This window comes from Aminivibrio pyruvatiphilus, from assembly GCF_004366815.1.
Classification (GTDB): domain Bacteria; phylum Synergistota; class Synergistia; order Synergistales; family Aminobacteriaceae; genus Aminivibrio; species Aminivibrio pyruvatiphilus.
The window spans coordinates 1-56,606 of the sequence record NZ_SORI01000020.1; the positions used below are offsets into that span (position 1 = coordinate 1).

The 56,606-nt window shown below is 58.8% G+C and carries 40 protein-coding genes, 2 pseudogenes and 1 riboswitch; of the genes and pseudogenes, 27 read left to right on the plus strand and 15 right to left on the minus strand.

Features of this window, described 5'->3' with window-relative positions:
• Nucleotides 1-187 precede the first annotated feature (187 nt).
• A riboswitch (SAM riboswitch) is annotated at nucleotides 188-296 on the plus strand.
• Between the two features lie 133 nt (nucleotides 297-429).
• From C8D99_RS12320 to C8D99_RS15575, 6 genes are all read left to right on the plus strand, one after another.
• A complete protein-coding gene (locus tag C8D99_RS12320) occupies nucleotides 430-1,041 on the plus strand; it encodes a hypothetical protein (protein ID WP_133958745.1) in 612 nt (203 codons plus the stop codon).
• Nucleotides 1,042-1,289: 248 nt separating this feature from the next.
• Nucleotides 1,290-1,922: a hypothetical protein gene (locus tag C8D99_RS12325; protein ID WP_133958747.1), complete on the plus strand. Its 633-nt coding sequence runs from the start codon at nucleotides 1,290-1,292 to the stop codon at nucleotides 1,920-1,922.
• Nucleotides 1,923-1,926: 4 nt separating this feature from the next.
• Nucleotides 1,927-2,967, plus strand: a complete 1,041-nt coding sequence (locus C8D99_RS12330) for a hypothetical protein (protein ID WP_133958749.1) — start codon at nucleotides 1,927-1,929, stop codon at nucleotides 2,965-2,967.
• Between the two features lie 28 nt (nucleotides 2,968-2,995).
• The gene (locus C8D99_RS12335) at nucleotides 2,996-3,376 is read left to right on the plus strand and encodes a hypothetical protein (RefSeq protein ID WP_208321181.1); all 381 of its coding nucleotides are present in this window, start codon (nucleotides 2,996-2,998) and stop codon (nucleotides 3,374-3,376) included.
• Between the two features lie 179 nt (nucleotides 3,377-3,555).
• Nucleotides 3,556-6,333 (plus strand): DUF3427 domain-containing protein, encoded by a 2,778-nt coding sequence (locus tag C8D99_RS12340; protein ID WP_166670171.1) that lies wholly within the window; start codon nucleotides 3,556-3,558, stop codon nucleotides 6,331-6,333.
• A gap of 160 nt (nucleotides 6,334-6,493) precedes the next feature.
• Entirely contained in the window at nucleotides 6,494-8,104 is a 1,611-nt protein-coding gene (locus C8D99_RS15575; RefSeq protein ID WP_133958755.1) for an IS1634 family transposase, read from the plus strand.
• Between the two features lie 31 nt (nucleotides 8,105-8,135).
• Here C8D99_RS15575 and C8D99_RS15580 read toward each other — a convergent pair.
• From C8D99_RS15580 to C8D99_RS12370, 5 genes and pseudogenes are all read right to left on the minus strand, one after another.
• Nucleotides 8,136-8,324 (minus strand): annotated as a pseudogene (locus tag C8D99_RS15580) (ArsR/SmtB family transcription factor); the annotation flags it as partial.
• A gap of 182 nt (nucleotides 8,325-8,506) precedes the next feature.
• Nucleotides 8,507-8,902: pseudogene (locus C8D99_RS12355) on the minus strand (ATP-binding protein); the annotation flags it as partial.
• A 16-nt stretch (nucleotides 8,903-8,918) separates the two neighbouring features.
• Nucleotides 8,919-9,884, minus strand: coding sequence for an IS21 family transposase (istA, locus tag C8D99_RS12360; RefSeq protein ID WP_166670172.1), 966 nt, complete (start codon nucleotides 9,882-9,884; stop codon nucleotides 8,919-8,921).
• Nucleotides 9,885-10,336: 452 nt separating this feature from the next.
• Nucleotides 10,337-10,951 (minus strand): DUF6935 domain-containing protein, encoded by a 615-nt coding sequence (locus C8D99_RS12365; protein ID WP_133958763.1) that lies wholly within the window; start codon nucleotides 10,949-10,951, stop codon nucleotides 10,337-10,339.
• A gap of 31 nt (nucleotides 10,952-10,982) precedes the next feature.
• Nucleotides 10,983-11,759 (minus strand): hypothetical protein, encoded by a 777-nt coding sequence (locus C8D99_RS12370; protein ID WP_133958765.1) that lies wholly within the window; start codon nucleotides 11,757-11,759, stop codon nucleotides 10,983-10,985.
• Nucleotides 11,760-12,024: 265 nt separating this feature from the next.
• On the opposite strand from C8D99_RS12370, the gene C8D99_RS15250 reads away from it, so the two are divergent.
• The 8 genes from C8D99_RS15250 (at nucleotide 12,025) to C8D99_RS12400 (ending at nucleotide 18,420) form a co-directional block, all read left to right on the plus strand.
• Nucleotides 12,025-12,192: a hypothetical protein gene (locus tag C8D99_RS15250; RefSeq protein ID WP_166670173.1), complete on the plus strand. Its 168-nt coding sequence runs from the start codon at nucleotides 12,025-12,027 to the stop codon at nucleotides 12,190-12,192.
• Nucleotides 12,193-12,265: 73 nt separating this feature from the next.
• The gene (locus C8D99_RS12375) at nucleotides 12,266-13,678 is read left to right on the plus strand and encodes an IS4 family transposase (RefSeq protein ID WP_166670174.1); all 1,413 of its coding nucleotides are present in this window, start codon (nucleotides 12,266-12,268) and stop codon (nucleotides 13,676-13,678) included.
• A 548-nt stretch (nucleotides 13,679-14,226) separates the two neighbouring features.
• Nucleotides 14,227-14,685, plus strand: coding sequence for a very short patch repair endonuclease (locus C8D99_RS12380; RefSeq protein WP_133958769.1), 459 nt, complete (start codon nucleotides 14,227-14,229; stop codon nucleotides 14,683-14,685).
• 115 nt (nucleotides 14,686-14,800) lie between these two features.
• On the plus strand, nucleotides 14,801-14,956 hold the full coding sequence (locus tag C8D99_RS15455) for a hypothetical protein (protein ID WP_208321183.1): 156 nt from the start codon (nucleotides 14,801-14,803) through the stop codon (nucleotides 14,954-14,956).
• A complete protein-coding gene (locus C8D99_RS12385; protein WP_133958771.1) occupies nucleotides 14,953-15,330 on the plus strand; it encodes a (deoxy)nucleoside triphosphate pyrophosphohydrolase in 378 nt (125 codons plus the stop codon). Before C8D99_RS15455 ends, C8D99_RS12385 begins: the two co-directional genes overlap by 4 nt.
• A 31-nt stretch (nucleotides 15,331-15,361) precedes the next feature.
• Nucleotides 15,362-16,960, plus strand: coding sequence for an N-acyl-D-amino-acid deacylase family protein (locus C8D99_RS12390; protein ID WP_133958773.1), 1,599 nt, complete (start codon nucleotides 15,362-15,364; stop codon nucleotides 16,958-16,960).
• A 141-nt stretch (nucleotides 16,961-17,101) separates the two neighbouring features.
• Nucleotides 17,102-17,797 carry a PDZ domain-containing protein gene (locus tag C8D99_RS12395; RefSeq protein ID WP_133958775.1) on the plus strand — a complete coding sequence of 232 codons (696 nt, stop codon included), beginning with the start codon at nucleotides 17,102-17,104 and terminating at the stop codon, nucleotides 17,795-17,797.
• A gap of 107 nt (nucleotides 17,798-17,904) precedes the next feature.
• A complete protein-coding gene (locus C8D99_RS12400; RefSeq protein ID WP_133958777.1) occupies nucleotides 17,905-18,420 on the plus strand; it encodes a DNA-deoxyinosine glycosylase in 516 nt (171 codons plus the stop codon).
• Between the two features lie 505 nt (nucleotides 18,421-18,925).
• Here the strand turns inward: C8D99_RS12400 and C8D99_RS12405 are convergent.
• Both C8D99_RS12405 and C8D99_RS12410 read right to left on the minus strand, forming a co-directional pair.
• Nucleotides 18,926-20,041 carry a YibE/F family protein gene (locus C8D99_RS12405; protein WP_133958779.1) on the minus strand — a complete coding sequence of 372 codons (1,116 nt, stop codon included), beginning with the start codon at nucleotides 20,039-20,041 and terminating at the stop codon, nucleotides 18,926-18,928.
• 76 nt (nucleotides 20,042-20,117) lie between these two features.
• Nucleotides 20,118-21,644: an alkaline phosphatase gene (locus C8D99_RS12410; protein ID WP_133958781.1), complete on the minus strand. Its 1,527-nt coding sequence runs from the start codon at nucleotides 21,642-21,644 to the stop codon at nucleotides 20,118-20,120.
• Nucleotides 21,645-22,749: 1,105 nt separating this feature from the next.
• On the opposite strand from C8D99_RS12410, the gene C8D99_RS15585 reads away from it, so the two are divergent.
• Together C8D99_RS15585 and C8D99_RS12420 are read left to right on the plus strand one after the other, a co-directional pair.
• On the plus strand, nucleotides 22,750-25,527 hold the full coding sequence (locus tag C8D99_RS15585; RefSeq protein ID WP_133958783.1) for an InlB B-repeat-containing protein: 2,778 nt from the start codon (nucleotides 22,750-22,752) through the stop codon (nucleotides 25,525-25,527).
• Between the two features lie 80 nt (nucleotides 25,528-25,607).
• A complete protein-coding gene (locus tag C8D99_RS12420; protein WP_133958785.1) occupies nucleotides 25,608-26,171 on the plus strand; it encodes a sugar O-acetyltransferase in 564 nt (187 codons plus the stop codon).
• Between the two features lie 10 nt (nucleotides 26,172-26,181).
• On the opposite strand, the gene C8D99_RS12425 is transcribed toward C8D99_RS12420, so the two are convergent.
• Entirely contained in the window at nucleotides 26,182-27,489 is a 1,308-nt protein-coding gene (locus C8D99_RS12425; RefSeq protein ID WP_166670175.1) for an MFS transporter, read from the minus strand.
• A gap of 208 nt (nucleotides 27,490-27,697) precedes the next feature.
• Here C8D99_RS12425 and C8D99_RS12430 point away from each other — a divergent pair, with 208 nt between their 5' ends.
• The 5 genes from C8D99_RS12430 (at nucleotide 27,698) to C8D99_RS12450 (ending at nucleotide 34,510) form a co-directional block, all read left to right on the plus strand.
• Nucleotides 27,698-29,614 (plus strand): molybdopterin-containing oxidoreductase family protein, encoded by a 1,917-nt coding sequence (locus tag C8D99_RS12430; protein ID WP_166670176.1) that lies wholly within the window; start codon nucleotides 27,698-27,700, stop codon nucleotides 29,612-29,614.
• Complete coding sequence (locus tag C8D99_RS12435) at nucleotides 29,611-30,771, plus strand: tetratricopeptide repeat protein (protein ID WP_133958792.1); 1,161 nt, start codon at nucleotides 29,611-29,613, stop codon at nucleotides 30,769-30,771. The genes C8D99_RS12430 and C8D99_RS12435 overlap by 4 nt, the downstream gene beginning before the upstream one ends.
• 18 nt (nucleotides 30,772-30,789) lie before the next feature.
• Nucleotides 30,790-32,427: a hypothetical protein gene (locus tag C8D99_RS12440; RefSeq protein WP_133958794.1), complete on the plus strand. Its 1,638-nt coding sequence runs from the start codon at nucleotides 30,790-30,792 to the stop codon at nucleotides 32,425-32,427.
• A 61-nt stretch (nucleotides 32,428-32,488) separates the two neighbouring features.
• Nucleotides 32,489-33,322 carry an alpha/beta hydrolase gene (locus C8D99_RS12445; protein ID WP_133958796.1) on the plus strand — a complete coding sequence of 278 codons (834 nt, stop codon included), beginning with the start codon at nucleotides 32,489-32,491 and terminating at the stop codon, nucleotides 33,320-33,322.
• A 36-nt stretch (nucleotides 33,323-33,358) separates the two neighbouring features.
• A complete protein-coding gene (locus C8D99_RS12450; protein ID WP_133958798.1) occupies nucleotides 33,359-34,510 on the plus strand; it encodes an aspartate-alanine antiporter-like transporter in 1,152 nt (383 codons plus the stop codon).
• A 75-nt stretch (nucleotides 34,511-34,585) separates the two neighbouring features.
• Here the strand turns inward: C8D99_RS12450 and C8D99_RS12455 are convergent, their stop codons facing one another.
• Both C8D99_RS12455 and C8D99_RS12460 read right to left on the minus strand, forming a co-directional pair.
• Nucleotides 34,586-35,953 carry a DUF3754 domain-containing protein gene (locus C8D99_RS12455; protein ID WP_166670178.1) on the minus strand — a complete coding sequence of 456 codons (1,368 nt, stop codon included), beginning with the start codon at nucleotides 35,951-35,953 and terminating at the stop codon, nucleotides 34,586-34,588.
• Nucleotides 35,954-36,126: 173 nt separating this feature from the next.
• Complete coding sequence (locus C8D99_RS12460) at nucleotides 36,127-38,097, minus strand: monovalent cation:proton antiporter family protein (protein WP_133958802.1); 1,971 nt, start codon at nucleotides 38,095-38,097, stop codon at nucleotides 36,127-36,129.
• A gap of 362 nt (nucleotides 38,098-38,459) precedes the next feature.
• Here C8D99_RS12460 and prxU point away from each other — a divergent pair, with 362 nt between their 5' ends.
• Nucleotides 38,460-39,059, plus strand: a complete 600-nt coding sequence (gene prxU, locus C8D99_RS12470; protein WP_243833929.1) for a thioredoxin-dependent peroxiredoxin — start codon at nucleotides 38,460-38,462, stop codon at nucleotides 39,057-39,059.
• Nucleotides 39,060-39,191: 132 nt separating this feature from the next.
• Here the strand turns inward: prxU and C8D99_RS12475 are convergent, their stop codons facing one another.
• A complete protein-coding gene (locus C8D99_RS12475; RefSeq protein WP_133958808.1) occupies nucleotides 39,192-41,171 on the minus strand; it encodes a monovalent cation:proton antiporter family protein in 1,980 nt (659 codons plus the stop codon).
• Between the two features lie 147 nt (nucleotides 41,172-41,318).
• Complete coding sequence (locus C8D99_RS12480) at nucleotides 41,319-42,710, minus strand: tryptophanase (protein ID WP_133958810.1); 1,392 nt, start codon at nucleotides 42,708-42,710, stop codon at nucleotides 41,319-41,321.
• Between the two features lie 278 nt (nucleotides 42,711-42,988).
• Between C8D99_RS12480 and C8D99_RS12485 the strand changes: the two genes are divergently transcribed.
• The 5 genes from C8D99_RS12485 to C8D99_RS12505 all read left to right on the plus strand — a co-directional run bounded on the left by C8D99_RS12485 (nucleotide 42,989) and on the right by C8D99_RS12505 (nucleotide 49,418).
• On the plus strand, nucleotides 42,989-43,750 hold the full coding sequence (locus C8D99_RS12485) for an endonuclease/exonuclease/phosphatase family protein (protein ID WP_133958812.1): 762 nt from the start codon (nucleotides 42,989-42,991) through the stop codon (nucleotides 43,748-43,750).
• Nucleotides 43,747-45,192: a cardiolipin synthase gene (gene cls / locus C8D99_RS12490; RefSeq protein ID WP_133958813.1), complete on the plus strand. Its 1,446-nt coding sequence runs from the start codon at nucleotides 43,747-43,749 to the stop codon at nucleotides 45,190-45,192. The genes C8D99_RS12485 and cls overlap by 4 nt, the downstream gene beginning before the upstream one ends.
• Before the next feature lie 33 nt (nucleotides 45,193-45,225).
• Nucleotides 45,226-47,292: an HD domain-containing phosphohydrolase gene (locus tag C8D99_RS12495; protein ID WP_133958815.1), complete on the plus strand. Its 2,067-nt coding sequence runs from the start codon at nucleotides 45,226-45,228 to the stop codon at nucleotides 47,290-47,292.
• A gap of 26 nt (nucleotides 47,293-47,318) precedes the next feature.
• Complete coding sequence (locus tag C8D99_RS12500; protein ID WP_274542686.1) at nucleotides 47,319-48,242, plus strand: patatin-like phospholipase family protein; 924 nt, start codon at nucleotides 47,319-47,321, stop codon at nucleotides 48,240-48,242.
• 75 nt (nucleotides 48,243-48,317) lie between these two features.
• A complete protein-coding gene (locus tag C8D99_RS12505; protein ID WP_133958819.1) occupies nucleotides 48,318-49,418 on the plus strand; it encodes a zinc ribbon domain-containing protein in 1,101 nt (366 codons plus the stop codon).
• Between the two features lie 39 nt (nucleotides 49,419-49,457).
• Here the strand turns inward: C8D99_RS12505 and C8D99_RS12510 are convergent, their stop codons facing one another.
• The 3 genes from C8D99_RS12510 to C8D99_RS12520 all read right to left on the minus strand — a co-directional run.
• The gene (locus C8D99_RS12510) at nucleotides 49,458-50,753 is read right to left on the minus strand and encodes a YiiX/YebB-like N1pC/P60 family cysteine hydrolase (protein ID WP_166670179.1); all 1,296 of its coding nucleotides are present in this window, start codon (nucleotides 50,751-50,753) and stop codon (nucleotides 49,458-49,460) included.
• Between the two features lie 191 nt (nucleotides 50,754-50,944).
• Nucleotides 50,945-53,686, minus strand: a complete 2,742-nt coding sequence (locus tag C8D99_RS12515; RefSeq protein WP_133958823.1) for a diguanylate cyclase domain-containing protein — start codon at nucleotides 53,684-53,686, stop codon at nucleotides 50,945-50,947.
• Between the two features lie 341 nt (nucleotides 53,687-54,027).
• Nucleotides 54,028-56,606: diguanylate cyclase (locus C8D99_RS12520; RefSeq protein ID WP_208321184.1), on the minus strand; the 2,579-nt coding region annotated here is incomplete at its 5' end.

A 56,606-nucleotide genomic window follows, 5' to 3' on the forward strand; every position in this document is an offset into this window, starting at 1 on the left:
AAGACCTGAAAAACCTGAAAAAGGGTAAGAAAGAAAGGAAACGGGGAAACGAAAACAGTTCATTTCCCCGTCCGGGGAGTTATCCCTTTACTTGAGGGAAGGAACCTGCGGATTTAGGTTCGACGGAAACTGTTGACCTTTTCGAAAAAAAGAGTATGATTTGAATATGAACCCTGACAACTGAAAACTTTTATCCAGAGTGGCTGAGGGACTGGCCCTATGAAGCCCGGCAACCTGCCTGAAAAGGCGTGGTGCCAACACCAGCGCCCCGATAATTTCGGGGCGGATGATAAGAGGAGACCCATGCACGGATCATTCATGGTCCATGCCTCATGGCGGCCACAGGCCTCTCCTCGGAGAGGCCTTTTTTTTGTCTTTTTTTACCGGTTCGCCTGAACCGGAACCCATTTCCTGAAGGAGGAACTGCCCATGAGCACGATCGACTATTCCTGGCGCCCCGAAGACTATTCCGAGCCCTTCGACCCGGAGGAGCTGATGCTCAGCCGCATCAGCGGCGCCGCCAGGCGGGAGGTTGTCCGGAAAATGATAGAAGAGGGCGGGACGGACGCCGTTCCTGAGGGGCTTGAAATGGCAACCCTCAGCCATGACGAGAGGAGGACCCTGGGCTTATTCCACCCCTCCTTCCTCGGAGGGGAATACCTGCCGCCGTGCCGGGAATACGAAGTGGAGATCGCAAGGGTCACCATCCGGTCCACCACCTACGACGTCGTCTCCGTCCGGGCGAAATACGGGAAGAACCGCATCAGCTACAGGATAAACGACGAGTACAACGGCGATAACCTCGGCGAAAAGCACACGCGCACCTCGATCCGGCCCCTCACCCTCGGGAGCCTGCTGGATTTTCTCACCGGTGCCTGGAGCCTTTACGAAAGCGTGGAATACAACTACCCCGATGACCTGGAAGGGCAGCTCGGGTTCTTCTGGGGAGAGTCCCTGCATTACCCCGATTTCGACGAGGCCCTGCGGGAACAGGTGACGGAGCGTTTTTACCAAACCGCCGGGAAAACGGAACAGTCCTGACGGACCGGAGCCGCTCCGCTGGAGAAAGAGGAATACCGATGATTGCGGCGTGCCTGATCTTTTGGCTTGTTTCACGACTGCGGGACAGGGGGGAATGAATCCATGAACACGGGAAAGAGCACTTTCCGCCGGTTGTCTGAATCTGTTCCGGTTCAGGGGCCATGACGGCCGAAGGGCTCTCCCCCAGGAGCCATTATCCGGGTTCTCAGGAACCGGATCAAATTTATTCACCGAAGGAGGAACTGCCCATGAGCATGATCGACTATTCCTGGCGCCCCGAAGGTTATTTTGAGCCTACCGACCCGGAGGATCTGATGCTCAGCCGGATCACCGGCGCCGCCAGGCGGGAAGCCGTACGGAAAATGGTACGGGATGGCGGCATGGACGCCGTTCCGGAGGGATTCGGCAACGAGGAGCTCAGCGAACGGCACAGGACGGCCTGGGGACGGATCCACCCCATGTGCATGGGAGGGGAGTTCCTTCTGCCCTGCGAGCCCGGAGAGCTGGAGATCGCCCGGCTGACCATCCGGTCCACCACCTACGACGTCCTCTCCGTCCGGGCGAAACGGACAAAAAACCGTATCCGGGTCAGGGTTGACGACGAATACGACGGCGAGACCCTCAACAGGAAACACATGTGCACCTCCGTCCGGCCCCTCACCCTCGGGCGCCTGCTGGACCTCGTGATCACCGGGTGGGACTTCTTCGAGTGTCTGGAAAACAACTACCCCGACGACCTGGAAGGGCAGCTCGGCTTCTTCTGGGGAGAGTCCCGGCTCTACCCTGAATTCGACGAGGCCCTGCGAGAAAGGGTCACGGAGTATTTCCGCGCACACCATGAAGCGGAAGAAGATGAAGAAAATGCAGAAGGGGAGGAATGAATCCATGTACACGGGCAGGGACACCATCGAATGGATGTACGGGAAGCAGTTCAAGGCCGGCGGGGAATGGTCGGTCAGGACGGACAACGGGTTCCGGTGGTGGCCCACCGACCGGGCCCAGACGGTGGAGGTGGTGGGCGAGGCCGACGGGCCTTCCGGCGAGAGGGGCTATTACATATCCGTCCGGACGGAGCTGTTCAAAGTCCGCAGCCTCGACGGCGACGCCCTGAAGGCCGTCAACATGACCCTCATGCCCTTCGCGTCCCTGGCGGGGCCGGTCTACGACCCCCGCCGGGGAACCCTGGACCTCTGCTCCTGGGCCCTTGTCTACGAGGAGATCAGCCCGTGGATGAACATTCTCCTCAGCATCGCGGCGGCCATGCAGATCCACGAGGCGCAGAGGCTGGGGGACAAATTCGGGGACTTCAGTCTGGAGAACGCCGTCAGCGGCCATCCCGAAAACGGCATCCGGGAAGGGTGGGACAATATCTCGGACCTGCTCCCCGCGTTCATCTCCGCCCAGGGAAGGGAGCCGTCCCGGTGGACCGCCCCCGAATTCCAGCACGCGGCCGACCTGCTCGGGAACATGCCCCCCGTCCTCCTGGCGACAGCCGGCGGGCCCGGGCTGTCGGCGGAGTTCCCCTTCGGGACCTTTTCCTCCCTCTGCAGGATGTCGGCGGAGGAATCTCACCCCTTCTACGGCAACGGCCTGCTGATCACCCATTTCTTCCCCGTTTCGGGAAAGAAGGGGGAGGAAGAAAAATGGATCCGGAAAGCCCTCTCCCTCAACATGCCGCTCCTGGGGTCCGACCCGGCGGGGTACGGCTTCGGCAGCTACACCTACAGTGACGGGATGATCGTCCACGCCGCCTTTTACCCCAACACCCTCTACAGCCCCGGCCTCCTGCTGAACCTTCTCCTCTCCTGCGGGGCCAGGGGAATGGCCATGAACAGGGAGCTCGCCGGGGTCAAGGGGGGCGAAAACCCCTTCCTCCTCTCCCGGAGCGCCGTGGAGCGGCTCATGGATCTCCTGGGGAAAAACTGACAGCAAAGGAGGAACCGCGATGAGGGACATGATCTGCAAACTGATGGAAGACGCCGGGCTTGAGTTTGGCGAAAACGTAAGCGACGGCAACGGCGGGACCGTCCGGTATGGCGGGTGGCGGAAAAGGGGCGGCTGGGTCGCGGCCGGGAACAGCGCCCGGGAGGTGCGGCAGAGCCTCCTGGGCCTGAAAAGACGGGACGAAAGACAGTTCATCAGGAAGGCCGTCGCCGGTGCCGGCCTCCGTCTCTCCATCTCTGAAAGAAGCGTCCCGGACAACGGAGAGATCGTCAGCTCCATCCTCTACAGGGGATGGAGCGACGACGGCGAGGAGGTGGTAGTGGGCTCATGCCTGGGCGAGATCCTGGAATCTCTCGAGAAATGGCGGGACAATCAAATCCGGAAGGAGTAAGTTCCGTAAATGATAGGATAGTGCATAAATTTTCTGCCATAATGGGGATCATATTGACTTTGCTCACGGGGGCGAACACAATAGTTTAAAATATTTACTAAATTAATCTTGAAATGGCATAAAAAGCAAAACGCAGGCCTCAAGTAAGAGGCGTGAAAAAATGAGTGGGGATGCGAAGAATGGAAAACCATTTCCTAACAAACTACACAGATCAAGTCTTTCTGGATCGCATCAAAGAAAACCTACGCAAGTGCAAGGCATTCTATTTCTCGGTGAGTTTTATCAAAAAAGCCGGTTTGGTTTTGTTGTTCAAAGATATAGAAGCCGCAATTGAACGGGGGTGTTTCGGTCGCGTTATCACCTCAACGTATCAGAATTTTACTGATATAGAATCTCTCAAGAGCTTTTTTAGTTTAATGGCAAAACATGAAAACTTCGAGTGCCATCTGGATTTCGAAAGCTTCTCCAATGAGCAGTATTCAACCCTGGGCTTCCACTCAAAGGGGTATCTTTTTGAGTTCGACAACAGATATGAGGTCATTATTGGCTCATCGAACATCACCCGGTACGCTCTTTTGCAAAATATTGAATGGGACGTTGCAATTAGCGACTCCGTCCCAACAAATTCCTTTATTAAGGCCAAGAGCGAATTTCAAACTCTTTGGGAAACAACTCATCCCCTCAGTAGTGAAATTCTCAACCAGTACGCGAATAAATTGCATTACGCCATTGAACGCTGGGATATGGACTATGACCTTGAAAATAGGGAGATAAAGCCAAACTTTATGCAGAGGCGAGCGCTGAAGGAGTTGAATCGCTTTCGAGCGATGGGTTTGTCAAAAGCACTTGTTGTCGCGGCTGCAGGGAGCGGAAAAACCTATCTAACGGCTTTTGATGCTTGTAACTTTAATCCCAAACGTTTGCTGTACGTTGTCCATGAAGGCTCGATTTTAAAGAGGTCGCTGGAGACATTTCAGAATGTTTTCGGTAGTAATGTGAGTTATGGTGTTTTCAGTGGGGAAAGCAAAGATCTGGATGCAAATTTTGTATTCGCGACGAACTTGACCATGAGCCGGTCTCTTGAATTGTTCAAAAGAAACGAATTTGATTACCTCGTAGTCGATGAATGCCACCATGCAACTGCAGCTACTTACAAAAAGATTATTTCCTACTTTGAGCCGGAATTTCTTCTGGGTTTGACAGCAACGCCAGAGCGTATGGACAATCAGGACGTCTTTGAACTGTTTGATGGGAATGTACCCTATGAACTCCGTCTCAGGGACGCTATTGCCAACGATCTGGTTGTACCGTTCAAATATTTCGGGATCCGCGACACACTCGTTGAGTATGGTCTCAATAGAAACCAGGAAAGACGCATGATCGCGCAGATGGCGGACGAAAGGCATTGTGACTTTATATGCGAAGCAATTGAAACCCATCGTCCTGTGGGGAAATTAAAGGCACTTGCTTTCTGCCGGAATGTTACCCACGCCCGAATGATGTGTGAGGCTTTGAGCGACCGCTATCATACAGCCTATTTAACCGGAAAAAACAACGTGGGGGAGAGAATTCGCGCATACAATGATCTGCAAAGTGACAGGACTGAACTGGAAATTCTTTTTACTGTGGATATTTTGAACGAGGGTGTTGATATTCCGGGAATCAACATGGTGTTGTTTCTTCGACCAACGGAGTCATCAACGGTTTTCACTCAGCAACTTGGGCGTGGGCTCAGAAAATACACGGGAAAAGAATACGTGACGGTCCTTGATTTTATTGGAAACAGTTATAGACGTAGTGTGCAAATAGCTTTTGCCCTGAGCCGATTAGCTGCAAATTTTGTTGTGGAAAAGCGGTTGATGAAATCGCTAGTAAAAGACAACTTTATGGCTCTGGGCCTAGGTCAGTACGGTGTGGAAATACATATTGATGATCTCAGTAAAGAGGAAATAGTGAACTTTCTGGAAAACGAGAACTTCAATAGCCTTTCCTATTTAAAACAAGACTATTTTAACTTCAAGAAGTATATCGGATCAGAACATGCCCCCAAGCATATGGACTACCTTAATAATGATTGTGCACCGGATATATTGCGTTTCATGAGCGTCAAAATTGATGGCAAGAAGACGAGCTCGTATTATAATTTCCTTCGAGGTATACAGGAAAAAGATTTGCCTGTTTTTTCTGATGAGCAAATTCTCTTCATCAACTACCTCTCCTCCATGCTGCCCCTCGTTCGTCAGCACGAATTCGTGATGTACAAATGTTTGATAAGTGGAGTTTGCAACCGCTCCGCGATAGAACATGAGCTTTCAGAAAATATGAGAAACTTCCGGAATGAAGAGGCTGTACACGCTCAAAAGTATATGATGGAATCTGGTTTTATCTCGACCGAAAACGATGAAATTAAGCTGAATGCACCATTAGATGACCAGTATGTCGAGTATGTTCAAGATTTGTTGGTTTATGGACTGACTCGTTATGTTGTTGATTATGACGATGCTGACGATTTTAAGTTATGGGCAAGTTACCGCATCGATCAGGTTCAGCTCAAGCTTTGCAAAAACCCGAGATATACAATGAAGGGAACCTATGTCTATGATGGCGTCGTCTACATTTTTGCTTCGATAAAAAAAGATGCCAGTATTCAGGAGCATTTGAATTATAAGGACAAATTTCTGCAGGCAAACTTGTTTCAATGGGAATGCGAAGCAGGTCTTAAGCCTGAGAATCAGCAAGAACTGATCCAAAGTACAAAAGCCTTTTTGTTTATTCGGAAAGTCGAATCGGAAAATGGCATCGTGCTTCCCTTCACCTTTGTGGGTACTGGTAAGCTTGAGAACCCGAGAAAAACTGATAATCCAAGAGGTTCGTTACTCTTTGATATCTGGATTGACGAACCTCTTCCCGACTACCTTCAATACGATTTCGGCCTCTCGAAAGGAATGGACTCATGATCGAAGTGGTGGCAGCCCTTATCCCCTGGATTCCCGGCCACACCTAACGAGAACGCCGGGTTAGCCGCAATAAATCCAGTGACAATCGAACTTTGACAACAAAAGTACTTGACGTGCTCATCGTTATGTAATAATATATACGTAACGAGGAGGTGGGGCTATGGCAAGCATTGTCTTCCAGAAGGACAAACGCTCCGGGATCACCTACGCCTATGAATCGGTCTCCTACTGGGACAAGGAAAAAAAGCAGTCACGGGCGAAGCGGACCCTGGTCGGCCGGGTCGATGAAAAAACAGGCGAGATCAGTCCCACCGACGGCAGGGGACGAAAGAAAAGAGCCGGGGAGACAGCGGCCAAGCCCGGCCCCGTTCCGGCCACCCGGACCGCGAGGCTCTTCTACGGTGCGACCTGGCTCTTCGATGCCATCGGGGAACAGCTGGGCATCACCGAGGACCTGAAGAGGTGCTTCCCGAAGACCTTCAGGCAGATCCTGTCCATAGCCTACTACCTTATTCTGGAGGACAAGAACCCGCTCTACCGGTTCGAGAAGTGGAGCACCCTTCACAAACACCCCTGCGGGGAGAGCATCACCTCCCAGCGCAGCAGCGAGCTCTTCGCGTCCATCACGGAAGAAGGGAAGAACGAGTTCTTCAGGCTTCAGGGGAGACGCCGTCTGGAGAATGAGTTCTGGGCTTATGACATCACCTCCATATCAAGCTGCTCCGAGTGCCTCAGGCAGGTTCTCTACGGCAACAACAAGGAGAACGACCGTCTGCCCCAGTTGAACCTGGCCCTTGTCTTCGGCGAAAGCTCCGGGCTTCCTTTCTACTACGGCAAGATGGCCGGGAACATCCCCGACGTGAAGACGGTCAAGCTTCTTCTGTCGGAGCTGGACATTCTCGGATACTCAAAGGTCAAGCTGGTCATGGACAGGGGGTTCTACAGCGAGGACAACCTCAACGCCCTCTTCAGGGAGCATGTCAAGTTCCTGATCGCGGGGAAGATGTCCCTGTCCTTCGTCAGGCAGAATCTGGAACCCATATACGGGCAGTTCCGCTCCTACGACCGCTTCAACGACACGTACGGGCTCTACTGCCATACGGTGCAGGCCGAATGGAACTACAGGCAATACCGTCCGTACAAGGGGGATACTGTCTCGGAGCCGAGGCGCATCTACGTGCACTACTACTACAACATCGACAGGGCGGCCGAGGAAGAGAAGGCCTTCGACCGCCGGCTGATCGCCCTCAGGAACGAACTCGAGTCGGGCAAAAGGGTTCCGGAGCACGAGGCCGGGTACAGCAGGTACTTCGACATCAGGACCGCACCCAAACGGGGGATCAGAGTCACCGTCAGGGAGGAAGCTGTGGCCAAAGAGAAAGAGCTGTTAGGTTTCTTCGCCCTGCTCACCAACGAGACCATGGACGCAGTCACCGCCCTTGAGCTCTACCGCAACAAGGACCTGGTCGAGAAGGCCTTCGGCAACCTCAAGGAGCGGCTCAACATGAGGCGAACTCTTGTTTCTTCGGAACAAAGCCTCGAAGGCAAACTGTTCGTTGAGTTCATCGCCCTGATTTACCTGTCGTACATAAAGAAGCGGATGCAGGATACGGGCCTGTTCAGGGACTACACCCTTCAGGGACTTCTGGATAAACTTGATGTGATCGAATGCTTTGAGCATCCGGGGCAAAGACTGCTTGTCGGCGAAGTTTTGGAGAAACAGAAACAAATCTATGTCGCGCTGGGTGTTCCGCCTCCAGGCTCGTTATGAGTGGGCGGGAATCCAGGTTTCGAGTCAACCGTACCAGCCGGGCCTGCCTCAGTACCCGGAGCTGATGGGAGATGGCGGAGGAACTCATGGAAAGAAGTTCAGCAATCTCGCTCACCCGCAGCTCCGAGATAGACAGGGCACAGAGAATACGGATGCGGGTAAGATCGCCGAGGACGTGAAAGAGATCGGCCAGTTCGGAGAGGGTTTCCTCCGCCGGCATGGCAGAGGCCAGGAAATTAACAGAACGGGTGGATTCAGTTTCCGGAGTGCGAAACGCGTTTTTTTAGAGCCACTTGCTCGCAGATATGAGAGCCGCCTCCGCGCTTAAACAGATCCATCGGCGCGCGGGGTGAAAGCCACCCCATTGGAACGAAGCGGCTCTGCACCTTGATAACCTGAAGATCAATCCCGGGCTGCTTCACGCATGGACTTTTTGCCCTTGATGACGATATTGTACGCCTGTGAACAGAGTCGGTCCGTTATCGCCTCGGCGGCAACCGGGACAGGAATCTGGTCCAGCCATTCGGCGGGCTCGAACTGGGAGGCAATGATCGTAGCCTGGTGGTTGTGCCTCCGGTCGACGAGCGAGAGCAGCAGCTGGGTGTCCTCCACGGAGATGGGAAACAGAAGCCATTCGTCGATAATCAGGAGGTCGTACTTGATAAACTGTTTTCTCAGGCGATTAAAGGCTTCCACCCCCTTGGTTCTGGCCATTTTCAACTCGTCCAGCAGATCGGGCAGCTGAACGTAGCGGGTATTCAGAAAACGCCTGCAGGCGGCCTGTCCGAGAACCTGGGCAAGGAAGGACTTGACTTTATGAAAACTTTACATAAAGGCAATCCTTTTCTTCGGCGAGAAAAGATGTCCAGCGGCTCTCGCTTTTCCCGGTCAAGGGCGCGGAATTGACATGCTCGAGGGCAGTGCGGACGTGCTGCTGCAGGTCCGGGAAGGACAGGATCCGGATGTTGCGGAGCTTTGCGATGATTTTTCGCGACGAAATCAATACGGCGTTTTCCGCGGACGCCTTGTCCTTGGGCTTGCGGACTCGAGCGGGCAGTATGACCGTTCCGTAATAGGCAGCCATCTCCTGATATGTCCTGTTCAGGTCGGGCTCGTAGAAATCGGAGCGTTTGACGCCGCTTTTCAGATTGTCGGGGATAACCGTCTTGGGAACGCCGCCGAAATATTGAAAGGCGTTGACGTGACCGGAAATCCAGGAGGGCATCTTCTCGTCGCGGAACGGCTCGGCGTAGATGATCCCGCTGCACGGCAGAACGGCTACGAACAACGAAGCCTGAGACATCTTTCCGCTCTCCGCGTCGAAGAAGGCAATCCTTGCGCCGGCCCAGTCCACTTCGAGCGAGAACGCGGGTTTGTGCTCCAGCCGGATGGTTGCCTTGTGAACCCTGGCATGCAGATGGTAGTACCGCCGGAATTGCGTCTCCATGTAAAAGCGCTCGCTGCTTTGGCGGCATTGTTCAACGTACTCCTCCCAGAGCAGCTTCAGGGTGACATGGGGCTTGGCCAGTTCAGCATGCACATAGTCGAAGTCGGGCATCTTGAAGGTTGCGTCTCGTGACGGGGCGGTGATTTGCAGCAAGCCTTGCGTCACGGCGGTGTCGTCCAATGCGTCCAGGTCTTTCAGGGTGAGCCAGCCTTGATCCCGTGCCTTTCGCAGATACAGCGACACCGTGTTTCTGGACACCCCGTGCGTAGCGGCGACCTTGCGCTGACTCAGGCCGCTGTAAACGGCCCGGACAATGGTGAGAAAATCTGACAATTGAATACCTTCTGAGGTAAATTCCGTCTTCCGACGGTAATTCGATCTTACAGGAGTTCGCCCTGACCGGCTCCATGCCGGCGCGCCGGTGGCTCTAACACTCCGCGCGGGTGGCTCAGTTTCGCCGTGTTTTCCACGGAGTTTGAGGGACCATAATGAACCTCCCCTTTGATATATGCACATATGCTCACATATTCATATATCATATTCCGGAAATCGGCGCAAGATAAAAACCGGGATCCTCCTTTTAAATAAGAGGACCCCGGTGTACGGTTTAGATTCAGGCGTGTTTTTTATCCGAAGGGTGCAGTGTTTTTTAAACCTTTCTTTTTTCGACTCCCTGAAGCATGGAGAAATTTTTAGAGTGCAGGTCTGACCGTCTTTGCTCCTCAATTCGTTGATCACCAAAGATCATCTAAATCCACGCCTGAATCGAGATTTTTGTTCTTTTCCTAGTTTGTTTTTTCTTGCTCCGGCTTCGGCAGCAATACGTCGTAATCGGCGTCATGGGCATTGCGCCGCGCGTCAACAGCCGTCTTGGGTTCACGGACCTGCGCATAGGTCGATGCATTGTTTATGGTATACCACAGGCCGTTCTGCTCCTGCATCCAGAGCGACCGGGGGCTGTCCGCGCCGGAACTCCTCAGAAAAAGTTGGATGAAATCAGATTCTTTTCTCTTCGAAACAAAATCGAGCTTAAAATTATGGGGAGACATGGCATAGCTGTTTTCCGGCGTCGTCCCTGCGGCGAAGCTTCGGAAAATATAGTGAAAATCGCTATCATTCAGACGTTCGACGAAAGTCCTGTAGTTATTAGACTGTTCGAGGGGCATGGGCAGATACATGGCATAGCGCAGCATTTTAGCCCCCTCCGCCCGGGTGCTTTCGTTCAAATAGCTGAACACCGCCTCGAAATAAAGGTGCGCCGCTCCCTCCATGGTGCGTCCCTCTTCCTGGTAGCGCGCTTTGAACTCCCGATAGTCCTTCGGAAGTGCGGCCATGGCCTCGCCGTACACCCCGAAAAGCAAAGCCCCGATAACCAATCCCCAAAGCAAAATTCTTTTCATTTCCATGCCTCCTCGTGGCCGTACTTCTCGGCTAATCTGAATACCATAAATTTGACATTAATTTGGCTATTTCAATGGAAGGGTAGTTTTTGGCAGAATCCAGCGTGACCATATGGCATTTTAATTCTTCTCCGGTGATAAGTTTGAAGTTGCACACAGGAATTGAACTTCCGCTCCCCATATTGAATACTTTTTGAGGGTTCTTGAATATGAGCCCCTCCCATAAATCCATGTCGTCGCCATCAAAGCAAAAACCATCCTTCTTGCACAATCCGCATCTCCATTTTTTTATTTTCGTCTTGATGGGACCTCCATTTTTCAAGACAACGTAATCGTTTTTCCGTTCGTGAACAATATAGGGCGACGTCTTGAACTCTTCTTTTTTAAAAAACATATGGGCGTCGTCCCCTGATTTGGGGCATTTCGATATGGATTTCCCGGGATCGGAAAACATGACCCAGTTCTTCTGCTGATAATCCGGTATTTTGTGTTCGGCCTTTGTTTTTCCTCCGATATCGTCCGGGGCGAAGGTAAAGTACTGTTTACCGCACACAAAACACTCCCACCTGATTACCTCGATGACTCTTTCATCTCCTGAATCCTTCGCGAACGCCGGCAGCGCGCCAAACAAAAGCGCCGTAAAGATAAAAGCCATAACCGGGAACTTCCAAAATCTTTTCATCCTCAAAACCTCCTCCTTAAATTGAACAACTCGAAGAAACGCTGCCGCAACGGCAAATAAAAAAGCGATCCCTATGAGATAGATTTTCTCAAAACTCCCAGGCGGAATGAGAACCTTCTTTCTCATAATAATGCCGTGCCACCAATAAACTCATCATTCCAAGCTTCTGCTCCTGTGGGGAGCTTCCAATGAAAGCATTCTCATTATCGCCTCTTTCTCCTACTCCGTCAATTCCAGAAAAAAATAATGTGACAGAAGTAAATTAACCAACTCTTCTCTAAATATCGCACAACAGCTTCAGGAAATGGGTACAAGGGAAGAGCCACCCCACTGATTCTAATAATGATATAATTTGCTTCATTTCACACAAAAATACTGGAGGAGTTCTGCCATGCCCACTCAGGGAAACTGCCCCGACATTTCACCCCGTTTGCCCGAAGAAGACGAGATCGACCTTGCCGATCTTCTCTTTGTTCTGTGGAGGAAAAGAAACATTATCTTAATTACTCAACTTTCGCAGGACCTTGACAGCCGAAAAACCGTTGAAATGACTGGATAAAAATGACAGGAAGGCCCCTGTTTTGTAAAATTGTAGTCGCGAGATAACAAAACTACAAAAAGGAGGCCTTCCCGTGACTCCCATTTTACATCATGCCGGCTCTGACGACGATACTCTTTGTTCCGCCGCAGCGTTTTTTCACACCTTCGGCATCTCAGGGCTCTTCAACCGCTCAGCCAGGACAGGAAAGGGAATTCCCCCCGTCAGGATCCTGCAGTTTCTCTTCGCCCTCGTCTTCCTCAGGAAGACCTTCTTCGAGATGGTGCGCGAGAACTGCCTGCCCTGGGGCAAGGACACGTTCTACCGCTTCCTCTCGGAATCTCGGATCAACTGGAGGCGCTTCCTCCTGCTCGTCGCGAAGAGGCTTCTCGACACCTTCTTTCTCCCTCTCACGACGGAGAGAAGAGACCGGGTCCTGATCCTCGACGATTCCATGTACTCGAGGAACAGAAGCAAAAAGGTGGAACTTCTGTCGAAATGCTACGACCACTGTGCTCACCGATACTTCAGAGGTTTCCGCATGCTCTCCCTCGGCTGGTCCGACGGAAGGTCCTTTCTGCCCCTGGCATTCTCCCTTCTCGGTTCGGCCAAGGAGGAGAAACGATTCTTCGGAGCCGCGGACACCGACGGAAGAACATCGGGGGCACGGAGACGGAAAGAAGCGGTGATGAAGACGTCGGAAGCGGCCCTTATCCTTCTTGACGCTGCGCTCCAGAACGGCATAAAGGCCGACTTTCTTCTCTTCGATTCCTGGTTTGCCACCAACCAGTTTCTGCACTCCGTGCACAGGAAAGGCGTCCGCTCCATCGCCATGGCCAAGGACTTCAATTCCCTGCAGTTCCTGGCAGTGCAGAAGGACGGAACGAAGAAGCGGATGAAGCTCGCAGACCTCTACCAGCAGGCCTCCCCGGGATTGGATAGAAAGGATATCCCCGGTTCCGTGCTCGTGGAGGTAGACAGCGGGAAGGACTCCCAGGAAGCTCCCCTGCCGGTCAAGGTCGTGTTCGTGAGAAACAGGAAGAACGGGGCAAAGCGGGAGTGGCTGGCCGTTCTGTGCACCGATACTTCCGTTCCCGACGAAGAAGTTGTCCGGATCTACGGGAAGCGCTGGTCCATAGAGGTCTTCTTCAAGGCCTGTAAGAGCATGCTCCGCCTGGGGAAAGAATTCCAGACCAGAAGCTACGATTCCCTGGTGGCCCATACGAGCATTGTCTTCCTGAGATACATGATGCTCTCCTTCGAGTTGAGACGGTCTGAGGATGACCGGGCGTACGGTGAACTATTCTGCCGGTTTTGCGAAGAGCTGGAAGATATATCCTTCGTCGCGTCGCTCGCTCTCCTTCTGGAGATGCTGAAATCCGCCGTCCGGGCCGGAATCGCCCTGACAGAAACCATCCTGGAGGGGATGTTCGTGGAATTCGTACGGAAAACGCCCCGCTTCCTGAGGAATAAAATGGGCGTTTTAACTGCTTTTTCCATGTCATGACAACGATTTACGGTTTTCAAGGTCCTGAGAATGTTGAGATAGTGCTAAGTTGGGGGAAAAAGCAAAAAAGAGCCTTTACCCTCTCCATCCGTTCGCTACAAGATGGGAGACCTCCATTTTTTTAAAGGAACAATCCTTGTTATACTAGGGTATGGCGGATGTGAATGCAATTTACTCGCCGTTTAAAGAGAATCCGTCAGGAAACCAGTCAGCTTTTGGGTAATCTTCGTCAACACATCATGCCTGATTGGATGAAAGTGTCAAGGGGAGATCCGCGCTTTGTGCGCCTGAAGCCCTTGAAAGGGACAATTGCCGGACAGTCGTGGTGATGAGGTCTCTTTTGGAAGGGTACTTCCCTTCGGTGTGGTAGAACAAAAAAATTATCTGAATTCCACGGTTAACCATTCAATGATTGGAGTGGTAAGCTTACACTAATGGGGACGTGTATGGCCCTTCCCCTGCGTCTTTGGGCAGGAAGGCCGTTATTCGCTGGCCTGGTAATAGGGGGTGTGCTATGCTGCGCTTTCCAATTCTGGAAGTGGTTCTGTATGGATAGGATTAGTAAGGAGGTACGTTCCCGTGTTATGGCCTCCATACGGGGCAAGGATACCAAACCCGAAATGGCGCTGAGGCTTGCCCTGCATTCCCTCGGTTTCCGATACCGTGTGCATGTGGGGGGATTGCCAGGGAGCCCTGATATTGTCCTCTCCAGGTATAAGGCTGTCATCTTCGTTAACGGTTGTTTCTGGCACCTGCACGGTTGCGGTTATGCAAGGGTTCCCAAGGAACGGGTGGTTTTCTGGGAAAGCAAGTTCCGCAGGAACAAGGCAAGGGATGCGAGCAATGTTGAAGCTCTTCTGGCGGCTGGATGGCGTGTCTTAATCGTCTGGGAGTGCGCATTCGGCAAAAAAGGATCTCGGGAAAGGGACTCCCTCCTTTCGGAAACCGCTGACTGGATACGTTCGAGTGAAAAATACAGGGAAATCCCGCATTTCCCTCCTGAATGAAACCAGGTTTTCCCCAGATTTGGGTTTGGTGCCCCTCTTTGATCATGTTTCCTCTGTCTTATTCTTATTTTAAGGGCATCTTTTCATCGGGAAAGTCGAATCGGAAAATGGCATCGTGCTTCCCTTCACCTTTGTGGGTACTGGTAAGCTTGAGAACCCGAGAAAAACTGATAATCCAAGAGGTTCGTTACTCTTTGATATCTGGATTGACGAACCTCTTCCCGACTACCTTCAATACGATTTCGGCCTCTCGAAAGGAATGGACTCATGATCGAAGTGGTGGCAGCCCTTATCCGGAACGGGGATAAATTCCTGATCTGCCGGCGTCCGGCGGACAAGGCCCGTCCCCTGCTGTGGGAATTCGTCGGCGGGAAGGTGGAGCCGGGCGAAACGGCCGAGGACGCCCTGGTCCGGGAATGTCGGGAGGAGCTTGCGGTGACCCTCTCGGTGGGGGGAGTGTTCATGGACGTGGTCCACGAGTACCCGGACATTACCATCCACCTGACCGTTTTCAACGCGTCCATTGCCGAGGGGACGCCCCGGAAGATCGAGCACAGCGACATCCGCTGGATCACCCCCGGGGACATCCCCCACTACGAGTTCTGCCCCGCGGACGCGGATATCCTGGAGCAGCTGATGGCCTGAGGCCTGAAGAAAATAGAGCGGAGGTACTGCGGTGGCTGATTTTGACCTTGTGATACGGAACGCGCGGATAGTGGACGGGACGGGGACGCCCTGGTACAGGGGCGACGCGGGGGTGCGGGACGGCGTGATCGAGGCCGTGGGGACCCTTCCGCCCGGAGTGCCCTGCGCTTCGGAGATCGACGCGGGGGGCGAGGTGCTGGCTCCCGGTTTCATCGACATGCACACCCACAACGATTTCCTTCTGCTCGGGGATGGTGCGGGGGCGTCCAAGCTCAGGCAGGGGGTCACCACCATCCTGGTGGGGCAGTGCGGCATCAGCGCCGCCCCCATCCGGGACGAGCGGGTGTCCCTCCTGGATGCCTACACGGGCTTCATCAGGGCGGGAGTGACGCCGGAGTGGAACTGGAGGTCCTTCGCCGAATACCTTGACGTGCTGGATGGGCTGGACCTCGGGCTCAACGTGGGGTCCTTCGTGGGGCACGGGACGATCCGCCTGAACGTTCTGGGATTCGAAAACCGCCTTCCCTCGCCGGACGAGCTGCGGGAGATGAGGGAGATGGCCCGGGCCGCTCTGGAGGAAGGGGCCTTCGGCATGACCAGCGGCCTGATTTATCCTCCCGGGGTGTACTCCGCTTCCGGAGAGGTGGAGGAGATCGCCCGGGGGCTGACGGAGCGGCGGGGGCTGTATCTTTCCCACATGCGGAACGAGTCGTCCGGGGTGGTGGAATCCGTGCGGGAGACCATCGCCGTGGCGGAGAGGGCGGGAATCCCGGCGCAGGTCCTCCATCACAAGGCCACCGGGCGGGCAAACCACGGAAAGGTGAGGGAGACCCTTGCCCTGCTGGAAGAGGCCCGGGCGCGGGGGGTGGACATGACCGTGGACCAGTATCCCTACACCGCCGGCAGCACCACCCTCCGGAGCATCCTGCCGCCGTGGGTGAACGAGGGCGGCCTGGAGAAGCTGATGGAGCGGCTCCGGGATCCCGTCCTCCGGGAGCGCATCCGGCAGGAGATCCTGACGACGGACGGCTGGGAGAACATGCTGATGAGCTGCGGCGGCCCGGAGGGTGTCCTGGTGGCCTATACCCCGGAGACGCCGGAATTCGAGGGGAAGAGGCTGCCCGAAATCGGGGAGATGACGGGCCGAGATCCCCTTGACGCCGCCTTCGAGGTGATCCTGGCGAACCGCGGCTCCGACACGGCGTGCTACTTCCACATGGACGAGGATGACGTGAAGTACGTGCTGGCCCATCCCCTGGTGATGGTGGCCTCCGACACGATCCCCCCCGCGCCGGGGGCGAAGTGCCATCCCCGGACCAACGGGGCCTTCCCGAGGGTCCTGGGCAGGTATGTCCGGGAAGAAAAGGTGCTGGGCCTGGAGGAGGCGGTGCGGAAGATGAGCGGCTTCCCCGCGGCCCGGCTCGGCCTGCAGAAGAAGGGGCTGGTGAAGCCCGGCATGGATGCCGACCTGGTGCTCTTCAACCCGGACACTGTGAGGGACGGCGCCACCTTCGAGGATCCCTTCGGGGAGCCGGAAGGAATTTCTTCTGTCTTCGTCGCCGGGAAGGTCGCGGTGAAAAACGGTGTTTTCACGGGAGCGACGGCGGGGAAAGTGCTGCGGAGGAGCTGAAACAGTCGCCATATCTTCCCGGGTTTTTCGGCCTCCGGGGACAATCGATATGGTTTTTCGGTTGCCGGGGGCTGCGGGGTGGTACTATCTCTAACGGCAGGGTTATTTTAGACAACTTTTCTTTTTGAGGGAGGCAATTCAATGAAAAAATTCACTTTCCTTGTCCTTCTGATGGCTCTTTTCTCCACGCCCGCCATGGCAGCCACAATTTATACAACCACCATCAACGAGACAACCATACCCCGGGTTCAGGACGTTATTCTGGAAATCATGATGGGGAAAAATTTCTATATCGACGACGTGGACGCCAACAAGGTCATTGTCGGCAAAAACTTCGGGGACGGCATTTGGGTTCCGACAACCTTCTGCAAGGTCAAATTCAATTTGCTCGAGAGAGACGGGAACGTGAAAGTGATGGTCACCCAGACAGACACGGTCGGGGTCGTTTCGAGACAGCGTCCGATTGACCATCTGGTCCCCTTTATCCAGGAAATCAAAAACACAATTGACGGCACTCCCGTTGCGCACATTTCCAGCGAAGCCGTCAATCAGCTCCCCGGCTCCGGAAATGTGCGGGAAAAGGCCCTTGGAATCCGCCTGGGAGCAAAACTGGAAAATGGCCATATCGTCATCAAGGACATCGATTCAGCGAGTATCGCCGCCGATGCCGGACTCGTTGCCGGAGACCGTATTGTCGAGGTGAATGGACGCCCGTCAAAGGATTTTGACGTGAACGCCCTTCAATCGTATCTTGCAAACAAGTCCGCCCAGAAATCCGCAATCTTTCTCGTGTATGCGAGAGACGGAAAGGAACATCTGGTTACCCTGAAAGAGTGAGGCAGCCCTCCTTTCGGGAAGACCCGGATAATCGGGCTCCCGGGCTTGATTTTCGCATGTTCCGGAGGCAGAGGAATGACTAATGGCACCATACCGGGGAGGCTGCGGTGAATCCCGTCCGCAGCTTCCCTCCTTCCGCCCGGCCCGATGCGGTGGTTCTTCTCCTGGGGAGCATGCCGGGAGAGGCGTCCCTGAAGGCCGGGCAGTATTACGCCCATCCGCGGAACGCCTTCTGGCCCATCATGGAGGCCGTCCTGGACATCCGGCGGGACCTGCCCTACGTCGAGCGTCTTGCCGCCCTGGCGGAGAGGCGCATCGCCCTGTGGGACGTGCTGGCGTCCTGCGTGCGGCCCGGGAGCCTGGATTCGTCCATCCTCGGGTCCACGGCGGTGCCCAACGACTTTCCCGGTTTTTTCCGGAGGTATGCCCTTATCCGGACGGTGTTCTTCAACGGCGCGAAGGCCGAACAGGCGTGGAAGCGCTCGGTGGCGCCGTCCCTGCCTGACGTGGGCCTCCGGCTCGTCCGCCTGCCCTCCACCAGCCCGGCCCATGCCGGCCTGAGCCTGCAGCAGAAAATTGACGCCTGGCGTGCGGTGGCCGAGGCGGCGGAGGTGTTGTCCTGAGGGCAGGTTGTCATCCTGAGCGAATGCGAAGGATCTCGGGCCTGAGTCTCTCCTGAATCAAAAGCGAGATCCTTCGGCCAAAAGGCTGGCCTCAGGATGACAAAAAAGGGTTGTCATCCCGAGCGAATGCGGAGGGATCTCGGGCTTGAGTCTCTCCTGAATCAAAAGCGAGATCCTTCGGGCGTGATGCTGCCCTCAGGATGACAAAAAAGGGTTGTCATCCTGAGCGAATGCGGAGGGATCTCGGGCTTGAGTCTCTCCTGAATCAAAAGCGAGATCCTTCGGCCGAGATACCGGCCTCAGGATGACAAAAAAGGGCTGTCATTCCGGGCGAATGCGATCGATTTGCTCGTTCGGGACGACAGGACCAGGTTGTCATCCTGAGCGAACGCGAAGGATCTCGCAGTTGGTTTTCAGGAGGCCCGAGATCTTCCCCGCAGGGGAAGGATCTCGGCCCGGAAGGAATTTAGATTGCCTGCCTGCAGCTTAAACCATCGCTCCCGGTTTATCCGCGGTCCCTTCCCGTGAAGAGCCATCCGCCGGCCAGGGCGGTGAAGGGGGCCACGGTGACCAGGCCGAAGCTTCCGACGAGGGTGTGGAGTATTTCCGCCGAGACGTACTGCATGTTCAGGATGTTGGCCAGGGGGACGCCCTGGGCGACGAAGACCAGCAGCAGGCTGGAATAGCTGCCCGTGTAGGCCAGCAGCAGCGTGGTGGTCATGGTTCCCACCACCGATCTGCCCACGGCGAAGCCGGACAGGACAAGCTGCCTCCGGGAGAGGTCCGGCCGCTTCTCCGCGATCTCGGCCATGGCGCTGGATACGTCCATGGCGAGGTCCATCACCGCCCCGGAGGACGCCAGGAATATCCCCCCCAGGAAGATGCGGGTCAGGTCGAGGTGGGCGAAGCCGCTGTAGAGCAGGGTCTCCGAGAAGGGCTTCACAGCGCCGTGGATGCGGAATTCGCTGCCGAAATAGAGGGAGAGGCCGCAGGTCAGCAGGATCCCGAGAGCGGATCCCAGGAAGGCTGCCGTGCCCTTGCGGCCGACCCCGCCTACGAGAAAGACGATGGCGGCGGTGAGGGCAAGGGCGGTAAAAAGGGAGATGAGCACCGGGTCAAGTCCGGCGAGGTACCCGGGAAGCAGCACCTTCCAGATCATGGCGCCGGTGAAGAAGAAGGAGAGCAGGGCCCGGGCGCCCGTCCACCCGCCGAAGAGAAGGAGGAGGGCGCAGAAGAGGGCCAGCAGCCGGAGCTGGGTGTCCAGCCGGTAATGGTCCAGGACGCTGGCCTTGGCGATCCGCCCGGCGTCAGCGTCCACCACGGCAAAGGCAATGTCGCCGGGAACGAAGACCTTGTCCAGCTCCAGCCGACCCGCCAGATGGTTCACAGCGTCGGTTTCCGTTCCCCTGAAGCTCCCTTCCAGGATCCGGATGCGGAGCCCCTGGTCACCGGTCCGCACGATGCCGAACTGCCGCATGTTCGAGTTGTCCGTCGACAGGATGCGGACCTTCACCCGCTCCGCCGAATCGGGAGCCTGTTTCCAGGAGGGAAGAAGGAAGAGGGCCAGGGTGAGCAGCAGAAAGAGCAGGGTCAGCAGGTGGTCCCGCCGTTTCGATTCCATGAAATAACCTCCCCAATTGAAAAAGACCGGAGGGAGTCGCCTCCGCCCGGCCTTGTGGTGTGAGTTTCCGGTGTGTCTACCGCACGCCGAGGATGGACATGGTCTTCCAGGCGACGTCCGTGTTGTCGTAGTATCCGGCGAAGAGTTCGGAGCCGAGGCCCGCTGCGAAGAGAGGAACGGGGATGCCGGTGTGGGCGTAGGAGGTCCAGCCGATGCCGGCCTTCCGGTTGAGGATGTGGGTGATCTTCACCGAGAGGGGCTCGTAGCCGCCGTAGAGCAGGAAGGTGGCTTCGTCCTTGGCCCGTTCCTTCTTCTCGAGCATGCTGTTTTCAAAGGCCGCGCGAAGCTCACCGAGTTCAAGTTCGGAGAGGGTCATGGAGAGGGCGATCCGGGCTTCGTCATCGCCGGCCCTGGCCTTTTCCTCGAGGGCGGCGCGTTCTTCGGGGGTGGCGGTGCGGAGCCCGAAGGATCCGGTGATGAGGGGCATCATCTTCTCGAAGGTCTTTTCGCTTTCCTTCCGGAAGGCGGCGATCTTCCTGTCGAAGGCCTCGTAGGACTCCTTCTGATGGGCGATCTTCTCGAAGAATGTCTCGTACTCAGTGCCGGCGAAGCCGATGCTCATGCCGCCGGTCTCATGGTCTCCCACGACGATGATCAGCGTCTCGTCAGGGTGCTTCTCAGCGAAGGCCAGGGCTTCCTTCACGGCCGCGTCGAAGGCGAAGGTGTCGCCGATGGCTGCAGCCGCGTCGTTCGCGTGGCAGGCCCAGTCAATCTTGCCGCCCTCGACCATAAGGAAGAACCCTTCAGGGTTGTGGAGCATCTCGATGCCCTTGCGGGTGAACTCGGCGAGGGAGAGTTCCTTATCCGTCCGGTCCATGTCGTAGGGCATGGCGTTGCTGCCGTCGAGGACCGGGTTCACCGCTATGACCTTCGTGCCGGGCTGCGCCGAGAGGATGTCTTCCCTGGTGCGGAGGACCTGGTAGCCCTTCTCTTTCGCGATTTCGTAGAGGTCTCTGCAGTCCTTGTCCTTGCCGGTGCTCTGATGCAGGCCGCCGCCGGCGAAGAAATCAAAGCCGCTGTCGATGAGCTGTTCCCCGATGCCGTAGTAGTCGTTCCGGGACGGGACGGAGGCGTAAAAGGCTGCCGGGGTGGCGTGGTTGAGTGACACGGAGGTGAGAACACCGACTTTCATTCCCTTGGCGCGGACCATCTGGGCGACGGTGGTGAACTTCTGTTTCTTGGCGGGGTCCATGCCGATGACGCCGTTGTCAGTCTTGTAGCCCGCGGCGAGGGACGTGGCCGCGGGTGCCGAGTCGGTGATGAAGGAGTTGGTGGAGTAGGTGGTGATCATCCCCTGCACCGGGAGGCCGCTCAGGGCCAGCTTCTTGATCGCGGGCTCGCCGCCCGTCCTGTTGACGGAACCGTTGTAAACCTCCGCCGCGTTGACCTGCTGGAGCCCAAGGCCGTCGCCGATGAACATGAAAACGTACTTTGCCTTCCGGCCGCTCCAGTCGTTGCCCGTCCCGGCCGCCCAGGCCGCCGCTGCCAGCGTCAGCAGGACAAAGAGCGCCAGTCCTGTTCTGTTCCGAAATGATCGTTTCATAGTTTTTCCCTCCTTGAAGTATTTGACGCCATTATCCGGAGAGAGCGTTACGGATGAAGCGCGGAAGTGTATCGGGGGTGTAAAAAGTTGGGGGATGGAAAGAGGGGGACGAACCGGGCGGAGAGTTGTCCCGCAGCGGGGGAAGGGTCTCGGTTGCATTTGAAAACTCCCTGAGCAAGATTGTCATCCTGAGCGAATGCGAAGGATCTCGGGCTAAGGCCTTCAGAATCAAAAGCAGGTCCCTCCCCCCCTGCGGGGATGCTTCGCTATCACTTCGCTCGTTCGGGACGACAGGGTGTAGCTTGTCATCCTGAGCGAATGCGAAGGATCTCGGGCTAAGGCCTTCAGAATCAAAAGCAGGTCCCTCCCCCCCTGCGGGGATGCTTCGCTATCACTTCGCTCGTTCGGGACGACAGGGTGTAGCTTGTCATCCTGAGCGAATGCGAAGGATCTCGCTTCTGAGGAAATCCAGAACCTACCCCGAGATCCTTCCCCTTCGGGGACGCGATCGGCCAAGGGGCTGGCCTCAGGATGACAAAAAAGAGTCTTCATCCCGAACCCCGGCTTTCATCCCGAGCGAATGCGATCATTTCGCTCGTTCGGGACGACAGGGTGTAGCTTGTCATCCTGAGCGAATGCGAAGGATCTCGGGCTTGAGTCTATCCAGAATCAAAAACGAGATCCTTCCCCTTCGGGGACGCGATCGGCCAAGAGACCGGCCTCAGGATGACAAAAAAGAGTCTTCATCCCGAACCCCGGCTCTCATCCTGAGCGAATGCGAAGGATCTCGCTTCTGAGGAAATCCAGAACCTACCCCGAGATCCTCCCCCTTCGGGGGCGCGATCGGCCAAGGAGCTGGCCTCAGGATGACAGGAGCCGTAAATCCCGTCTCATGAGGACAGATGTTGTAAAGCTGATCTTACCCGCCCCTGCTCCACAGTATTTTTCCGGCACTTTGTGCCCTCTCGAGGTTGACAGGCCGGGAAGGGCACCATATTATCAACTGGGCTGAAACGCCCGATTGTTTTCACTCCTTCGAAGATGCAGATTACGATGCTGTTTACATCCCAGTGCTGAACAGGCCATGAAGGGAGCTGCGAACAGAATGTCCTCTTCCGGTCCTCCTGCCCGCCTTCTCCGGTATTTCCTTCCATTGTTTCTCTGTCTTTGTGTCCTTGCGTGTGCAGGCACTCCGGCCCTGGCCGCGGTCTGGCATGTGAGGCCGTCCGGTGCCGGAAACGGGTCGGACTGGGAAAACGCTACCCCGGATCTCGCGGCGGTTCTGAAGAACGCCCAGCCGGGAGACGAGATCCGGGCGGCGGAGGGAGTCTATGTCCCCTCGTTCGACAGGGACGGGAACCCGGTGAACGGCGCGGCCCGGACCTTCGCACTGAAGAGCGGCGTGAAGCTCCTGGGCGGTTTTCCGGCTGAAGGAAGCCCGTCGCTGCAGGACAGGGACCCCAGGGCATTCCCCACGGTCCTCACCGGGGACCTTTTCGGAGACGACCAGGTCGATGCCGAAGGAAAAGCGGTCCTTATCGGTCAGAACGCCTATCACGTGGTGTATGCCGCCGGGGTGGACGAAACGGCGGTGCTCGACGGCTTTGTCATTTCGGGAGGCAGGGCGGACGGCCAGGGTGAAGACGCCATGGGGGGCGGAATGTACTGCATAAATGCCTCTCCGGTCATTGAAAACTGTGTGTTTCGGGGGAATGCCGCAAAGGCCGGCGGCGGGGGAATGTACAATTCCGCTTCCAGTCCGTACGTCAGGAAATGTTCCTTTCTGGAAAATACATCTTCCGGCAGCGGAGGGGGCATGTTAAACTCCGCCTCCGATCCTGTTGTGGAGGACTGTCTTTTCCGGAATAACTTCATCTCCGCTCCGTCAGGGTCGGCATACGGCGGAGGGATGGCGAATCGTTCGGCCTCCGCACCGTCGGTGAAAAACTGTGCCTATATCGGAAACAGCGTGTACTCCGCCTCCGGTTCCGGCTACGGCGGCGGGATGTACACAGCGGCGTCCAGTACCGTTGAGGCAGTCAACTGCACCTTCAGCGGGAACGAAGCATCGGCGGCCGGAGTAGGAAAAGGCTACGGCGGGGCTTTCTACGTGACGGGGTCAGGTTCCTCTCTTGTGCTGCTGAACTCGACACTTTCGGAAAATAACGCCAAGAATTCCGGAAGCAGTTTGTATATCGACGGCGGTTCCGTAACGGCGGCAAACAGCATTTTCTTCGGCAGCGATTTAGTGCAGGTGAGGAAACAGGCAGACGGTTCCCTCGCGCTCCTTTCCTGTCTTTACCGGGCCGGAAGCGTAACAGGGACGGGGATTGTCTCGGAGAATATACTTTTCGGCGATCCGCTCCTTGGAGAGCCGGCGGACAACGGCGGCTTCAACCCCACCATGGCTCCCGGGGAAGGGAGCCCCGCCCTTGATGCCGGTGTGGGTCCCGGAGAGGTCAGCTTCAACGGCGGAGTCCTCGTCATTCCGGACAGGGACCAGCGCGGGAAGGAGAGGCCGGGCGGCGGGGCTGTGGATATCGGGGCCTGCGAGATCCAGTGGTATTCCCTCTCGTCTTCCGCCTCGGGAAACGGCGAGGGGCACGTGGCGGTTTTCCCCGAAGCAGCGTCCTATGTCGAGGGAACGGAGGTCACTCTCTCAGCCCATCCGGCGGAAAGCTCCCTTTTCACGGGGTGGGATGGGGATCTGGCGGGGACCGTAAGTCCGGCGACGCTGGCCATGGACGGCGACAGGACGGTGAGTGCCGCCTTCGCCCTTAAAACCTTTACCGTAACCACATCGGCAGGCCCGGGAGGAAGTGTCTCTCCATCGGCGACGGTTCAATGGGGAGGCTCCGTCACGGTCACCGTCACCCCGGACAGCGGCTACGCCGTCGCCGGGCTGCTGGTGGACGGAGTGCCTGTGGACGCCGCTTCATCCTATACCTTTAACGATGTAACGTCGGACCGGACCCTTGCCGCCTCCTTCGCGGCGCTGAATCCCGGCGGCCCCGGTGACCCCGGAGACCCCGGTGACCCTGGTGACCCCGGTGACCCCGGAGACCCCGGAGACCCTGATGACCCGGGGGAACCGAATGAACCGGACGAACCGGACGAGCCGGATGTACCCGAAGAACCCAATCCCGCCGGGCGAATCGTCATCCGCCAGGAAAGCGTCGCTCTGGATGCCCTCCTTTCGGGAACCATCACGGTTCCGCTGCCCGGGGGAACTGCCCCCGGCGATTTTTTCAGGGTGACGTCGGCGGACATTTCGGACATCACCCTGCGCTCGTGTTCTCCGGAAGAGCTGGGGGAGGGCCGGCCCGGGGGGATGCTCTGCGCCGTTTCCTTCGAGATAGGGGCTTCGGTGCCGCCGGGGAAGACGGGGATTCTGGCCGTGGACCTGGAGATGGCGGTCCCGGAGGAAAGCCTCTCCGAAGAATGCCGGCTGGCCATCGCCGGGGGAGAGGAGACCCTGAGCCTCGCGGAGGCGTTTCTGGAGCATGTCTCCATGGTGAAGATCCTCCCCGAAGGAGGGTACGATTTCGGAATCCTCGCGAAGAAAAACGGCTTCGGCGCCGATCCCCTGGACTTTTTCACGGTGGTCCGGGATGAAGGAATTTTCAGGGTGGGTGTGCGGCTTCTCCTGGCCGACGGGGCAGCGGAGGACGTGCCGTCCGTGCAGGCCGTGTCGCGGGAAAGTGACAGCCGCTTCCTCGTCTTCGACGGGGAACGGGACGGGAGATTCAGGGATCCTGTGGCGGCGGCCGAAAGGGAGGACGGCGGAGTGTATCCGGCAGGCAGGGGAGGGTGCTCTGCCGTGAACCACGGCGGTTATGCCCTGTTCATCCTTCTGCCCCTGCTGCTTCTCGCCTGGAGATAGATCCGGTTGTGCTCCTGTCCTGTACAATCGGGGGAGGGGAGAACACCCGCCGATTCTGGAGAAAGAGGGCTGAGACCGTCATGACGGAAAGAACCGAACTGGAGAAAATGCTGGCCGGAGAGCTCTACGACGCTTCCGACAGGGAGCTTGCCGGTATGAGGGAGAGGGCCCGGGACCTGTGCCGTCTCCTGAACGCCTCGCCTGAGGCCGACGGGAACGGGAGGCGGTCCCTGTTCATGAGCCTCTTCGGTACCGGGGGGGAGACGGTGAACGTCCAGCCCCCCTTCTTCTGCGATTACGGCGTCCACGTCTTTCTCGGGCAGAAGGTGTTCTTCAACTTCAACTGCGTCATCCTCGACGTGTGCAGGGTGACCATCGGGGACTATTCCATGTTCGGCCCGGCGGTGCAGATCTACACGGCGGCCCACCCCATGGAAGCGGAGGCCAGGCGGGGCAGGGAGTTCGGCAGGCCCGTCACGGTGGGCTCCGATGTCTGGGTGGGCGGAGGGGCCATTCTCTGTCCCGGGGTGACCGTGGGCTCCCGGTCCGTGATCGGTGCGGGAAGCGTGGTCACCAGGGACATCCCGGAGGGAGTCTTCGCCGCGGGCAATCCCTGCCGGGTCATCCGCCAGGTTTCCCCGTGACGGGAGAGGGTCAGTTTTTGCCCGCTTCCCCCGTGTCCGGTGCGAGGGGCTCCCTTCCCAGGGGGCGCAGGGCGAGAAGGCTCGCCGCCATGGCGACGGCCACCACGGTGAACCCGGCGAAGTAGCCTGCGGCGGTGAACGTGCCGGGCGCTTCCCCCGGAAAATGGTCGATGATGATGCCCGTTCCCCACTGGAAGGCCACCGCCGACAGCACGGCGGTCATGTTCATGGCGCCGAAGACGGCACCCCGCTCTCCCGGGGGGGAAACAGCGGTGATGGCCGCCAGGGAGAACACTCCCCGCATCCCCGAGGTCATACCAACGGTGAAGGCCGCCAGGCCGCCCACCCACACCGCCCCTCCCCACCCCGCCGCCGCGAGCAGCAGAAACCAGCTCAGCGCGTTGGCCGCGCTGACCTTCCGTATGATTCCCGGCAGTCCGGCGGGGGAGACAACCACGCCGCTGGTGAAGACGGGGCCCAGCATCATCCCCACGCTGACCAGGGAACTCCAGAACCGGGCAGACCCCGGTGAGGCATTGAAGGCAGCGGCAAACCACGACACGCCCCACAGTCCCTGGAAGGTGAGCAGGGAGGCCGAGGAGATCGCCCAGAGGGTCTGGAGAGCCCGGACCCTGCGGTTTTTCATGATGAACAGAATGGCCTGCCCTATGCCGGGGAAGATGGAGAACAGGCTCCTGGCTTCCTTCCCCGCGGCGGAAAGGCGGATGGGGTCGGCAGGGGCCCTGCGGGCAAGAACCAGCGCCATGGCGAGGGGGATGGCCGAGAGCAGGGCGAAGGTGCCCGTCATGCCGAAGGTGTCCACGGCGAAGCCCAGAGGAGCCACGGACACGATGGCCCCGAGGCTGGACAGCCCCATGTTGATGGCCGCGTAAAAGCAGTACCGCTCCGGGGGGAAGGCGAAGGCCTGGAAGACGAGTACGGCGGAATACATGGGGGCCACGCCGAATCCGGAGAGAAGCCGCCATGCCCCCAGGGTGAAGGGGGTCCTCACGAAGGTGAGCAGCAGGCATGAACCCGCCGTGAGGAGCAGTCCGGAGATAACCACCCTCACCGGGCCGTACCGGTCGTGAAGAATGCCCGAGACGGGCTGCAGAAAAGCGTAGGCGTAAAAGTGGACGCTCGAGATGAAGCCGATCATCGCCGCGCTCATGCCGAGCCGCTCCCCTTCAAGGGGCAGCACCACGGAGGCGGAGATGCGGAAGAAAACGGTCAGGAAGAAGGAGCCCACCAGGAGAAGAAAGAGGGGGAAAGATGAATCGGAAACCAGGCCGCGGACGGTGCTTTTGGATAATGACACGGGGGACTCTCCTTTGCTCCAGTCAATTTGGTGAACAGCATACCACAGGTCAGGTCGGTCCAGAAGAGGGCGAAAAGTCCCTGAATCCGAAGGTCCCGGCGGCGCTCCCCGCTGCCTGCGGGGATTCAGGAAAGACCGGAAAAATGACCGTCCCCTCCGGAAGGGGGGAATGGTAATATTGATTCAGACCGCACCGAGGAGGAGAAAAATGAACGCCCCAGCCTGGAAAACCTCTGCCTGCCCCTACGACTGCCCCGACGGATGCGCCATGCGCGGCCGCTTCGACGGGAATGCCGTGACCCTGGAACCGAACCCCGCCCTTCCTTATTCCACCTTCCTCTGCGAAAAGGGAATGCGGTGGGCGTCCCGGGCAACGAGCCCGGCCAGGCTGTCCTCTCCCCTTACCCGGAAGGGAGGGGAGCTCGTTCCCGTCCCGTGGGAGGAGGCCCTGGACCTCTGGGCGCAAAAGATCCGGGACGGGGTGGAACGGCACGGCCCCCTGTCGGTGATGTACCTCTCCAGCGCCGGCTCCCTCTATTTCTCCAAAAAGCTGCTGCCCCACGTTTTCGCCGCCCTCGGAGGGTACACCACGAAAAAGGGGAACCTCTGCTCGTCGGCGGGAAGCCTCGGTTTGAAGGAAACCTTCGGCGAAGTGCCCGTCGTCCGCTCCGAGGAAGTGGCGGACCATTCACGGGGAGTGCTGTTCTGGGGACGGAACGCCCTGGAGACCCACGCCCACGTGGCTTCGGTACTGAAAGCGGTGCGGGGAAGGGGCGGGGAAACGGCGGCCCTCGAAATCCGGAGCACCCCCACCACCCGTTCCGCCGACCGGTGGTGGAGGCTCGACCCCGGGGGCGACTGGGCCCTGGCGGCATGGATCTGCCGGAGGCTCCTGGACGGGGGGAAAGCTGTGCCCGGCTGGCAGGACCGCACGGCCAACCCGGCGGAGTTCGCGGCGGCGGTGAATTTCCTGGACTGCGGCGCCCTTCTCTCTGCGGCGGGGATGACAGCGGACGGTGCGGAAGAGGTCTACTCCTGGCTTCTCCGCTTTTCTCCCGTCACCCAGTACCCTGCCTTCGGAGCCCAGCGGTACCTCCACGGCGACGCCCAGTTCCGGTGGATCGGCGCCCTTGCGGTGCTCCTGGGGGGATTCGCGGACAAGGGAGCGGGGCTTGCCTTCAGCAAGGAGGAGATGGCCCTCTTCCCGGAGCGGCTGAAGCCGGTTTCCCCGCAGACCAGGGCCCTCTCTGTCTCGGGGTGGCCCCTGGAGCTTGACGGTCTCGAGCCCCCCGTGGAGGTGCTCGTGGTGTCCGCAGCCGACCCGCTGCGGCAGAACCCCGCCACGGATCTTGTCCGCAGGGCCTACGAAAAAATCCCCTTCACGGTCTGCGCCGATTTTGTCCTCTCCGACACGGCAAAGGCCTCGGACCTGGTGCTGCCCATTACCACCTTCCTCGAGGAAGAGGGAGACTGGAAGGGCTCCTACTGGCACAGCTACCTCGTCCGCAGCGAACGGGTCCTTCCTCCCCGCCCCGGAACACTGGACGAGACGGAAATCTATACCCGCCTCGCGGGCAGGCTCGGCCTTTCCTGCGACCTGGTTGCCATGAAGAAGGAAATGGACAGGGAACTCCTGGCGTCGCCCCTGCTCGAGTCCGTCGGCGGCGGGGTCTACCGCTGGAACGAGCCGCCCTGCCGGCTGGACGGGGGACGGAAGGCCCTGCTGCCCACGGAGGTTCCCGGAATGTCCCGGGGGCCGGAAGGGTATCTCCGGCTGGTGACGGTCCACAGGAAGGAATACATCAACGGCCAGAGCTGGGACGCTCCCTGCGCGGGCGGCCTTCCCAGCCTCTCGCTGAACCCGGCCGAAGCCCGTAAGCGCGGAGTGAAGGACGGCGACGAAGTCCCGGTCCGGAACGCCCGGGGAGGCAGCCTGGCCGTCCGGGTGGCGGAAGACCCTTCCCTGGGCGAGGGATACTGTATCCTTCCCCAGGGAACGAAGGGCGTGAATCTGCTCACCGATCCCCTGATCAGCCCGGGGTGGGGTGCGCCCTTCGCCGAGAGCTGGATCGAGATCGGGCAGGGGAAGGAGGAGCGCGCGGAAAACGATCGACCCCGGAAATGAAGAACAGAAAAGGAGCTGATCCCATGGGAAAACGAGCGATACTCCTTTCCGTCCTTGTCTGTGTCCTGGTGTTTTCGGCAGCGGCATGGGGAGCGGGGCCGGAGGATTTTTTCAACGCCGGAATGAAGGCCGCCGGGGCGGGCGACTGGGAACGGGCCGCCGTTGCCCTGCGCCGGGCGGTTTCACTGAAGGAGGATTACCCGGAGGCCCATTTCAACCTCGGGGTTGCCCTGTCCGGCCTGAAGCGGTTCGGGGAGGCGGCTGTATCCTACAGAAGGGCCACGGAGCTCAGGCCGTCGTATGCCCCCGCATGGAACGGCCTCGGCGCGGCCTGCAGGGAGCTGGAGCAGTTCGAGGAAGCCGAGGCGGCCTTCCGGAAAGCCGCTGAAACAGACGGGAAATACTGGGTACCCCACTACAACCTCGGAGACCTGTATGCCGCCCTAGGAAAGAACGACCGGGCAATCGAATCCCTCAAGCACGCCGTGAACCTGTCACCCCGTTCCGTGGAACCCCGGCTGAAGCTCGGTGCGGTCTACGCCTCGCTGAAGCAGTACGGGAACGCCCTTCCCCAGTTCGAGCAGGCCCGGGAGATACGGCAGGACATTCCGGAAATCCATTATTCCGAAGGCATCTGCCATGCCGGGCTGCAGAACCAGGAAAAGGCCGCCGGGGCCTTCCGGCGGGCCGTGAAGCTCCGCCCCGTCTACCCTCTGGCGTGGTACAACCTGGGGGTGTCCCTCTTCAGCCTCAATCGGCAGGAAGAGGCGGCAGAAGCCTTTGAAAAGGCGGTGGAGCAGGCTCCCGAATATCCCTATGCCCACAATAACCTGGCCAGGGTCTACCTTGGGCTGAACAGGGTTCGGGAGGCCAAAAAGGCCGCCCTGGAGGCCGTCCGGCTGGCGCCGGAATTCGCCATGGCCCATTCGAACCTGGGTTTTTGCCTTATCGGCGAGAAGAAGTACCCCGAGGCCGAAAAATCCTTCTCCGAAGCCCTCCGGCTGGCCCCCGGCTACGCCGACGCCCATTACGGGAGGGGAGTTGCCTTTGCGGGAATGGGAAAGAAGGACGGCCTGAAAAAAGAAGCGGAAATCCTGAGAACAATCGACCCCGAAAAGGCGGACCGGCTGGAGGCCATCGCCTCGGGGATGAAGTAGCCCGAAAAGGAGGCCGTAATGAGAAAGAAACACTTCGCGACCCTGCTGTGCGCCGCGGCGCTTCTGCTTTTTCCTGCCTGGGCCGGGGCGCTCCCTGAACAGCCCTCTCCGGACCCCGTCCAGGCGGCGAACGACTTCATCACGGGACTCACCGGAGGTTCTCCGGCGGCCCTGGGGTATGCCTCCGACGCCTCGGACCTCGTCTTCATAGGAAAGCTGGTCCTCGAGGGCAGGCACGGGGAGGCCATGAACAAGGTGGGGGAGTTTACCGCCGGAAAGATGATCGGTGCGTCCGCCCCGGCGGTGGGCCAGATCGTCGCTCTCGGGAAGATGGCGGGCGACGCGGCGGCGAACTGGGTGGGGCAAAAGAATTTCGAACGGATCTACGACAGGATGCTGGAAGTGGCCGGGCCCGTGGACAAATGGCCGAAGGACCGCGCCCGGGCGAAAAGGGATGAATTCTTTCAGGCCGTTCTGGCTGCGGAATACCGGTATCTCGAGACCTATCTCATAAAGAACGGTTTTGCGAAAAACGTGGCCGAGGCGGAGGACGTGGCGGTGGACATGATCCTCGCCAAGGGAAGGTTCGAGAGCCTTTGCGACGCCTACGGCCTGGAGGGAAAGAACAGGACTCTGGCGGTCCTCGAGCGGGAAATCCGCATCGAGGCCGAGGTGGCCGCGGAGATAGCCCGGGATAAAGAACTCGCCAGGGTGGCCCGCCTCGAGGAGGAGCGGAAGGCGAAGGAAAAGGAGCAGGCGGAAAAAAAGGAAGAGAAGCCTGCGGAAGAAAAGACGGCTGCCGCACTTCCCGCACCCTCCATGCCGGAGGACTACCCCCAGCAGATGGATCCCGCGAGCCAGAAGCCTTCAGCGCCTCCGGAGGCTCCCGCACCGGCGGCGCCCAAACCTGCGCCTGCTCCCCTGAAACCCGCGCCTTCCGCTCCGGAGGTTCCCCTCCGGTGGACGGTGACTCCCCGGCTGATGGACAAAGGGAGCACTTCCTTTGCCATTGCCGTGACGAACGTCTCCGGAAAGCCCATCCCCGGCTTTTCGGTGTCCCTCGCCCCGCTGAACCAGTCCCTGGACGGCGGCGTGGGGTGGGGAAGCCCTCCCTCGCCGGGAACCCTCGCCCCGGGAGCCTCGGTGACCGTTACCGCCTTCGCCATGGGCGACGCGGAAGGCGTGGCGGTGTCCTTTTCCGGGAACGGGAAGAATCTCGCCTCGGTCACGGCACAGTCGGTCCACAGCGTGGAGAAGCGGGGGGAGAGGCATTTTTCCGGGAACTTCATGGGAGGAACGGGGAGGGGCACCATTTCCGTGACCCTGTCCGGCGGGTCGGCCACGGTGGTGATCAACGGCGTGTACACCGACAGCAGCCAGAATGTCCGCATCAATGCGGCCGGAACCGGCGTCTTCACCCGGACGGCCGGGGGAATCAGCCCGGCTTCGGGAAGTCTCTCGGTGAACTGGAGCGGCACCGCCGTGGGGAAAATGACGGTGAAGGGCACGCCCCGGGACGTGAACGAAAGGGTGTCGGGGACCCTGACGGGGAACCTCATGACGGGAACGGCGGGAGGGTCGTTCCGGGGCAGGTGGACGGGAGGAAGCCGGTTCGTCCAGCTTTCCGGCACCTGGAATGCCGGAGAAAACAGGTAGCGAACCTGTTTCATAGCCCGTAAAAGGGCACACGACCTGAAAAGCAGGGGAGGGGGAAGAAATGCGCATGAGGTTTCTGGTGTACCTTGCCGCCGGGTATGTCTGCCTGGTCCTGGCGGCCTATATCTTCGCCGGGTCGCTCATCTTCTTTCCCCGGAGGGAGCTGGACGGCAATCCTTCGGAACGGGGGCTCCCCTTCGAGGACGTCTCCTTCCGGGCGGGGGACGGCACGTCCCTCCACGGGTGGTTCCTTCCGGGTAAGGGCCGGGGCACTGTGCTCTTCTGCCACGGGAACGCGGGGAACATTTCCCACCGGATGGATTCCCTGGAGATATTCCACCGCCTGGGGCTGTCGGTCTTTATCTTCGACTACCGGGGGTACGGGAAGAGCGAGGGGAAGCCCACCGAGGAGGGTGTCTACAGCGATGCGGAGGGAGCCTGGCGGTATCTCGCCGAAGACCGGAAGATTCCTCCCGGTGAGATCGTGATTTTCGGCCGCTCCCTCGGGGGAGCCGTGGCGGCGCAGGCAGCGGAGCGGTTCCGGCCGGCGGGGCTTATTCTCGAGTCCACCTTCACCTCCCTCGCCGACGCGGGGAGGCACCACTACTTTTTCCTTCCGGTGGGGCTGATCGTGGGGGACGCCTTCAACACCCTCGGACGGATGAAGAACATCTCCTGCCCGGTGCTCGTGGCCGCAAGCCCCGATGACGAGATCATCCCGGGAGAGCACGGCCGGATCCTCTACGGGGCAGCCCGGGAGCCGAAAATGTTTCTGCCCCTGAAGGGGGACCACAACTGGGGCTTCATCTACACCGGCCGGGCGTATTCCGACGGGCTGGAACGTTTTTTCTCTTCGCTCTTCGGTGACGGGAAGGGAAAAAATGAAGTAGAATAGCATGCGACCCGCACCGGATGAAGGAGATGGATTTTCATGGACTTTCTAGATTCCCTGTTGAAGAACCACCTGTTTCTCATGAGCCTCACCGTGGCCCTCGGCATTTTCGTGGGCAAAATCTCCGTCCGGGGCATCAATCTCGGCATCTCCGGCGCCCTGTTCGTGGGCCTCTTTATCGGGGCGTGGGGGTACACCGTTCCCAACGACTATTTCACCTGGAACCTCATGTTCTTCGTGGTGGCCGTGGGGCTCCTCGCAGCCGAGGACACCGCCCGGGTGGTGAAGCGCTACGGCTTCAGGTTCATCCTCCTTTCCGTGGCGGTGACCGGCATGGGCGCCCTGGCGACGCTGATCATGGGCATCCTTTTCGCCGGGGAGGCATCACCCCACATGATCGCCGGAACCTACACGGGAGCCCTGACCAGCTCTCCCGGGCTGGGGGCGGCCCTGGAGGCCACGGGAGGGAACCCGGACGTCACCATAGGCTACTCCGTGGCCTACCCCTTCGGGGTCATGGCTGTGGTGCTCTTTGTCCAGCTCATCCCCGCCATCTTCGGGATCGACGTGGCGAAGGAGAAGGAAAAGCTCGCCGCCGAAAAGAAGACCCTTTCCCCGGCGGAGGAGAACAAACGGCCCGAATCTCCCGCCTTCTCCCTGCTCTCCTTCGTCTTCTGCATCCTCGGGGGAACGATCCTCGGCAGGGTCTCCGTCCCTCTGGGCGGCCTGGGGTCCATCGCCCTGGGCACCACGGGAGGGGCGCTCCTCTTCGCCCTCGGGGCGGGGAGCTTCGAGCGCATCGGCCCCTTCCCCATGAGAATGGACAAGAAGGTCCTCTCCGCCATCCGGAGCATCTCCCTCGGGTTCTTCCTCGCCATCGTGGGGCTGAACGCCGGGGGCGGAGTGGTGAAGGCCTTCCTGGAGCACGGTGTCCTGCTTATGGCTGTTGGCATCGGCGCGGCCCTCGCGGCGGAGATGACGGGATTTTTCCTGGGGTACTACCTCTGGAAGATCAACTGGATCATCCTCGCCGGGGCCATCTGCGGGGCCATGACCAGCACGCCCGGCCTCGGGGCGGCCATCGACGCCACCGGCACCGACGAGGTGAGCGCCGGCTACGGGGGCGCCTACCCGGTGGCCATCGTCTGCATGGTGCTCTTCACCACCATGCTCCATTCCTTCTTTCACTGAGTTTTTTGCGCAAAAAAGCAGCCCCTTCCCCGGACATTCCGGAGGAGGGGCTGCTTTTCTTTTCAGGCCGTTGCCTCAGGACTCCGCGGAAGCTTCGTTGTTGTAGGGGAAGAAGTTGTCCCACAGGCCGTCCAGGGTTTCCAGGGTCTTCCGGATGGAGGGGACGGAATACCGCCCGTCCTTCTGCTCGAGGATTCCCTTCTCCTCCAGTTTGCGGACGGCATCGTCCACCTCGAAGTCCATGGCGACACCGAACTTTTCCTGCATCCACTCCTCGATCCGGTCGTCCAGCTCCTCCAGTGTAAAGGGCTGTCCCGAAGCGTTCCGCTCCGCCAGGAGGAAGTAGTAGGCCAGGATGGTTTCCTTGCACTCTTCTTCCTCGGCCTCGTTCACCAGGAAGTCGAATACCCCGGCGTTGTTGTCCAGGTTGTGGAAGTACAGGGTCTTCATGAGCCGGGCCTGGTGCTTTTCCTTGGTGTTCTTGTACTTCGCGAAGACCTTGAAGGTGATCATGCCCACCACGGAAAAGGCGGCGAGGATGGGGAAGAGCTTGTCCTTGAAATCGCTCCAGTTGATGGTCCGTCCCAGGGCCAGGGCCGCGATGACCGTGCCGATGACCACCAGGGCCGGAATGACCCGGTTCACCACGCTGAAGAGACCGCCGATGAGGGGAAGGAGGATGAGCCCCTTGTCCACCAGGGTCATGCGGATGGTCACGTCCGGGAAGAGGGTCTCCAGGGTGGAGACAGGGACGTTCTTGAACACTTTCAGGAAAATCGTGGGCACTTTGGAGCCCTTTTCCGACGGGGTGCTCTGACGGCCTCCCAGGGCGGCTTCGCCGAGAAGGCGGCGTTTCTTCTCCTGCCCCGTTTCCCCCGCGGTCTCTGTATAGTAGTCGTAAAAGGCCTCCACGTCCTCCTCGCTTTTCAGCTTGATGAGGATGAGAAGTCGCTGGAGCATCTCTTCAGTCTCGGGTTCGGTTTTCTTCTTTTTGAACCTGTTCTGCCACGCCGCGGGATCGGGGGTTTTCTGCACTCTCTTTTTTCCCCTGCGGTAGATGAGGATCTTCTCGTACTTCTCCCTGTTGACCTCGATGTTCAGTCCCCTGGGGGCGGCTTCCGTCATGATTTCGTTCAGTTCGTCCAGGGAAAGCTCCCTGTAGTTCGCCGCTTCGAGGAGCTGCTCGAGGGCCTCCACCATGGAGTCGAACCGGGCGGAGTAATCTTCGTCCGGGCCGCAGAGCTTCAGGGTGTCCGCGTCGGGATTGAAGGGGTGATAAGCGTCCCTGGCCTGCATCAGGGTACCGTGGAACTCGTAGTGGTAAATAGCCTGCACAAGTCCGGCCACCCGGCGGAATTTTTCGCTCATCTCCGCCGAAAGGGTCTTTTCGCTGCACAGGGCCTCCACGATATCAGCGGTGCGCAGAGGTATGAATTTCTCCAAAGCGTTGTTCTCCCCCATCTTCAGCCCTCCGTTTCAACAGGACGCCTTCCCGGATCCGTTCCGTCTCCGGGAAGGGAAAAATAGTCCGCCGGAAGAAAAAGTATTTTTCAAAAATCGCCATTAGAGTATATCACGGGGAGAAAAGGGCCCGGAAAGGAATTCTTCCGGCGCCGTCATTTTCCAATACCGGGCTTCTGGGAGAGGAGAAATCTGGCGTTCCGCTCCGGGTCGCCCACGATGCCCAGGTAGTCGCCGGCCTCCAGGCGGAACGATCCGTCCGGGCCCGTGATCACATGGCCGTCCCGGCCCACGGCCACCACGGACACGCCGAAATCCTGCCTGATGCCGGACTCGGCCAGGGGTTTCCCCGCCAGGGGCGTGCCTTCGTGGAGAAAGACCCACTCCATGCTCATGAGGCAGGCGGCGTCCCGCAGCCTGGCGGAAGCCTCGTATTCCGGCAGTGCGGTGTAGAGGGATCCGTAGAGTGCCCGGCGCATGGCGTTCAGTTCGTTCTGGACCGCCGTGGCCGGGAAGTCCAGGTACAGAAGCACCTGGCGGGCCATCTCCAGCCCCGCTTCCACGTCGGGCCGGATGATTTCCCTGACGGCGTTTTCTTCCAGGAAGGGGAGGTGCTCATCGCTCACCGAGAGGGCAAGGATCGTTCCCTCCCCGGTCCGGCGGCGCAGGGCCCGGATGATGTCCATGGCGTCCAGGGGATCCTGGGCGGTGACCACGCAGAGACGGGCATGCTCGGGGGCTGCCGCCTCGAGAATGACGTCCTGGGCGGGATTGCCGAGGATCAGGGTGAGTCCGGCGGTTTTCCCCTTCAGGAAGCTGTCGTGGACAGGTTCCACGATGACGTGGGGTATACCGAGCCCCGTCAGGATTTCCGCCATCCGGCGGGCGAAGGTTCCGCCCCCGGCAAGGACCACGTGATCCCTGAGGCCGGATTCGGGAAGGTTCACCGAGCGGACGGCGGAGGGTTTCCTGAGTTTCAGGGTGAAGGAATAGATGGGGGCGGTCAGGCCGGAGATCAGCGGCCCGAGGATCATGGAGACGATCACGGTGTTCAGCGACAGGGAGTACATTTCCTGCCCGATGGCCCCCGAGCCGAGAGCCTCCTGGAGCACGATGAAGGCGATTTCCGATATGGGTATCATTCCGAAAAAGGCCGCCAGGGGAATGACCCTGCCGTAGCCGAAAAGACGGGTCACCAGGCCGAGGACTGCTCCTTTCCCCAGGGTCGCGGCAGCAAAAAGCCCGAGGATAATGGCGAACCGTGATGCAAGAAAGAAGGGATCCAGGAGCATGCCGATGGTGACAAAAAAGAGAAGGCCGAAGATGTCCCTCACGGGTATCAGGTCGCTCAGGGCCCTTCTTCCGTAGTCTGACTCGCTCAGAACAAGTCCTGCCATGAAAGCGCCGAAAGCGAAGGAAAGATCGAACATGTATGTCAGATATCCAATGCCGAGCCCTATGGTGGTCACTGTGAGCAGGAAGAGCTCCCGGGATTCCCAGCCTGCCACTGCTTTCAGGACGAGAGGAATATACCGTGCGCCCACGTAGAACATCACGGCAACGAAAATCACGACCTTCACGACCGGCATCAGGATCCCCGCTGCCGAAAAGCCCGTGGAGTTGAGGTTCACGAGAAGCACCATCAGGGGGATGACGAGGATGTCCTGGACAATTGACATTCCAAGCATTACACGGCTCGAAAGGGTTCCCATCTGCCTTTTTGATGCAAGTGTTTTCAGGATGACCGCAGTGCTCGAGGAAATGACTGCCACGGAGAACCAGAGGGAGGGAATGGTCTCCCATCCCATGAAGCGGCCGATCCCCAATCCGATGGCAATGGTGAGGACTATCTGGATCCCGGTTCCCCCCAGGGCCACTGCCCGGATGGGAAGAATGCTCCTGATGGAAAACTCAAGCCCCAGAGAAAACAGCAGGAGGGCCACCCCGATTTCCGCCAGGCTCTCAATTTCTTCCACTCCGCTTACGGTGATGCCCCCGGTGTAGGGGCCGATGATGACTCCAGCGAGAATGTATCCCAATATGAGCGGCTGGTTCAGCTTCCTGGCGGCGAAACCTCCGAGAAGCCCTGCGAGGACAACGATAATAAGGTCAGTAGCGATGCCCATGGAATTATCTCCTTTCCGGAAAACCCCATTATTGTGGCATTTTTTCAGGAAAACCGCAAAGGCGAGTTAGTGTGGACAAACGGAGAAATTGACAAAAAAATCCTTGACACTTAAAACGGTTACTATATAATAAGTCCCGATTAGAAAGCAGCAATCATTTCGGTTATAATATTTTAAAGGAGACCGAAAAAATGTTTTTTTACCGTTTTCTGCGCGTTTTTTCGAAAGGAGGAGGTTTCATGGCTGAAGAAAAGGTTTCGTGTGCAGTTCCCGCGTCCACTGTTGAGGGAACCGCAAAAGAAGAGTCCGCGCCCGCCGCGGAAGCAAAAAAGGAGGCTGTTCGTATGGGGGTAACAGTGGGAATGAAGGCGCCGGATTTCACAGCACCGGCATATTACAAGGGCAAGTTCACCACGGTAAAGCTTTCCGATTTCGCCGGGAAGTGGGTTTCTATTTGCTTTTACCCCGGTGACTTCACATTCGTCTGAGCCACCGAAGTGTCGGCGGTCGCCGACCGTTATGCGGAATTCCAGGCTCTCGGAGTCGAAGTGATCTCGATCAGCGTTGACAGCCAGTTTGTTCACAAGGTATGGAATGATACGGAGCTTTCGAAAATGGTTGAAGGCGGCGTCCCATTCCACATGGCTTCCGACGGCGGCGGCGCCATCGGGACAGTCTACGGCGTATACAGCCCCGCCCAGGGTGTTGACTTCCGCGGCCGTTTCCTCATCGATCCGGACGGAATAATCCAGGGAATGGAAATCCTCACTCCTCCAGTAGGACGCAACGTTGACGAAACGCTCCGGCAACTTCAGGCGTTCCAGCATGTCAGAAAGACCGGCGGCAAGGAAGTGACCCCCTCCGGATGGACTCCCGGCGGCAAGGTCCTCAACCCGGGCCCGGATCTCGTGGCGAACGTCTGGAAATTCTGGAACCCCAAGGATGTTTACGGCAGGAAATAGCCTTCCGAAATAGAGAGGCAGCAAAAAGCCGCTCCGGAAACGGAGCGGCTTTTTGCTGCAGGTGCATCGGAGAAGAGGTTTTGTCCCGGTGGGGATGGCATGTGTACCCGGATCAAGACCGATTTTAAGGGATTACTGGTTTTTTTGCGGCGGTTTTTTGAAGAACTCGATCAGGCGGCGGTTCTGCTCGGGAGTGCCGACAACGCAGATGTAATCTCCCGGAAGAAGCACTAATTCTCCCCCGGGATTCGTGATGAGTTCTCCGCTCCGCTGGATTGCCGCCACGGAAACGCCGAGGGTCTCGCGGATTTTCGACTCCGCCAGTTTTTTGTCCGCGGCAGCATTTCCTTTGTGAACGTAGACCCATTCCAGGGAGATCATGTTTGTGGAAGACTGGAGCCCGTTCATGGCCTTGTACTCCGGGAACTGCTCTAAAAGCGGGCTGTACATGGCGTGTCGCATGGACGCCACCTCCCTGTGGACCGATGTGGCCGGCATTCCGAAGATGGTGAGAGTCTGCCGGGCCATCTCGATGGAGGCTTCGAAATCCGGTTCGACGATATGGCGGACGCCGTGGTCCCTGAGGATGGAGACGTCCTCCGCCTCGGCCGCCCACGCCAGGATCTGCACGTCCCTGTTCCGCCTGCGTATGCTCCGGATAGCCTCCACGGTCCCCATGTTCTCGGAAGTGGTGAGCACAGCAAGTTTTGCCGCCCCTGTTTCCGCCGCCTGCAGAACCACGTCCTGGCTAGGGTCACCGAGGAGCATGGAGAGCCCCTGCTCCTTCCCCTTGAGGAAATCAGAATGGCCCGGCTCAATGATGACATAGGGTATGCCGAACCGGCCCAGCATGACGCCAAGGTGCCTGGCCAGGCTTCTTCCTCCGGCGAGGACCACGTGGTCTTTTAAGGCGCTTTGGGGAAGGTTGATGCTCCGGACATTGGACACGATGCCCTTTTTCTTGATTATTCCGTACATGGGCGCCACCAGTCCCGAAACGATGGGGCCGAAGATCATGGAGAGCACTACCGCGTTCAGGGCGATGGAGTATTCGGTCCTCCCCATGGCTCCGGCGGTCATGGCCGTCTGGAGCACGATGAAGGCGATTTCGGATATGGGGGTCATGGTGAGGAATGCCGCCAGCGGGATGACGTTCCGGTAGCCGAAGATATAGGTCATCGCCGAGAGGATCGCTCCCCGCGAGAGGGTTGTGGCCACCATGAGCAGCAGCGTGGTCAGGAGATGGGACCGCAGGACCCCCGGATCGAGGAGCATGCCGATGGAGACGAAGAAGAGGAGAGAGAACACGTCCCGCAGGGAGGAAATGTCGCTCAGGGTCCTCCTGCCGTAATCCGATTCGCTGAGCACGAGCCCGGCCATGAAGGCCCCGAAGGCGAAAGAGAGGCCGAAGGCGTAGGTCAGGTAGCCGATGCCCAGTCCAAGGGCCGTCACGGTCAGGATGAAGAGTTCCTGGGACTCCCATCCCGCCACGTATTTCAGCACCAGGGGGATAACCCGGGAACCCGCGTACACCATTACCGCCACGAATCCGATCACCTTCAGGACAGGAGCGGCAACGCCCAGGACCGACAGTTCCGTGCCGAAGAATCCGAGCAGAAGGACCATCAGGGGAAGGACGATGATGTCCTGCACGATGGACATGCCGAGCATGACGCGGCTCGACAGGGTGCCGAGCTGTCCTCTTGAGGACATGGTCTTCATAATGACCGACGTGCTCGACGAGACGATGGCAACCGTGTACCACATGGACGGGACGGGCCCCCAGGCTGCGATGGTCCGGGCGAGGGCATAACCGACGAACAGGGTGATGAATACCTGGATCGCCCCTCCTCCGATGGTCACGCCTTTGATGGAGGCGATGCTTTTCATGGAGAATTCCAGGCCGAGAGAGAACAGGAGCAGTGCCGCCCCTATTTCGGCGAGCCCGGCGATCTGGTCCACATCGGAGATGGTGATGCCGCCGGTGTAGGGTCCGATAATGATGCCGGCTATGATGTAGCCGAAGATGAGCGGCTGGTTGAGTTTTTTCGCGGCTATTCCGCCGATCAGTCCGGCAGTGACGACGATGATGAGATCAATTGCAATATTCATAAAGTTCTCCTAGTTAGAAATAAGGAACAACTGCTGTATTGTCACACAAAAAAAGAAAACTTCAAGTGTCATGGAAGAGATACACCGCATCCGAACAGAAAAGCCGCCCGGTTTTCGGGCCGGCTTTTCCATGCGGATAGGGACGGGTTACAGGTTCTTCGGCCTGAGATGGGCGAGGAAGTGCTTCAGCCCCTTCACCGGGGGTTCGTAGGTGATCTCCAGCCCGTACCGGATGGAATCCCGGCGGTTGTATACGTTGATTATGGTCTCAGCCACGTACTCCATGTGGCTGTTGGTGTAGGTCCTGCGGTTGATGGCCAGGCGGTAGAGCTCGAGCTTCGGGAAGGTGCGGGCTCCCGTCTTCTCGTCAACATTCTCGAAGGCCAGGGCCCCGAGGCCGATGCCCCTGACTGCCCCTTCCCGGTAGATCTCGATGGAAAGCACGTCGGCGGGGTAGGATCCCTGAGGGATGTGGGGAAGGAAGGCCCCGGCGTCGATGAAGACGGCATGGCCACCGATGGGCTGGATGCAGGGCACTCCGCCTTCGGTGAGCAGCTCGCCGAGGTAGCGGACCTGGGCGATGCGGTGGGTGAGATGCTGCTCGTTCACCATCTCCCGGAGTCCAACGGCAAGGGCCTCGAGATCCCTGCCGGCGAGGCCGCCGTAGGTGGCGAAGCCCTCGAAGAGGATGACCCGGGGGACGACCTTATAGTACATTTCCTCGGTGCGGCAGGCCACGAGGCCGCCGATGTTCACCAGGGGGTCCTTCTTGCAGGACACGGTGATGGCGTCGGCGGTGTCCATGGTGGCCTTCAGGATCTCCGCCACTGTCATGTCCCGGCAGTCCGGCTCCCGGTTCTTGATGAACCATGCGTTCTCCGCCATGCGGGCCGCGTCGAGGAGCAGGGGAATGCCGTGCTTTTTGGCTACGGCGGACACGTCCCGGAGGTTTTTCAGGCTCACGGGCTGGCCTCCGCCGGAGTTGTTGGTGATGGTGACCATGATGAAGGGCACCCGCCCCCTGTTGTCCGCGAGGGCCTTTTCAAGCTTGGCGATGTCCACGTTGCCCTTGAAGGGGTGGGGGGTCTCCCGGTCGAAGGCTTCGTCGATGACGCAGTCCACGGAGGAGGCCTTCGCGTTGAAGATGTGCCCCCTGGTGGTGTCGAAGGGCATGTTGAAGGGGATCACGTCCCCTTCCTTCACGAGGGAGCCGAAGACCACGTTCTCGGCGGCCCGGCCCTGGTGGACGGGAATGGTATAGTCGAAGCCCAGGACGTCCTTCACCGCCTTCTTCAGGCTGTAGAAGCTGTCCGCTCCGGCGTAGGCCTCGTCGCCCATCATGATGGCGGCCCACTGCTGCTTGCTCATGGCTCCGGTGCCTGAATCGGTGAGAAGATCGATGTACACGTCCGCGGACTTCAGGCCGAACATGTTGAAATGCCCTGCTTCCAGCGCCCGTTCCCGTTCCTGCTGGTCGGGGACGTGGACGGGTTCCACCATCTTGATGCGGAAGGGCTCGGGGGGAACTCTGGTGACCATGGGGCTCACTCCTCCTTCTGGTGTTGGGGAAAAAGGTCAGGTTTCTTCTGCTATTCTATCCCATTTTCCGCCCTTTGCGCCATTTTTTTATCATGACCTGTGAAAAAATTTTCATTCCCGGGGAGGAGACAGCGGGGGGAGGCAGGGGGCCCCCGCCGGAGAAAAAACGTTTTTCCTTTCCGGAACGCTAAAACCCCGAAAAACAGGCCGAAAAACCGATGAAAGACCCTTGTTTTGCTGTATAATCACAGATTATTTCTTTGCCCTGGAGGAACTGCATGCGACTTGTACTGTACAACATCCGCTACGGAACCGGCACGGGATGGGACTACCATTTCCCCTTCCCCTTTTCCGGCTGTCTCCGGAAGACCGAGGGACGATTCCGGCGGATTTCCGATTTTATCTCGAAGCTGAAGCCTGACCTCGTGGGGCTTGTGGAGGCCGACTCGGGCTCCTACCGCCAGAACGGGGAATGCCAGGCCGAACTCATGGCGGCCCGGCTGAACGCCGAGTCCGTCTTTGCCTGCAAGTACCACCACGAGTCTCTCGTCTCCAGGACTCCCCTGCTGAAGTCCCAGGGGAACGCCGTGGTGACCAGGCTGCCCATACTCTCGTCCCGGGAGCACTACCTGAGCCGGGGGGTCAAGCGGACGCTCCTCGAGGTGGAATTCCAGGATTTCACCCTGTTCCTGGCCCATCTCTCCCTGGGATACGGAGCGCGGAAAATCCAGATCGGCGAGGTGGCCGACCGGTGCCGCCAGGCAAAGAAGCCCGTCATCCTCGCCGGGGACGGCAACATCTACGCCGGCGAAAAAGAGCTCCGGCCCCTCTTCCGGAAGGGGCTGTTCCGGAACGCCAATGATGGGAACGTGCCCACCTACCCGAGCCGTCTCCCGGCGCTGGCCCTTGATTTCGTGCTGTACAGCGAAGGCATCGATATGAAAAAATTCCGGGTGCCCCAGGTCAGGTATTCCGACCACCTTCCCCTGGTCTGCGACTTCACCCCGGAGGGGCGGGGCAGGGAGGCACTGGCCTCATGACGGCCGGAGTTTTTCTTTACTCCTTTTATGATCTTTCCTCCATCGCCATCCGTATTTTCATGCTCTGCTACATCCCCCAGCGCCACAGCCCCACCACGGCCATGTCGTGGCTCCTGGCCATCTACTTCTGGCCGTGGATGGGCTTTCTGCTCTATATCGCCTTCGGCTCCACCGCCCTTCCCCGGGAGAGGATAGAGCGGCACGAGGCCCTGCTCCGAAGTCTCACTGCCGACAAGGCCACCTTCCGCAGAATTCTCGACGACGAATCCCACTGGCTGCCGGAAGAGCTTGTCCGGTTCGGGGCCCTGGGGAAAAAGCTGGGGGACATGTGCATCACCACGGGCAACTCGTTCCTCCTCATCGACAGGGAAGAGGATTTCCTGAACAAACTCTGCGCCGACATCGACGGAGCGAAGGAATCGGTGCACCTGCTGTACTATATCTTCGCCCTTGATTCCATGACGGAGCGCCTTTTCGCCTCCCTTGAAGGGGCGGCGGCCAGGGGCGCGGAGTGCAGGCTCCTCGTGGACGCCCTGGGCGCCAAGCCCTTTCTGAAGAAGGACGCGTCCCGCCTCCGGTCCTCCGGCGTGCGGGTGGAGAAGGCCCTTCCCCCCGGACTGTTCCGCAGGACGGCCACCACGGCCCGGTACGACCTGAGGAACCACCGGAAGATCGCCGTAATCGACGGCCGTATCGGCTACACCGGCTCCCACAACGTCACGGAGCCCTCTTACGGCGGCAAGGCGGGAGGACGGCTGTGGAAGGATCTCACTCTCCGCCTCACCGGACCGGTGGTCCTGCAGCTCCAGGGTGTCTTCATGGAGGACTGGTACGTGGAGACAAGGGAACTCCTCCCCACGGAACAGGTCTTCCCCAGGCCTGAGCGGACGGGGCAGGCCATCGTCCAGACGGTGCCCAGCGGCCCGTCCTACCCGTGGCAGAACTACCAGCGCCTCGTGGTGGCAGCCCTCCACGGGGCAAAAAAACGGGTGGTCATCACGACACCCTATCTCATCCCCGACGACGAGCTGCTCCACGCCCTGGAAACCGCCGCCCTCGGCGACGTGAGAATACAGCTCGTCATACCGGAGCGGAGCGACCAGTTCCTCGTGGGAAGCGCAGCCAAAGCCTATTTTGACGTACTTCTGGACATGGGCGTGGAAATCTACCTCTTCCAGGAAAACATTCTCCACTCAAAGACCATGACCGTGGACCACAGCCTCGCCTTCCTGGGGACGAGCAACTTCGACATCCGCTCCTTCGCCCTCAACTTCGAGCTGAACCTCGTGCTCTACGGAACGGAGGAAACATCGGCCATACGGATGGCCCAGGAACGCTACATCGCGGAATCGCGGCGGCTGACCGCGGAAGAATGGAACGGCCGACCCCGCGTGCTGAGGGTGGTTCACGGGGTGACCAAACTCTTCAGTCCCCTTCTCTAGGGGCCGGCAGAGCGGGGCGGGGGGCGGACAGGGATGAAAAGACCGTTATTCCTGACGGCGGCAGTTCTCACCGGGCTTTTCTGCGGCGCCATGATTCTTCTCTCCTGGGGGGCCTTTTACCTGCAGATGAGGGCGGACAGGGCGAGGATCCTGAGGGTTGCCTTTCTCCAGACGGACAACCTTGCCCGGGCCTTCGAGGAGCATTCCCTGAGGACGGTGGAGAACGTCAGGCAGGTTCTTTTCTCGCTGAAGGAAATCTACGAGAAAAGGGGAGGAGGGGTGGTGCGGAGCTTCGAGGAGGCCGCCAACGCCTCCGTTGCCCGGTATGCTCTCCGGAGCCGTGAAGCCCAGGGAAACCTCTTCAACCTGCTGAGCATCGCCGACGAAAACGGTGACCTCGTCCTGAGCAGCCAGGTGCCCTTCAATCCAGTCAACATCCTGGCCAGGCCTTTCTTCCAGGCCCACCGGAAGGGTGAAAAGGGCTTCCTCGTGGGGCCTCCCATTCTCGGCACAGCCACAGGAAAATGGTACATCCCCATGAGTCTCCCCCTCGAAAAGCCCGACGGATCCTTCGGCGGAGTCGTCCTCGCCTCGGTCAACCCTTTCTATTTCTCCGATTTCTACCGCCAGGTCAGCCTCGGCCCCAAGGGGGCCGTCATGCTGCTGGAGTCCGGGGGAACGATCCTCGCAGGGATGGTGGAGGGCGGCGAAACCCCCTTCGGAGCCTCCATTGCGGACAGCGGACTGTTCGCCGCAGTAAGCTCCGGCGAAACGGGAGCCCTGGAGTGCAAGGGACTGCCGGACGGTATCCCGCGGCTTCTGAGCTACCGGAAGGTCGGTCCGTACCCCCTGTTTGTGACCGTGGGCGCCGAGAAAGACGGCGTTTTCGCGGAATACCGCAGACGGCGGCAGATGAGCCTTACCTGGGTGTTCGCTTTCGATGCCTTCGTCCTCGTGTTCTTCGGTGCCTCGGTTCGGGCCCTGAGGAAAGAGCGGCAGGCGGAAGACCGGTTCCGGAACTTTTTCGAGCAGAACAGTGTCGGGTTTGCCCTGGTCGCAGCCGACGGGGCCTGGATTCACTTCAACGGGAAACTCTGCGAGATGCTGGGATACAGCCGGGAAGAGCTGATGATCCTCCCGTGGAAAGACATTACGCCTCCGGACGTCCTGGAAGGGGAACTCCCGCTGTTTGAAAAGGCATTACAGAGTGATCAAAGTGACTTTTTCATAGAAAAGCAGTACGTCAGAAAAGACGGCCTCAGGATCGACGTGGATGTATCCACCAAGATCATGAAGAACGCCGACGGATCGGTGCGCTATTTCGCCTCCATAGTCCAGGACGTCTCCGAACGGAAGAAGGGCGAGAGACTCCTGGAGAAGCGGGCGGCGGAGCTGGAGCGGCACCGCGAGGCCATCATAGACAGCATGGCCGTTCTTGCGGAATATCGGGATATGGGAACAGGAAACCATGTCCGCAGAACGAAGCAGTACGTAAAGATGCTCCTCGAACGGTCGGGGAGCGCGGCCCTCTTTCCGGAGAAGGACCTGCCCATGATCTGGCAGTGCGCGGTCCTTCACGATATCGGAAAGGTGGGGGTGCCGGACGCCGTGCTGCTGAAGCCGGGAGGACTGACTCCGGAAGAATTCGGCGTCATCCGGCGGCACCCGTCTATCGGGAGCGACGTGCTGCTCCGGGCGGAGGAACTCCTGGGCAGCGATTCTTTCATCACCTACGCGCGGCAGATCACGGAGTACCACCACGAGCGGTGGGACGGCACGGGGTATCCCCACGGCCTGGCCGGGGAGGACATTCCCGTTCTTGCCCGCATCACCGCCATCGCGGACGTCTACGACGCGCTCATCTCCAGACGGCCCTACAAGGAGCCTTTTTCCCACGAAGCGGCGGTGGAGCAGATCCGCGCCGGTTCCGGAACCCTGTTCGATCCCCGGCTCGTGGAGGTGTTTCTCGGCTGTGCGGAAGAGTTCGACGTCATAGCGAAAGACAACTCCGATGAAGATGGAGCCGGGGCAGGCCGAAAGGAAGACCGGGACGTCCCCGGCGACGGTGATGACGGGCGGCGGGGGAGGGATGGATCCTGACCGGAAGAAGCGGCGGAGAGCGGAAAATCGGCCTTGCCCTCGGCAGCGGTGCGGCGAGGGGAATTGCCCACATAGGGGTGCTCCAGGCCCTCGAAAAGGCCGGGATACGGCCGGATATCGTCGCAGGGACGAGCATCGGGGCCCTGGTGGGCGGCGTATATGCCGCCGGGAAGCTCGGGGAACTGTCGGAGATCGCCCTCGGCCTCGACTGGAAGAAGGCGGCCGGGTACTTCCTGGAGGTATCCTTCCCCCGCTCGGGTCTCATTGAGGGGACGAAGGTGACGGACTTTCTTTCGGAAATAGTGGGCTCCATGGATATCGGTGCCCTTCCGGTGCGGTTCGCCTCCGTGGCGGCGGACGTGATGACCGGAAACGAGGTGGTCCTGGGTGAAGGAGACCTGGTCTCCGCCATCCGGGCCAGCATCTCCGTCCCCGGAATATTCACCCCGGCACGGCGGAACGGGAGTTTCCTGGTGGACGGCGGGCTCGTGAATCCGGTGCCGGTGAGCGTCTGCCGGGCAATGGGCGCGGATGTGGTCATCGCCGTGGACCTGAACAACGGCCGGGTGAAGGAAACCCCGAAGGGCGGACTTCCTGCGGAAACGCAGCCGGAAGGCGGTCCGGGGCGGAACGGAATTGCCGCAGGGGAGATTTTCGCATGGCTCGAGAGGAAAACGAAGGGCTTCGATACCGGTTTCCTCGGGCCGGTGAAGGAATGGATGTCCCGGGACCCCGCCCCGGGAATTTTCGACGTGCTCGGCAGTTCCCTGCGCATCATGGAAGAGCAGATCGCGGCGGCACGGCTGGAAATCGACCGGCCGGACCTGCTGATCCGCCCGTCGGTGGGGAATGTCCGCTTTCTCGAGTTTCACCTGGCCGGGGAGATGATCGCCGAGGGCTTCCGTTCGGCGAAGGAGGCCCTTGAGGGGAGAGCGCTTCCGGAAAATTGAAGGGGCGGCGCTTCAGGGTACTGACGCCGCGGCGGAAGAGAAGGAACGGAACAGGCACAAGGGAGGGAGATCACCATGACGGCACATCCGAAAGGTCCGTGGTTCCAGCGATTCCTGATCAACTTTTTCACCGTTGTTCTGGCCGTGCTCGTCTTCTGGGTTCTCGGCTTTCTCATGGAGGACATCGAGTCCATCGAGGGGCCCAGGTACAGGGATGTCGAGGCGCGGTTCGTGGACGGCGACCTGGTGGAAAAGTCGAAACGGCTCGCTGAAGAGATCGCGGCAACCGGCCGGGAGATGGATGCGAAACGGGAGGAAATGCGGATCCTCAGCGACAGCTCGTCGAACCTTCAAAGTACCATCAGCCAGCTGATCGAACTGCAGAAACTCACCATCCAGAAATCTCTCTCCCTGCCCGAGGCCCATTCTGCGAACCTTTCCGAGAGTCTTGCGGGCTTCCTTGAAAGCCGGAAGCTGTACCAGGCTCACAGCGCGGAACTTTCCGGACTTTCCGAACGGAAGCGGAAACTTGAATCGGAGCGGCTGAAACTCGACAAGACGATAGAAGAGCAGAGGGAGCCTGCCCGGAAAGAGTACGAACGCCTGGCGGAGAAGCACAACCTCCGGATTGCCGCCTTCCAGCTGGCCGTCCTGCTGCCCCTGCTGGCCGCGGGGGGATACCTGGCGGTCAGAAAGCGGGGGAGCGTCTATTTTCCTCTATTTCTTGCCTTCGGCGGAGCGGTGCTTGTGAAATCAGCTCTCGTGATTCACAGGTATTTTCCGACGCGGTACTTCAAGTATTTCATAGTTCTTGGGCTTCTCGCGGCGGTTGTCAGAATCCTGGTCACCATCATCAGGATCGTGGCCTTCCCCAGGGCCCAATGGCTTACGAAACAATACCGGGAGGCTTACGAGCGTTTTCTCTGCCCGGTGTGCGAATACCCCATCCGGACGGGACCGAGGAAATACATGTTCTGGACGAGGCGTACCGTGAACAAGGTCCCCCTCTCCGGAGAAACGGGAGAAGAGAAGCCCTATACCTGCCCGGCCTGCGGAACCTCCCTGTTCGAGCAGTGCGGGGCATGCGGCGGTTTGAGACATTCCCTTCTTCCCTTCTGCCTGCACTGCGGGGCGGAGAAAAAAAGCACTGAGGAAGCGGAAAAGGGCGAAGAATGACCCTATGGCCGCTGAAGATGGCTGCCGGAAAGAGGCCCGCTACTCCAGGGACATAACCTTTTCCAGGAGGGGGCTCCGTCCGAGGTCGGAGGGGAAGAGCACGTTCCCGTAGAAGGGGACGGGGGTGAAGTATGCGGATCTTTCCGTGCCGAACAGGTCAATGCCCGCATTCCCGAAGGCTTTCCAGATGAGTTCGGTGCAGTACACCGCCTCTTCGTTGTTTTTGTCGAAGCTGCCGTCGAAGGGCCGTTTCTCGAGATAAAATTCCCGGGCTTCGCCGCTGGCACGCCCGGCGCCCGCCCTGTTCCCTTTCAGCCGGTAGACCGCCGCTCTCTCCACCTCGAAGGGCGACAGAAATTCTTCGAGGGGTTCCATCTCCACCCGTTCAGATTCAGGGGAGGCATGGATCACCCAGGGGATGCCTCCCGACCATCTCACCATGCCGCTGTGGGAGAAATCGGCGGGATTCTTGAAGAAAAAGAGAAGGGCCTTGCTCCTCCAGGACTTGCCGTTCACGAGGATGATGTCCCCGTTCTGAAACTGGTCCGGCGAGAATTCGAAGGGTTCGGGCGCCGGGAGGGGAAACGACCCCCTCTCGTAGCGCCGGATCTCCCCCTCCGCGGCCTTGGGAGGAACCGGCGTCGAAAGGGTCAGGACCCCGTTGTCCGCCCGGAGGATCCATCGGGCTGCGGGAAGGGGGAAATTCCGCAAATCGAGCAGGGGGTTCAGCCCGTAAATCTCCTGCCGGAAAGCGTCCGTCCGGTCGTGCCCGTTGATGCGTATTCCGGTGTTTTCCATCACGATCTGGTTTCCGTTCTCCACGGCGAGGGATGACGCCGTTTCAACACGGATGCGCCCCAGTTCCGTTCCGTACAGCCCCAGCACCCTGACGGACCCGGGGAAAAAATTGACGGACAGTCTGCCCCGGCGGGCCGGAAAGGCCCCGAGGGCGTCATTGATGTCCCTGTCGAGGATCACCACTTCCGCATTTGTCCGGAGAACCCCGTTCACCTTCAGGGAATGGCGGCGGCCGCTGCGCCACTCATCGGGGGCATTCAGCTCGAGGAAGAAAAATTCGGCAGCGATTTTTTCCACCCGAAGTCCCCCGAAACACGCTCCCCGGATGACGAAAGAGGCGTGCCGGATATTGCCCTCGCCGTCCGGCGGCTCATCCATGCGAAGTTCGAGAGAATCGGGGTTCGTTACCGAAAGGAGAAAGTCAAAAAGAACGTCCCCGCTGCCGGGTGCATGGGAAGGAAGAAGAAGGCCGTTGCCGCCGGCGGACGGTGACAGGAGCAGAACAAGAAAAAGGGTCAGAAAGAAGCTTCTTATCATGGGCTTTCCTCCGCGGAAATTCCGCCCGGTGTCCGGAAAGCAGACGGTGTACGCGGAACGCCTTCCCTTTCGGGGCCGGGACATGGGACTTCCCGGAAAAAGTGTACAGTATATTCATTTGACAGTCCAGCTCCGGCTGCCGGGAACCACAGCCTCCCGGGCAATTTCGTGCCGTGCCGGAAGGGGCGGGCTCAGGAATTGTCAGCGAGGCCGCCTGCGGTGTCCCCTTCTTCCGCCTTTCGGACCATGGATATGAGGATATCGGCGACTGCAGGGTCGAGAGACGTACCCCGCAGCTTCAGGATCTGCTCCAGAACTTCCTCCCCGGTCATTCTGCCCTCTTCCATGGACTCCAGAAGATCGTCGAAGGCTTCTCCGGCGCGCAGAATCCTGGCCATCTGAGGTATTTCCTCTCCCCCGATTCCCCTGGGATATCCCGACCCGTCCCAGTTTTCGTGGTGGTTGAGAACACTTTCGCCAAGGTCCATGGTTTCATCGTATAAATTCAGTATCCGGAACCCGGCGACAGGGTGCTTTTTCATTTCCCCGTCAGAGTCCTCTTCTCCGGGGAAAAGACAGCCTGCTTCATTCAGAACGTCTTCATCGACGACAATTTTCCCTATATCATGAAGAAAACCTGCCTCTTTCAGCTTTCGCGTCTCTGTTTCCGGCATATTGAGGGCATGGCCGATCTCCATGCAGATCCGGCTCACGTTTTCCGAGTGCTGTTTCTGACAGGGGCTTTTTTCATGAAGAGTCTCCATGATGGCGGAAATGGTTTCCAGGCTTTCCGCTTTCCTGCCCAGGTCCTTTTCCCTGTACATGGCCTCTTCAGCTTCCCGAAGGGTTTCCTGTACGGACTGGCCGGGATCGGTCTTTACTGAAAAACCGAGGGCTATGCTGCCCTTGATTGCCCTGACGCGAAGTTTCGAGATTTCCCCCTTGATCCTGCCGATGAGTTTCCGGACATCTTCGGGCTTCGCCCGGGGAAGGATGATGGTGAATTCGTCTCCCCCCACCCTGGCGATAATGTCGCTCTCGCGGCAGCTCTTTCTCAGCGCCTCCGCCGATTTTTTCAGCAGTTCGTCCCCGGCGGAGTGGCCGAAAATGTCGTTCGTCAGCTTCAGCCCGTTGACGTCTCCGAAGATAACCGCCAGGGGGAGGTTTTCATCCCTGTCCATTCTCTTCAGTTCCTCTTCAAAAAAAGCCCTGTTGTACAGGCCGGTGAGGCTGTCGTGATAGGTCAGGAAATTGATGCGGGCCTCGCTCTTCCGGCGCTCCGTATTGTCGGTGAAGGTGACGACGGCGCCGGTAAGTTCTCCGTTCCTGAACTGGGGGTACGAGGAATAGGCCACATCCAGGGGCGTTCCGCCGGATGTCCAGAAAACCTCGTCGTCCACCCGTATTCCCCGTCCGGTCCGCAAAGAGCTGAATATTTTGCATTCTTCGGGGTCCATGAGCCTGCCGTCCCTGTGGGCGTAATGGATCAAAAAATGCATGTTTTTGCCGGAAAGGTCCTCCTGGCTCCCATACCCCAGCATTTTCAGGCAGCCCGCGTTCGCGAAGGTGCAGTTTCCCTTCCTGTCGATGCCGTATATGCCTTCCGCGGCGGAATCCAGGATCAGCTTCAGGTGGCTCCTGTTCTGGTCAAGCTCCCGGTTTCGTTCCTCGAGCTCGGCGGTTCTCTCCCTCACCGTTTCCCCGAGGGAGGCGATCATGTGCTCCAGCTTTTCTGCCATAATGTTCACCGCCCGGGCGACCCTCCCAATTTCATCGTTTCTCCGCACTTCGGCCCTCCTGGAGAGGTCTCCCGAGGAAAGGCTTTCCGCTGTCGTGACGAGATTTTCCAGGGGCTTCATCAGCACGGAGGCGGCTTTAGCGCATACAAGCGCAGCCGCCAGTACGGCGAGGACCGTCAGCAGAAGGGAGAATCGCATGGTGTGGAAAATGCCGGCCGTGAAGAGACTCTCGGGGAGTGCGAACAGGACGAGCCAGTCTACCCCTTCCCGGCGGAACTCATTAATATGAACGATGAAGCTGGTTTGCTGATCGCTCACCTTTACGGTGTTGCCTTTCCCCCGGGCGTAAAGTTCTGCCGCCTGCTGCAATATCCGGTTCTCCCCGTCGGCAGGCGTCAGCCGTCTGAAGGTGCCGTCGGGAAGGGTCCTGAAATTGTCCATGCCGATGGAGTTGCCTATGAGGGCTCCTGAACGTTTCTCCACGATCGCCGCCATGCCGCCGGCCTCCTCCGCCAGCTCCTCAAGGGACGAATTGATCCCTGACAGGGTGATGTGGGCGCCCAGAACCCCCAGAAGCTTACCGTCCCTCCCCGCAACCGGTGCGGCAGCGGAAACGGTGAGGTCGGGCATGATAAAGTGCCTGTAAACAGGCGAAAATACCGGCTTTCCGAGAGTTTTCGCTGCCCTGTACCAGTCCCTGGTCCTCGGGTCGAAGGTTCCAGCCTTTAGCGCAAGTTCTCCGGCGGTGAAATCATCCTTCAGGGAGTAATACCATGACGCGCCCCCGGTGGAGCGGTTGTTCCTCATGATCTCTATCCCGCCCTGCGGATTCCTGCGGGCGCCGTAATATTCCCCCTCTTCAGAGCCGAAGCTGAAGCTGTACAGGCCCTGATTGTGAGTCGTGAGAACGGAGGAGAAAAACCTCTCCCGCTGGTTTTCATCGTTCAGGTCGATGACTCCCTTTTCGATCTGGTCCTTGTACACTTCGATGAGGTGCAGGGGGCTGTTCATGTGTTCCCCGATCCTGCTGAATACCCTCGAATTCAGTTCATAGGCCAGCCGGCCGGCGGTTTCTTCAGTGGAAGAAAGCCAGCCCGAGAAAATGAAGTATCCGACGGTCCCGCTGGATGCCGTGATGAGGACGATGAAAAGAATTACGCCGATGGTTTTGATGGAGAGAGTGCTGGATTTCATTTCCGACCCCCTGTGTTTCCCGCCGGAATCAGAAAACCGGCAGAAAAACAGACCCCGTACGTCCTTTCCCTAAAGCCCGGAACGAGCGCGCTTTTCTTCGGCACACCGGATAAAAAGCCCTTCATGGAATGTTTGGAGAAAAACGGTCATTGCCGCTGCATCGATGCCCCGCATGAAATAATACTACATTCCGCCGCGGGCATTGCAGCAGTTTTTTAACCAATTTCTTTTTTATCAATTGTGCGGATTATGGTGCGTTTCATTGAAAAACATGGAGGGGTATTGAGGGAAGGAACATCCGCCGCAGGAGGGGGAGTGATCCCCTTCCCGGGGATTCGGGGCTACCTGATAAGCTTCGACCCGGAGAGAATGAAGGCCGCATAAGCCTCGGCGACCCCTGGATCCAGAAAGGTTCCCGCCCGCTGCCTCAGCTCCCTGACCGCATGGCTTTCCCAGCCCGGGCTGCCTTTGAATTGCACCTTCAGCCTGTCCCAGACCTCGGCGATCAGCAGAATTCGTGCCTGGAGAGGAATGTCCTTTCCGCTTTTTCCGTTCGGAAAACCGGAACCGTCCCAGTGTTCGTGGTGGCAGAAAATCCACTCCGCATATTCCAGGGTTCCGTCGAAAAGATTCAGTATCCTGTAGCCCGCCGCAGGGTGAAGGATCATTTCTTTCCTGTCCTCCTCCTCCTCTACCAGACCGTCCTCCCGGTTGAGGTATTCCTGGCCCAGAACGACCTTGCCGATATCGTGCAGATACCCTGCAGCCTTCAGTTTTTCGACCTCTCCTTCGGACATCCCGAGGGTTTCTCCGATCATACGGCAGGTCCCGCTCACAGATTCGGCATGCCTCTGTTCTCCGGGGCATTTTTCAAGCAGCGTTTCCATGATGGTCTTTACCATCTCGGAATCGATGTCTTTCCTGTATAGGATTTTTTCCCTGTACATGGATTCTTCGGCAGCCTGGACGGCCTCGGCGAGATCTTGGCCCGGATCTGTCTTTGTCCCGGACCCCATGGAAATGCTGCCCCGTATGGCGATAATTTTCCTGCCGGCAAAGTCGTTCCTGATTCTCCGGATGATCCTTCCGGCAGCCTCTTCACCCGTGTTTGTCATGATGACGGCGAATTCGTCTCCCCCCAGCCTGGCCACGACATCCTTTCCACGGCAGGATCCTTTCAGCAGCTCCGCGGCGGAAACCAGGAGCCTGTCCCCCGCGGCGTGGCCGAAAACATCGTTCGTCAGCTTCAGGCCGTTGATGTCGCCGAAAAGAACCGTGACGGGCAGATTGCTTTCCGTGTCCGCCTCCTTCAGCGCTCTTTCAAAGAATGCCCGGTTGTGAAGACCTGTCAGGGAGTCATGGGTGCTGAGATAGTCTATTTTTGCCCGGCTTTTTCGCCTCTCGGAATTGTCCGTGAAGGAGACCACCGCTCCCACAATCTCTCCGTTCAAAAATTGAGGGTAAGAGTGGTAGTCAACCTCCAGGGGCGTGCCGTCGGCGCGCCGGAAGATTTCGTGGTCGGAGTGAGCATTCTCTCCCGTTAGAAGGGACAGGCAGATCCTGCACCGGGAAGGATCGATGGAAAATCCTTCAGAATCAGTATGATGGATCAGAGAATGCATGTTTTTCCCCCGAAGGATTTCGAGGCTTTCAAATCCCATGATCCGAAGAAAGCTCCAGTTGCAGAAGGTGCAGTTTCCCTTCAGATCTATGCCAAACACTGCGTCGCCGGTGGAATCGAGGAGCAGCCGGAGCATGTTTCTGCTCTCCGCCGTTTCCCTGCTCTGCTGTTCCAGTTCCCTGTTCGCCGCCTGGAGTTCGACGGTTCTCTCCTCCACGATCCTTTCCAGGTTGCCGAAAAGGGAGGAGATGGTGGCGGCCATGTCATTGAAGGCCCGGGCGATAAGCCCTATTTCGTCATCCCTGACTACCGGTGTCCGGGCCGAGAGGTTTCCGCCGGCAAATTCCGCGGAGGATCTGACCAGCAGTGTGACCGGGTTGAGCAGCTTCTTTGCAACTTTCATGTAAATGGCGATGGAAATCAGCTGGGACAGGAGCAGCAGAAGCCCCGAGAATCGGGCGCTCTCCTTGATGGACCCGGCAAGAAGGTTTCCCGGCAGGGCCGTGAGGATTACAAGATCCAGCCCTTCTCCGGTATAGCCGGAGAAGAACAGAAGAAACTGCCCGTCGGGTGTTTCCGAAAGGAAATCTGTTTCTCCCGTGGACTGGTAGTGATGCAATGCCTCTCCCATCAAATTGCTGTATCTCCCGTCCCTGGAAGAGGAGGAGAGCAGGGTCATGGTGTTTCTATCGAAAACAGCCGCAAAGGATCGTTCGTGGCTGACCGTCTGTTTAATCCGCTCATCGAGAAAGGAAAAAGGGATCCGGGTCCCGGTCACCCCGAGCGGTTTCCCGTTATTGCCGTAGACGGGATGGACTGCCGAAAGGACTGGATCTCCGGAGTATGACGGGCCAAAGAGCACTGAAAGGACAGGCTCACCATTTTCCAGGACTTTCCGGAACAAGAAAGAATTTTTTACATCGTCTTTATGGAGGGGTTCCACAGGGAGACCGGATTCGCCGGAGAACCAGGCAAAACCTTTCCCCTTCCCGTCGGGACGGATGAATTCCGGGCTTCCCGCCGGATTATTCCGGGCGCCGTAGGACACGCCGCCGGGGGTCTCGAAAAAAATGCCGGAGATCTCCCCTGAATGAACCTCGAGAATTCCACGAAAAAACCGTTCCCTCTTTCCGACGTCTTCCAGATCGACAAACCCGTTTCCGAGCGCAGCGCTGCATGCAGCGCTTATTCCGGCAGGGACGGCGAGAAATTCCCGAACCTTCTGGACCGCAATTTCGTTCTTGTCCCGGTTCATTATGCTCACGGCGTCCCTGGCCATTCTGAAGCCCCTGGAAAAGG

Coding starts and splice junctions, on each gene's coding strand:
- C8D99_RS12320 (WP_133958745.1), top strand. CDS start 430: ATGAGCACGATCGACTATTCCTGGCGCCCCGAAGACTATTCCGAGCCC.
- C8D99_RS12325 (WP_133958747.1), top strand. CDS start 1,290: ATGAGCATGATCGACTATTCCTGGCGCCCCGAAGGTTATTTTGAGCCT.
- C8D99_RS12330 (WP_133958749.1), top strand. CDS start 1,927: ATGTACACGGGCAGGGACACCATCGAATGGATGTACGGGAAGCAGTTC.
- C8D99_RS12335 (WP_208321181.1), top strand. CDS start 2,996: ATGATCTGCAAACTGATGGAAGACGCCGGGCTTGAGTTTGGCGAAAAC.
- C8D99_RS12340 (WP_166670171.1), top strand. CDS start 3,556: ATGGAAAACCATTTCCTAACAAACTACACAGATCAAGTCTTTCTGGAT.
- C8D99_RS15575 (WP_133958755.1), top strand. CDS start 6,494: ATGGCAAGCATTGTCTTCCAGAAGGACAAACGCTCCGGGATCACCTAC.
- C8D99_RS12365 (WP_133958763.1), bottom strand. CDS start 10,951: ATGAAAAGAATTTTGCTTTGGGGATTGGTTATCGGGGCTTTGCTTTTC.
- C8D99_RS12370 (WP_133958765.1), bottom strand. CDS start 11,759: ATGAGAAAGAAGGTTCTCATTCCGCCTGGGAGTTTTGAGAAAATCTAT.
- C8D99_RS15250 (WP_166670173.1), top strand. CDS start 12,025: ATGCCCACTCAGGGAAACTGCCCCGACATTTCACCCCGTTTGCCCGAA.
- C8D99_RS12380 (WP_133958769.1), top strand. CDS start 14,227: ATGGATAGGATTAGTAAGGAGGTACGTTCCCGTGTTATGGCCTCCATA.
- C8D99_RS12385 (WP_133958771.1), top strand. CDS start 14,953: ATGATCGAAGTGGTGGCAGCCCTTATCCGGAACGGGGATAAATTCCTG.
- C8D99_RS12395 (WP_133958775.1), top strand. CDS start 17,102: ATGAAAAAATTCACTTTCCTTGTCCTTCTGATGGCTCTTTTCTCCACG.
- C8D99_RS12405 (WP_133958779.1), bottom strand. CDS start 20,041: ATGGAATCGAAACGGCGGGACCACCTGCTGACCCTGCTCTTTCTGCTG.
- C8D99_RS12410 (WP_133958781.1), bottom strand. CDS start 21,644: ATGAAACGATCATTTCGGAACAGAACAGGACTGGCGCTCTTTGTCCTG.
- C8D99_RS15585 (WP_133958783.1), top strand. CDS start 22,750: ATGTCCTCTTCCGGTCCTCCTGCCCGCCTTCTCCGGTATTTCCTTCCA.
- C8D99_RS12420 (WP_133958785.1), top strand. CDS start 25,608: ATGACGGAAAGAACCGAACTGGAGAAAATGCTGGCCGGAGAGCTCTAC.
- C8D99_RS12430 (WP_166670176.1), top strand. CDS start 27,698: ATGAACGCCCCAGCCTGGAAAACCTCTGCCTGCCCCTACGACTGCCCC.
- C8D99_RS12435 (WP_133958792.1), top strand. CDS start 29,611: ATGAAGAACAGAAAAGGAGCTGATCCCATGGGAAAACGAGCGATACTC.
- C8D99_RS12440 (WP_133958794.1), top strand. CDS start 30,790: ATGAGAAAGAAACACTTCGCGACCCTGCTGTGCGCCGCGGCGCTTCTG.
- C8D99_RS12445 (WP_133958796.1), top strand. CDS start 32,489: ATGCGCATGAGGTTTCTGGTGTACCTTGCCGCCGGGTATGTCTGCCTG.
- C8D99_RS12450 (WP_133958798.1), top strand. CDS start 33,359: ATGGACTTTCTAGATTCCCTGTTGAAGAACCACCTGTTTCTCATGAGC.
- C8D99_RS12460 (WP_133958802.1), bottom strand. CDS start 38,097: ATGGGCATCGCTACTGACCTTATTATCGTTGTCCTCGCAGGGCTTCTC.
- C8D99_RS12475 (WP_133958808.1), bottom strand. CDS start 41,171: ATGAATATTGCAATTGATCTCATCATCGTCGTCACTGCCGGACTGATC.
- C8D99_RS12480 (WP_133958810.1), bottom strand. CDS start 42,710: ATGGTCACCAGAGTTCCCCCCGAGCCCTTCCGCATCAAGATGGTGGAA.
- C8D99_RS12485 (WP_133958812.1), top strand. CDS start 42,989: ATGCGACTTGTACTGTACAACATCCGCTACGGAACCGGCACGGGATGG.
- cls (WP_133958813.1), top strand. CDS start 43,747: ATGACGGCCGGAGTTTTTCTTTACTCCTTTTATGATCTTTCCTCCATC.
- C8D99_RS12495 (WP_133958815.1), top strand. CDS start 45,226: ATGAAAAGACCGTTATTCCTGACGGCGGCAGTTCTCACCGGGCTTTTC.
- C8D99_RS12505 (WP_133958819.1), top strand. CDS start 48,318: ATGACGGCACATCCGAAAGGTCCGTGGTTCCAGCGATTCCTGATCAAC.
- C8D99_RS12510 (WP_166670179.1), bottom strand. CDS start 50,753: ATGATAAGAAGCTTCTTTCTGACCCTTTTTCTTGTTCTGCTCCTGTCA.
- C8D99_RS12515 (WP_133958823.1), bottom strand. CDS start 53,686: ATGAAATCCAGCACTCTCTCCATCAAAACCATCGGCGTAATTCTTTTC.